The 48760-nt window shown below is 62.2% G+C and carries 54 protein-coding genes and 4 tRNA genes; 55 read left to right on the plus strand and 3 right to left on the minus strand.

All coding sequences use genetic code 11. From position 1 onward, the window contains the following. Nucleotides 1-1462: 1462 nt before the first annotated feature. The 49 genes from J8I33_RS32170 (at nt 1463) to dsbD (ending at nt 39523) form a co-directional block, all read left to right on the plus strand. Nucleotides 1463-1548 (plus strand) — tRNA-Tyr (locus tag J8I33_RS32170). 43 nt (nt 1549-1591) lie between these two features. Continuing rightward, nucleotides 1592-1665, plus strand: a tRNA-Gly gene (locus J8I33_RS32175). Nucleotides 1666-1687: 22 nt separating this feature from the next. Then, a tRNA-Thr gene (locus J8I33_RS32180) sits at nt 1688-1762 on the plus strand. 66 nt (nt 1763-1828) lie between these two features. Continuing rightward, complete coding sequence (tuf, locus tag J8I33_RS32185) at nt 1829-3019, plus strand: elongation factor Tu (protein ID WP_011350666.1); 1191 nt, start codon at nt 1829-1831, stop codon at nt 3017-3019. A gap of 59 nt (nt 3020-3078) precedes the next feature. Then, a tRNA-Trp gene (locus tag J8I33_RS32190) sits at nt 3079-3154 on the plus strand. A gap of 42 nt (nt 3155-3196) precedes the next feature. Further along, nucleotides 3197-3577 (plus strand): preprotein translocase subunit SecE, encoded by a 381-nt coding sequence (gene secE, locus J8I33_RS32195; protein ID WP_006482892.1) that lies wholly within the window; start codon nt 3197-3199, stop codon nt 3575-3577. A gap of 1 nt (nt 3578) precedes the next feature. Further along, nucleotides 3579-4136: a transcription termination/antitermination protein NusG gene (nusG, locus tag J8I33_RS32200; protein ID WP_006400672.1), complete on the plus strand. Its 558-nt coding sequence runs from the start codon at nt 3579-3581 to the stop codon at nt 4134-4136. 141 nt (nt 4137-4277) lie between these two features. After that, nucleotides 4278-4709, plus strand: a complete 432-nt coding sequence (rplK, locus tag J8I33_RS32205; protein WP_006477201.1) for a 50S ribosomal protein L11 — start codon at nt 4278-4280, stop codon at nt 4707-4709. Continuing rightward, nucleotides 4710-5408, plus strand: coding sequence for a 50S ribosomal protein L1 (gene rplA / locus J8I33_RS32210; protein WP_006482906.1), 699 nt, complete (start codon nt 4710-4712; stop codon nt 5406-5408). A gap of 308 nt (nt 5409-5716) precedes the next feature. After that, a complete protein-coding gene (gene rplJ, locus J8I33_RS32215) occupies nt 5717-6214 on the plus strand; it encodes a 50S ribosomal protein L10 (RefSeq protein WP_011546647.1) in 498 nt (165 codons plus the stop codon). Nucleotides 6215-6277: 63 nt separating this feature from the next. Next, on the plus strand, nt 6278-6652 hold the full coding sequence (gene rplL / locus J8I33_RS32220) for a 50S ribosomal protein L7/L12 (RefSeq protein ID WP_006477198.1): 375 nt from the start codon (nt 6278-6280) through the stop codon (nt 6650-6652). Nucleotides 6653-7033: 381 nt separating this feature from the next. Continuing rightward, the gene (gene rpoB, locus J8I33_RS32225) at nt 7034-11140 is read left to right on the plus strand and encodes a DNA-directed RNA polymerase subunit beta (protein ID WP_124557464.1); all 4107 of its coding nucleotides are present in this window, start codon (nt 7034-7036) and stop codon (nt 11138-11140) included. Nucleotides 11141-11161: 21 nt separating this feature from the next. Next, complete coding sequence (rpoC, locus tag J8I33_RS32230; protein ID WP_050013169.1) at nt 11162-15403, plus strand: DNA-directed RNA polymerase subunit beta'; 4242 nt, start codon at nt 11162-11164, stop codon at nt 15401-15403. Between the two features lie 277 nt (nt 15404-15680). Continuing rightward, nucleotides 15681-17528, plus strand: coding sequence for a DNA helicase RecQ (gene recQ, locus J8I33_RS32235; protein ID WP_050013168.1), 1848 nt, complete (start codon nt 15681-15683; stop codon nt 17526-17528). A gap of 226 nt (nt 17529-17754) precedes the next feature. After that, on the plus strand, nt 17755-18135 hold the full coding sequence (rpsL, locus tag J8I33_RS32240; RefSeq protein WP_006400662.1) for a 30S ribosomal protein S12: 381 nt from the start codon (nt 17755-17757) through the stop codon (nt 18133-18135). 172 nt (nt 18136-18307) lie between these two features. Then, nucleotides 18308-18778, plus strand: a complete 471-nt coding sequence (gene rpsG, locus J8I33_RS32245) for a 30S ribosomal protein S7 (RefSeq protein WP_006477195.1) — start codon at nt 18308-18310, stop codon at nt 18776-18778. A 123-nt stretch (nt 18779-18901) separates the two neighbouring features. Beyond that, on the plus strand, nt 18902-21004 hold the full coding sequence (fusA, locus tag J8I33_RS32250; RefSeq protein ID WP_044849034.1) for an elongation factor G: 2103 nt from the start codon (nt 18902-18904) through the stop codon (nt 21002-21004). Nucleotides 21005-21045: 41 nt separating this feature from the next. After that, nucleotides 21046-22236 (plus strand): elongation factor Tu, encoded by a 1191-nt coding sequence (tuf, locus tag J8I33_RS32255; protein ID WP_011350666.1) that lies wholly within the window; start codon nt 21046-21048, stop codon nt 22234-22236. Between the two features lie 284 nt (nt 22237-22520). Beyond that, nucleotides 22521-22832, plus strand: coding sequence for a 30S ribosomal protein S10 (rpsJ, locus tag J8I33_RS32260; protein ID WP_004199280.1), 312 nt, complete (start codon nt 22521-22523; stop codon nt 22830-22832). Between the two features lie 178 nt (nt 22833-23010). Further along, entirely contained in the window at nt 23011-23661 is a 651-nt protein-coding gene (rplC, locus tag J8I33_RS32265; RefSeq protein WP_006482922.1) for a 50S ribosomal protein L3, read from the plus strand. Further along, nucleotides 23661-24281, plus strand: a complete 621-nt coding sequence (gene rplD, locus J8I33_RS32270) for a 50S ribosomal protein L4 (protein WP_006477192.1) — start codon at nt 23661-23663, stop codon at nt 24279-24281. The genes rplC and rplD overlap by 1 nt, the downstream gene beginning before the upstream one ends. Then, a complete protein-coding gene (gene rplW / locus J8I33_RS32275; protein ID WP_004199275.1) occupies nt 24278-24592 on the plus strand; it encodes a 50S ribosomal protein L23 in 315 nt (104 codons plus the stop codon). Before rplD ends, rplW begins: the two co-directional genes overlap by 4 nt. A gap of 2 nt (nt 24593-24594) precedes the next feature. Then, the gene (rplB, locus tag J8I33_RS32280) at nt 24595-25422 is read left to right on the plus strand and encodes a 50S ribosomal protein L2 (protein ID WP_006482900.1); all 828 of its coding nucleotides are present in this window, start codon (nt 24595-24597) and stop codon (nt 25420-25422) included. 10 nt (nt 25423-25432) lie between these two features. After that, nucleotides 25433-25708: a 30S ribosomal protein S19 gene (rpsS, locus tag J8I33_RS32285; protein WP_004199273.1), complete on the plus strand. Its 276-nt coding sequence runs from the start codon at nt 25433-25435 to the stop codon at nt 25706-25708. Nucleotides 25709-25720: 12 nt separating this feature from the next. Further along, nucleotides 25721-26050, plus strand: a complete 330-nt coding sequence (gene rplV, locus J8I33_RS32290) for a 50S ribosomal protein L22 (protein WP_004199272.1) — start codon at nt 25721-25723, stop codon at nt 26048-26050. Between the two features lie 11 nt (nt 26051-26061). Beyond that, nucleotides 26062-26862: a 30S ribosomal protein S3 gene (gene rpsC, locus J8I33_RS32295; protein WP_006482899.1), complete on the plus strand. Its 801-nt coding sequence runs from the start codon at nt 26062-26064 to the stop codon at nt 26860-26862. Nucleotides 26863-26864: 2 nt separating this feature from the next. After that, a complete protein-coding gene (gene rplP / locus J8I33_RS32300) occupies nt 26865-27281 on the plus strand; it encodes a 50S ribosomal protein L16 (protein WP_006482873.1) in 417 nt (138 codons plus the stop codon). 9 nt (nt 27282-27290) lie between these two features. After that, nucleotides 27291-27485: a 50S ribosomal protein L29 gene (gene rpmC, locus J8I33_RS32305; RefSeq protein WP_006400652.1), complete on the plus strand. Its 195-nt coding sequence runs from the start codon at nt 27291-27293 to the stop codon at nt 27483-27485. Beyond that, nucleotides 27482-27754: a 30S ribosomal protein S17 gene (rpsQ, locus tag J8I33_RS32310; RefSeq protein ID WP_006477189.1), complete on the plus strand. Its 273-nt coding sequence runs from the start codon at nt 27482-27484 to the stop codon at nt 27752-27754. Before rpmC ends, rpsQ begins: the two co-directional genes overlap by 4 nt. Nucleotides 27755-28063: 309 nt before the next feature. Beyond that, nucleotides 28064-28432, plus strand: a complete 369-nt coding sequence (rplN, locus tag J8I33_RS32315) for a 50S ribosomal protein L14 (RefSeq protein WP_006482918.1) — start codon at nt 28064-28066, stop codon at nt 28430-28432. Nucleotides 28433-28441: 9 nt separating this feature from the next. Then, on the plus strand, nt 28442-28750 hold the full coding sequence (rplX, locus tag J8I33_RS32320) for a 50S ribosomal protein L24 (protein ID WP_006477187.1): 309 nt from the start codon (nt 28442-28444) through the stop codon (nt 28748-28750). Nucleotides 28751-28766: 16 nt separating this feature from the next. Continuing rightward, nucleotides 28767-29306 (plus strand): 50S ribosomal protein L5, encoded by a 540-nt coding sequence (rplE, locus tag J8I33_RS32325; RefSeq protein WP_006477186.1) that lies wholly within the window; start codon nt 28767-28769, stop codon nt 29304-29306. Nucleotides 29307-29313: 7 nt separating this feature from the next. Next, nucleotides 29314-29619, plus strand: a complete 306-nt coding sequence (gene rpsN, locus J8I33_RS32330; RefSeq protein ID WP_006482884.1) for a 30S ribosomal protein S14 — start codon at nt 29314-29316, stop codon at nt 29617-29619. A gap of 14 nt (nt 29620-29633) precedes the next feature. After that, nucleotides 29634-30029, plus strand: a complete 396-nt coding sequence (gene rpsH / locus J8I33_RS32335; protein ID WP_006477185.1) for a 30S ribosomal protein S8 — start codon at nt 29634-29636, stop codon at nt 30027-30029. An 18-nt stretch (nt 30030-30047) separates the two neighbouring features. Continuing rightward, nucleotides 30048-30578, plus strand: a complete 531-nt coding sequence (gene rplF, locus J8I33_RS32340; protein WP_006477184.1) for a 50S ribosomal protein L6 — start codon at nt 30048-30050, stop codon at nt 30576-30578. Between the two features lie 12 nt (nt 30579-30590). After that, complete coding sequence (gene rplR / locus J8I33_RS32345; protein WP_006477183.1) at nt 30591-30956, plus strand: 50S ribosomal protein L18; 366 nt, start codon at nt 30591-30593, stop codon at nt 30954-30956. Nucleotides 30957-30970: 14 nt separating this feature from the next. After that, complete coding sequence (gene rpsE, locus J8I33_RS32350; RefSeq protein WP_006752931.1) at nt 30971-31489, plus strand: 30S ribosomal protein S5; 519 nt, start codon at nt 30971-30973, stop codon at nt 31487-31489. 15 nt (nt 31490-31504) lie between these two features. Continuing rightward, nucleotides 31505-31687: a 50S ribosomal protein L30 gene (gene rpmD, locus J8I33_RS32355; RefSeq protein ID WP_006400644.1), complete on the plus strand. Its 183-nt coding sequence runs from the start codon at nt 31505-31507 to the stop codon at nt 31685-31687. Between the two features lie 26 nt (nt 31688-31713). Further along, nucleotides 31714-32148 carry a 50S ribosomal protein L15 gene (rplO, locus tag J8I33_RS32360; RefSeq protein WP_006482880.1) on the plus strand — a complete coding sequence of 145 codons (435 nt, stop codon included), beginning with the start codon at nt 31714-31716 and terminating at the stop codon, nt 32146-32148. 42 nt (nt 32149-32190) lie between these two features. Next, nucleotides 32191-33540: a preprotein translocase subunit SecY gene (gene secY / locus J8I33_RS32365; RefSeq protein WP_050013167.1), complete on the plus strand. Its 1350-nt coding sequence runs from the start codon at nt 32191-32193 to the stop codon at nt 33538-33540. 7 nt (nt 33541-33547) lie between these two features. Next, nucleotides 33548-33766, plus strand: coding sequence for a translation initiation factor IF-1 (gene infA, locus J8I33_RS32370; RefSeq protein WP_004521905.1), 219 nt, complete (start codon nt 33548-33550; stop codon nt 33764-33766). Between the two features lie 20 nt (nt 33767-33786). Further along, the gene (rpmJ, locus tag J8I33_RS32375; RefSeq protein WP_004199844.1) at nt 33787-33903 is read left to right on the plus strand and encodes a 50S ribosomal protein L36; all 117 of its coding nucleotides are present in this window, start codon (nt 33787-33789) and stop codon (nt 33901-33903) included. A 38-nt stretch (nt 33904-33941) separates the two neighbouring features. Continuing rightward, complete coding sequence (gene rpsM, locus J8I33_RS32380) at nt 33942-34307, plus strand: 30S ribosomal protein S13 (RefSeq protein ID WP_006477178.1); 366 nt, start codon at nt 33942-33944, stop codon at nt 34305-34307. A 28-nt stretch (nt 34308-34335) separates the two neighbouring features. After that, nucleotides 34336-34737, plus strand: coding sequence for a 30S ribosomal protein S11 (rpsK, locus tag J8I33_RS32385; RefSeq protein ID WP_004197937.1), 402 nt, complete (start codon nt 34336-34338; stop codon nt 34735-34737). A 154-nt stretch (nt 34738-34891) separates the two neighbouring features. Beyond that, entirely contained in the window at nt 34892-35515 is a 624-nt protein-coding gene (rpsD, locus tag J8I33_RS32390; RefSeq protein WP_006477177.1) for a 30S ribosomal protein S4, read from the plus strand. A gap of 124 nt (nt 35516-35639) precedes the next feature. Then, nucleotides 35640-36617 carry a DNA-directed RNA polymerase subunit alpha gene (gene rpoA / locus J8I33_RS32395; protein ID WP_006477176.1) on the plus strand — a complete coding sequence of 326 codons (978 nt, stop codon included), beginning with the start codon at nt 35640-35642 and terminating at the stop codon, nt 36615-36617. Nucleotides 36618-36755: 138 nt separating this feature from the next. Continuing rightward, entirely contained in the window at nt 36756-37151 is a 396-nt protein-coding gene (gene rplQ, locus J8I33_RS32400; protein ID WP_006477175.1) for a 50S ribosomal protein L17, read from the plus strand. 199 nt (nt 37152-37350) lie between these two features. Beyond that, entirely contained in the window at nt 37351-37677 is a 327-nt protein-coding gene (gene cutA / locus J8I33_RS32405; RefSeq protein WP_124557466.1) for a divalent-cation tolerance protein CutA, read from the plus strand. Then, nucleotides 37670-39523 (plus strand): protein-disulfide reductase DsbD, encoded by a 1854-nt coding sequence (gene dsbD / locus J8I33_RS32410; RefSeq protein WP_209939800.1) that lies wholly within the window; start codon nt 37670-37672, stop codon nt 39521-39523. Before cutA ends, dsbD begins: the two co-directional genes overlap by 8 nt. Nucleotides 39524-39652: 129 nt before the next feature. Here dsbD and hemB read toward each other — a convergent pair whose 3' ends face one another. Together hemB and yihA are read right to left on the minus strand one after the other, a co-directional pair. Then, nucleotides 39653-40651: a porphobilinogen synthase gene (gene hemB / locus J8I33_RS32415; RefSeq protein WP_050013164.1), complete on the minus strand. Its 999-nt coding sequence runs from the start codon at nt 40649-40651 to the stop codon at nt 39653-39655. A 253-nt stretch (nt 40652-40904) separates the two neighbouring features. Continuing rightward, on the minus strand, nt 40905-41564 hold the full coding sequence (gene yihA / locus J8I33_RS32420; protein ID WP_050013163.1) for a ribosome biogenesis GTP-binding protein YihA/YsxC: 660 nt from the start codon (nt 41562-41564) through the stop codon (nt 40905-40907). 214 nt (nt 41565-41778) lie between these two features. Here yihA and J8I33_RS32425 point away from each other — a divergent pair, with 214 nt between their 5' ends. The 5 genes from J8I33_RS32425 to msrQ all read left to right on the plus strand — a co-directional run bounded on the left by J8I33_RS32425 (nt 41779) and on the right by msrQ (nt 47905). Continuing rightward, nucleotides 41779-42432 carry a c-type cytochrome gene (locus tag J8I33_RS32425; RefSeq protein ID WP_050013162.1) on the plus strand — a complete coding sequence of 218 codons (654 nt, stop codon included), beginning with the start codon at nt 41779-41781 and terminating at the stop codon, nt 42430-42432. A 213-nt stretch (nt 42433-42645) separates the two neighbouring features. Continuing rightward, the gene (locus tag J8I33_RS32430; RefSeq protein ID WP_209939801.1) at nt 42646-44859 is read left to right on the plus strand and encodes a cytochrome c biogenesis protein ResB; all 2214 of its coding nucleotides are present in this window, start codon (nt 42646-42648) and stop codon (nt 44857-44859) included. Nucleotides 44860-44863: 4 nt separating this feature from the next. Further along, nucleotides 44864-46042 (plus strand): c-type cytochrome biogenesis protein CcsB, encoded by a 1179-nt coding sequence (gene ccsB, locus J8I33_RS32435; protein WP_050013160.1) that lies wholly within the window; start codon nt 44864-44866, stop codon nt 46040-46042. Between the two features lie 160 nt (nt 46043-46202). Next, complete coding sequence (msrP, locus tag J8I33_RS32440) at nt 46203-47198, plus strand: protein-methionine-sulfoxide reductase catalytic subunit MsrP (protein ID WP_124557469.1); 996 nt, start codon at nt 46203-46205, stop codon at nt 47196-47198. Nucleotides 47199-47218: 20 nt separating this feature from the next. Then, nucleotides 47219-47905, plus strand: coding sequence for a protein-methionine-sulfoxide reductase heme-binding subunit MsrQ (gene msrQ / locus J8I33_RS32445; RefSeq protein WP_209939802.1), 687 nt, complete (start codon nt 47219-47221; stop codon nt 47903-47905). An 81-nt stretch (nt 47906-47986) separates the two neighbouring features. Here the strand turns inward: msrQ and J8I33_RS32450 are convergent, their stop codons facing one another. Continuing rightward, nucleotides 47987-48265, minus strand: coding sequence for a lipoprotein (locus tag J8I33_RS32450; protein ID WP_209926806.1), 279 nt, complete (start codon nt 48263-48265; stop codon nt 47987-47989). Nucleotides 48266-48301: 36 nt separating this feature from the next. Between J8I33_RS32450 and cyaY the strand changes: the two genes are divergently transcribed. Beyond that, entirely contained in the window at nt 48302-48628 is a 327-nt protein-coding gene (cyaY, locus tag J8I33_RS32455; RefSeq protein ID WP_050013156.1) for an iron donor protein CyaY, read from the plus strand. Nucleotides 48629-48760: the final 132 nt, after the last annotated feature.

Genomic DNA, 48760 nt, shown 5'->3' on the forward strand with positions numbered 1-48760 from the left:
ATCTCCGGCGATTCCGCCGATTATCGACCGTATCTTCGATCAAAACCGCAATTTGCTCCCCGCAAACGTATATCGACGATCCAGTAGCGCGTAGATTTCCTCGATGAGCGAATAGGCTGCACCGCCTACGCGGTCTCGCTGTTCCCCCGCCGGCGCGGGCTATGTGCTGACTGCGCCGGCGCTTGGCGCGCGTTCGGCGCGTATCGTATTCGGACCGCCGAACTGAGAGCCTCCGGCAGGTTAGCTGGCGTACCGCGTTCTAGCTATGATCGCGCGTCAGCTTGAGCATTGCCGGACAGCGCACGTTGGATGTCGACGCTCTGGCGCCATATATCGGTTTTATAACGACTTCGGATGCGTGAGGTACGGCGAAGGCGCCTGCGTCGAATCCGGCGCGGATATTCGTGTTCAGCTGGGCGAGGCGGGCGCGGCACGAGCAGTAGCGATATCTATCGACTGTACGCGAAGATTCGCTGCTGCGATAAGCCGGCCGGTGGCGTTAGGCGCCTTCCACGAAGGGGCGTAGGGCCGCCGAGCATGAGGACCAATCGATGCGGTGGCAGGAAGGTTATGGGGACGGTTGGACCTCCACGCACGTCGTCGCCGAGTAGCGGCTGTAAGCATCGCAGGGCCCGCAGAATCGCCGGATTTATCCTGGGGGGGCATATCGTCGGACCAGCGCGTGCCGATTCATCCGTTGTGCGCGCGCTACCCGATGGGCGCCCAACCCGCGCACTCGGCTTCGAGTGCGGTCTTCAACTGCTGATGCGCCCCAGGCGCCGAGCATCCCTCCCGGGCTCCGCGGAGAAGCCATCAGCCAGGCCTGCAGTCGGATCTTCCCGATCGGCCGCGTGTGGTGCCGGGCTCCTGCCGCAGCGTGGCAGGGGCAGCTGCAACCACGAAGAATGTCGTTACAGAGCAAGCGGGCGCATGGAGCCTTGTGCCGGTGTGGGAGAGCGACTCCAGACGAGTATCGTGCGTTCCCATGAGGCCGTCGAACACGACTGTGGCCGAATTCGGTGATGGGGCTGACCCGCTGCAACCGCGAGAAGGACGCCCGCCCGTACACGGCGCCCGCGGCAAATGACCACCAGGCGGTCCGCGGCACCGGCTGCCGGACCGCGATTGCGCGCCGGAAGCACCACCAACCCTCCCGCGAGCAACCACAGCCGGCTCACCAAACCCGCCCGGCACGAAATTTGCCGAAATTTTGTGTCTACCCGCTTGGCATTATGCGAAAGAGATCGTATGATGGCGGTCTTTCGTTTTTAGCGCAGATGCAGATCGGCGTTGAAGGCGGAGTCTGACGAAGATGTGGTGCCGGTCGGCAACATCTCGCGCTTGCCTTAGCCGGGCGAGAGCGGGGATCGGTGGGAAGCGGAAGTCGGGAAGAGAGTGAAAATAATCTTCCAGATATGCTTGACAGGAGTGCGATGCACCCCCATAATCGTCAGTTCTCTACGGAGGGGTGCCCGAGTGGCTAAAGGGGGCAGACTGTAAATCTGTTGGCTTACGCCTACGTTGGTTCGAATCCAACCTCCTCCACCAAGATATCAGCGCAGTGAGCGGCAAGGAATCGTTAGTGGCCCGTGCGGGTGTAGCTCAATGGTAGAGCAGAAGCCTTCCAAGCTTACGACGAGGGTTCGATTCCCTTCACCCGCTCCAGACCGCTAAGTTGAAGCGTAGCGCCCATGTGGCTCAGTGGTAGAGCACTCCCTTGGTAAGGGAGAGGTCGGCAGTTCGATCCTGCCCATGGGCACCAGCAGTAAAAAGTCAGTGTCTTGTTTGCGCTCGGCGCAACCTGTGAAATTCCTTCTGGGAGTCGAAAATGGCCAAGGGTAAATTTGAGCGGACCAAGCCGCACGTGAACGTTGGTACGATTGGTCACGTTGACCACGGCAAGACGACGCTGACGGCAGCGATCACGACGGTTCTGACGAAGAAGTTCGGCGGCGAAGCGAAGGCATACGACCAGATCGACGCGGCACCGGAAGAAAAGGCGCGCGGCATCACGATCAACACGGCACACGTCGAGTACGAAACGGCTAACCGCCACTACGCACACGTCGACTGCCCGGGCCACGCTGACTATGTGAAGAACATGATCACGGGCGCAGCGCAGATGGACGGCGCGATCCTGGTTTGCTCGGCAGCAGACGGCCCGATGCCGCAAACGCGTGAGCACATCCTGCTGGCGCGTCAGGTTGGCGTTCCGTACATCATCGTGTTCCTGAACAAGTGCGACATGGTGGACGACGCAGAACTGCTCGAGCTGGTCGAGATGGAGGTTCGCGAGCTCCTGTCGAAGTACGACTTCCCGGGCGACGACACGCCGATCGTGAAGGGTTCGGCAAAGCTGGCGCTGGAAGGCGACACGGGCGAGCTGGGCGAAGTGGCGATCATGAGCCTGGCCGACGCGCTGGACACGTACATCCCGACGCCGGAGCGTGCAGTTGACGGCGCGTTCCTGATGCCGGTGGAAGACGTGTTCTCGATCTCGGGCCGCGGTACGGTGGTGACGGGTCGCGTCGAGCGCGGCATCGTGAAGGTCGGCGAGGAAATCGAAATCGTCGGTATCAAGCCGACGGTGAAGACGACCTGCACGGGCGTTGAAATGTTCCGCAAGCTGCTGGACCAAGGTCAGGCGGGCGACAACGTCGGTATCCTGCTGCGCGGCACGAAGCGTGAAGACGTGGAGCGCGGCCAGGTTCTGGCGAAGCCGGGTTCGATCACGCCGCACACGCACTTCACGGCTGAAGTGTACGTGCTGAGCAAGGACGAAGGCGGCCGTCACACGCCGTTCTTCAACAACTACCGTCCGCAGTTCTACTTCCGTACGACGGACGTGACGGGCTCGATCGAGCTGCCGAAGGACAAGGAAATGGTGATGCCGGGCGACAACGTGTCGATCACGGTGAAGCTGATCGCTCCGATCGCGATGGAAGAAGGTCTGCGCTTCGCGATCCGCGAAGGCGGCCGTACCGTCGGCGCCGGCGTCGTCGCCAAGATCATCGAGTAAGCCAGTTATTCGTTGATCGACAGTTTTGGGGCTGGCGTCAGCCGGCCCCAGCATGGTTTAGGGGTATAGCTCAACTGGCAGAGCGTCGGTCTCCAAAACCGAAGGTTGGGGGTTCGATTCCCTCTGCCCCTGCCAAAAATCGCCACGTGTCCCACGTGGCATTTGTTTTAAGGTGTTATGGCGAATCCATCCGTCGAAACTGTAAATACCTCCGGCGATAAGCTGATGCTGGCCCTGGGCGTATTGCTGGTGTTGGCCGGATTCGTGGGCTTCTTCTGGCTGGCCAATCAGCAGTGGTATGTCCGCGGTGCCGCGTTGGCGGTAGGTATCATCGCCGGCGTGGCCGTCGGGCTGATGTCCGCCCCTGGCAAGAGCCTCATCGCGTTTGCCAAGGATTCGTACAAGGAAGTCCGGAAGGTCGTATGGCCCACCCGCAAGGAAGCAACGCAAACCACACTCGTCGTGTTCGGTTTCGTGCTCGTGATGGCGATTTTCCTCTGGTTGAGTGACAAATCGATCGAATGGGTGATTTTCTCGGCGATTCTGGGTTGGAAATGATATGAGCGATACTCCGGCATCCCCGAGCGGAAAGCGTTGGTACGTCGTGCACGCCTACTCCGGTATGGAGAAGAGCGTGCAACGTGCGCTTCAAGAGCGCATCGAACGTGCTGGCATGCAGGACAAATTCGGTCAGATCCTGGTTCCGACCGAAGAAGTGGTCGAAGTCAAAGGCGGCCACAAGGCTGTGACCGAGCGTCGTTTCTTCCCCGGCTACGTGCTGGTGGAGATGGAAATGACGGACGAAACGTGGCACCTCGTGAAGAACACCGCGAAGGTCACCGGCTTCGTCGGCGGTGCGCGTAACCGCCCGACCCCGATTTCCCCGAAGGAAGTCGAGAAGATCATGTCGCAGATGCAGGAAGGCGTCGAAAAGCCGCGCCCAAAGACCCTGTTCGAAGTCGGCGAGATGGTGCGTGTCAAGGAAGGTCCGTTCACGGACTTCAACGGCACCGTCGAAGAAGTCAACTACGAGAAATCGCGCGTGCGTGTGTCGGTCACCATCTTTGGCCGCTCCACCCCGGTCGAACTCGAGTTCGGTCAGGTCGAAAAAGTTTGATCCCGATTCGGTGGGCAGCCTCGGCTGCCCACCTTCGCGCTTACGGCCCGCGTCATGGCCGTTGAGGAGCGTCAGTAGCCAGCGGCGAACGCGCGTTATCACTCACCGAACGCCTTCTCCGGCGTTCCAATGAGGTTTCAAATGGCAAAGAAGATTATCGGCTTTATCAAGCTGCAGATCCCTGCAGGTAAAGCCAACCCGTCGCCGCCGGTCGGTCCGGCACTGGGCCAGCGCGGCCTGAACATCATGGAGTTCTGCAAGGCGTTCAACGCGCAGACTCAAGGCATGGAGCCGGGTCTGCCGGTGCCGGTGGTCATCACGGCATTCGCTGACAAGAGCTTCACGTTCGTGATGAAGACGCCGCCGGCAACCGTCCTGATCAAGAAGGCGGCGAAGGTGGACAAGGGCTCGAGCAAGCCGCACACCGACAAGGTCGGTTCGATCACGCGCGCTCAAGCCGAAGAAATCGCGAAGACCAAGATGCCGGACCTTACGGCAGCTGATCTGGACGCAGCCGTTCGCACCATCGCTGGTAGCGCACGCTCGATGGGTATCACTGTGGAGGGCGTGTAAATGGCTAAGATCTCCAAGCGCCGTCAGGCATTTGCCGCCAAGGTCGACCGTCAGAAGCTGTACGCGATCGAAGACGCACTGAGCCTCGTGAAGGAATGCGCGAGCGCGAAGTTCGACGAGTCGATCGACGTCGCAGTCCAGCTCGGCATCGATGCGAAGAAGTCGGACCAGGTCGTTCGTGGTTCGGTCGTTCTGCCGGCAGGTACGGGCAAGTCGGTTCGCGTTGCCGTGTTCGCGCAAGGCGAAAAGGCCGAGCAGGCACGTGCAGCAGGCGCGGAAATCGTCGGTATGGAAGACCTGGCTGAGCAGATCAAGGCTGGCCAGATGGACTTCGACATCGTGATCGCTTCGCCGGACACGATGCGTATCGTCGGTACGCTCGGCCAGATCCTCGGCCCGCGCGGCCTGATGCCGAACCCGAAGGTCGGTACGGTCACGCCGGACGTCGCAACCGCCGTCAAGAACGCGAAGGCTGGTCAGGTGCAATTCCGTGTCGACAAGGCCGGTATCATCCACGCGACCATCGGCCGTGCATCGTTCGAGCCGACCGCGCTGCGTTCGAACCTGTCGGCGCTGATCGAAGCGCTGCAGAAGGCGAAGCCGGCAACGAGCAAGGGCGTGTACCTGCGCAAGATCGCACTGTCGAGCACGATGGGCGTCGGCGTGCGTGTCGACCAGGCTACGCTGGCAGCGCAGTAAGCAAGTATTCGGGCCGCTTCGTTCGCGAGGCGGCCTACATGGGCTTTGGGCGGTTGTTCGTGCAGCAGGGCGAACAACCGGTTATCAAAGACCGTTGGTGGGGCGCAGCAGGCAGGCGATCCCTTAATTCAAGCCAACGCAGATGGCGAACCCGAAAAAGTTTTGCAGTGGTGAAGCCGCAGGCCGCGAAGCGATTCGCGGCGTGAGGTGGAAATACTCCTAACGAGGTCGGACGCCGTTGTTGAACGAGGTACGTGAGGTTTCGGCCATACCGGCCACGCCGAACGTATCGTTTCTGGAGGCTAACCGTGCCGCTTAATAGAGAAGACAAGCAAGCCGTCGTCGCTGAGGTTTCCGCGCAAGTCGCGAAGGCCCAGACCGTTGTGCTGGCTGAGTATCGTGGAATTGCGGTTGGCGATCTGACCAAGCTGCGCGCGAAAGCGCGTGAGCAACAGGTTTACCTGCGCGTGTTGAAGAACACGCTGGCGCGTCGCGCCGTCGAAGGTACGCCTTTTGCTCCGCTGGCAGAGCAGATGACTGGTCCCCTGATCTACGGCATCTCGGAAGATGCCATTGCTGCTGCCAAGGTCGTCAACGACTTCAGCAAGAGCAATGAAAAGTTGGTCATCAAGGCTGGTTCGTTCGATGGCAAGGTGATGGACAAGGCTGGCGTGCAAGCGCTGGCAAGCATCCCGAGCCGCGAAGAACTGCTCTCGAAGCTGCTGTTCGTTATGCAATCGCCTGTTTCGGGCTTCGCGCGTGCTCTCGCCGCGCTGGCCGAGAAGAAGCAAGCGGAAGCTGCGTAAGCGAACGTGCATCAGCGTTACTGATCGCTGGCTGTATCCGAATTCAATTTAGGAGTATTTCAAATGGCAATCGCAAAAGAAGACATCCTGGCAGCAGTCGAAGGGATGACCGTTCTGGAACTGAACGAACTGGTCAAGGCGTTCGAAGAGAAGTTTGGCGTGTCGGCAGCTGCAGTGGCAGTCGCTGGCCCGGCAGGCGGCGGCGCAGCTGCTGCAGCAGAAGAGAAGACCGAATTCACGGTCGTCCTGGCTGAAGCCGGCGCCAACAAGGTTTCGGTCATCAAGGCCGTTCGCGAACTGACGGGCCTGGGCCTGAAGGAAGCGAAGGATCTGGTTGACGGTGCACCGAAGCCCGTCAAGGAAGGCGTCGACAAGGCTGCTGCTGAAGAAGCCAAGAAGAAGCTGGAAGAAGCTGGCGCGAAGGTCGAAGTCAAGTAAGTTTCGGCGCGCTGTGCGAAGGCTGGCGGTATTTTCACCGCCGGCCTTTTTGTGCTTTGTGGGGTCGTTATTCTGGCACTCATTCGGGAGCCCGAATAATCGGCCCCAGAAGCCAAAGAAAACCGCCTGATCGTTGTGATGGATCACTCACGATTGGCGGTTCTCTTTGTCTTCTGAAGCGACTGCAGAAGGCAAGTTTGGTCGGGTAGCGGGCAACACAGGCATCCGCTGCCGTCAGCCAGCGGTTGGTAGCGGCCAACCACCAAGCTTCTCGGCTCGTTCAAGCCGTCGAACGGCCATCGGGTCTCAGTCGGTGAACACTCGGGTTTGAAACGTCCAGGTATTCCGCCTCGATAGCACCCGCCGTGATTCGGAGATCGTATGCAATATTCCTTCACCGAGAAGAAGCGCATTCGCAAGAGTTTCGCGAAGCGCCCCATCGTTCACCAAGTTCCGTTCTTGCTGGCTACCCAGCTTGAATCATTCAGCACGTTTCTGCAAGCCGATGTGCCCGCGACGCAACGTAAGCCTGAGGGTTTGCAGGCCGCGTTCACATCGGTATTTCCCATTGTTTCGCACAACGGTTTCGCGCGCCTCGAGTTCGTGAGCTATGCGCTGTCCTCGCCGGCATTCAACATCAAGGAATGCCAGCAGCGTGGCCTGACGTACTGCTCCGCGCTGCGCGCGAAGGTCCGCCTCGTCATCCTCGACAAGGAATCGCCGAACAAGCCGGTCGTCAAGGAAGTGAAGGAGCAGGAAGTGTACATGGGCGAAATTCCGCTCATGACGCCGACGGGCTCGTTCGTCATCAACGGCACCGAGCGTGTCATCGTCTCGCAGCTGCACCGTTCGCCGGGCGTGTTCTTCGAACACGACAAGGGCAAGACGCACAGCTCGGGCAAGCTGCTGTTCTCGGCACGGATCATTCCGTACCGCGGCTCGTGGCTCGACTTCGAATTCGATCCGAAGGACATCCTGTACTTCCGCGTCGACCGTCGCCGCAAGATGCCGGTCACGATCCTGCTGAAGGCCATCGGCCTGACGCCGGAACAGATCCTCGCGAACTTCTTCGTGTTCGACAACTTCACGCTGATGGACGAAGGCGCGCAACTCGAGTTCGTGCCCGAGCGCCTGCGTGGTGAAGTCGCGCGTTTCGACATCACGGATCGCGACGGCAAGGTCATCGTCCAGAAGGACAAGCGGATCAACGCGAAGCACATTCGCGACCTCGAAGCCGCGAAGACCAAGTTCATCTCGGTGCCGGAAGACTATCTGCTCGGCCGCGTGCTGGCGAAGAACGTCGTCGACGGCGACACCGGCGAAGTGATCGCGAGCGCGAACGACGAAGTCACGGAAAGCGTGCTCGAGAAGCTGCGCGAAGCGGGCATCAAGGACATCCAGACGCTCTACACGAACGATCTGGACCAGGGTCCGTACATCTCGTCGACGCTGCGTGTCGACGAAACGACCGACAAGACGGCCGCGCGCATCGCGATCTACCGCATGATGCGTCCGGGCGAGCCGCCGACCGAAGAGGCGGTCGAGGCGCTGTTCAACCGTCTGTTCTACAGCGAAGAAGCGTACGACCTGTCGAAGGTCGGCCGTATGAAGTTCAACCGCCGCGTCGGCCGTGACGAGATCGTCGGCCCGATGACGCTGCAGGACGACGACATCCTCGCGACGATCAAGATCCTCGTCGAGCTGCGCAACGGCAAGGGCGAAGTGGACGACATCGACCACCTCGGCAACCGTCGCGTGCGTTGCGTCGGCGAACTGGCGGAAAACCAGTTCCGCGCGGGTCTCGTGCGTGTCGAGCGCGCGGTCAAGGAACGCCTCGGCCAGGCCGAAAGCGAAAACCTGATGCCGCACGACCTGATCAACTCGAAGCCGATTTCGTCGGCGATCCGCGAGTTCTTCGGTTCGTCGCAGCTGTCGCAGTTCATGGACCAGACCAACCCGCTGTCGGAAATCACGCACAAGCGCCGTGTTTCCGCGCTGGGCCCGGGCGGTCTGACGCGCGAGCGCGCAGGCTTCGAAGTCCGCGACGTGCACCCGACCCACTACGGCCGCGTGTGCCCGATCGAAACGCCGGAAGGTCCGAACATCGGCCTGATCAACTCGCTCGCACTGTACGCGCACCTGAACGAGTACGGCTTCCTCGAGACGCCGTACCGCAAGGTCGTGGACAGCAAGGTGACCGACCAGATCGACTACCTGTCGGCGATCGAGGAAGGCCGCTACATGATCGCCCAGGCGAACGCCGCGATCGACGAGAACGGCACGCTGATCGACGAACTCGTGTCGTCGCGCGAAGCCGGCGAAACGATGATGGTCACGCCGGATCGTATCCAGTACATGGACGTCGCGCCGTCGCAGATCGTGTCGGTGGCAGCGTCGCTGATCCCGTTCCTCGAGCACGATGACGCGAACCGTGCGCTGATGGGTTCGAACATGCAGCGTCAGGCCGTGCCGTGTCTGCGTCCGGAAAAGCCGGTCGTCGGTACGGGCATCGAGCGCACCTGCGCGGTCGACTCGGGTACGACGGTCCAGGCGTTCCGCGGCGGTGTGGTCGACTACGTCGACGCAGGCCGTATCGTGATTCGCGTGAACGACGACGAAGCGGTCGCAGGTGAAGTCGGTGTCGACATCTACAACCTGATCAAGTACACGCGTTCGAACCAGAACACGAACATCAACCAGCGTCCGATCGTGAAGATGGGCGACAAGGTCTCGCGCGGCGACGTGCTGGCCGACGGCGCGTCGACGGACCTGGGCGAGCTCGCGCTCGGCCAGAACATGCTGATCGCGTTCATGCCGTGGAACGGCTACAACTTCGAGGATTCGATCCTGATCTCGGAGAAGGTGGTCGCGGACGATCGCTACACGTCGATCCACATCGAAGAGCTGAACGTCGTTGCACGCGACACGAAGCTCGGGCCGGAAGAAATCACGCGCGACATCTCGAACCTGGCGGAAGTCCAGCTCGGCCGTCTCGACGAATCGGGCATCGTGTACATCGGTGCGGAAGTCGAAGCGGGCGACGTGCTGGTCGGCAAGGTCACGCCGAAGGGCGAGACCCAGCTGACGCCGGAAGAGAAGCTGCTGCGCGCGATCTTCGGCGAGAAGGCTTCGGACGTGAAGGACACGTCGCTGCGCGTGCCGTCGGGCATGAGCGGCACCGTGATCGACGTCCAGGTGTTCACGCGTGAAGGCATTCAGCGCGACAAGCGTGCGCAACAGATCATCGACGACGAACTGAAGCGCTACCGTCTCGACCTGAACGACCAGTTGCGCATCGTGGAAGGCGACGCGTTCCAGCGTCTCGCGCGCATGCTCGTGGGCAAGGTCGCGAACGGCGGTCCGAAGAAGCTCGCGAAGGGCACGAAGATCGATCAGGCTTACCTGGAAGATCTCGACCACTACCACTGGTTCGACATCCGCCTCGCGGACGACGAAGCAGCGGCATCGCTCGAAGCGATCAAGAACTCGATCGAAGAGAAGCGTCACCAGTTCGACCTCGCGTTCGAAGAGAAGCGCAAGAAGCTCACGCAAGGCGACGAACTGCCGCCGGGCGTGCTGAAGATGGTCAAGGTGTACCTCGCGGTGAAGCGCCGTCTGCAGCCTGGCGACAAGATGGCAGGCCGTCACGGTAACAAGGGTGTCGTGTCGAAGATCGTCCCGATCGAAGACATGCCGTACATGGCCGACGGTCGTCCGGCAGACGTCGTGCTGAACCCGCTCGGCGTGCCGTCGCGGATGAACGTGGGTCAGGTTCTGGAAGTGCACCTCGGCTGGGCTGCGAAGGGCCTCGGCTGGCGTATCGGCGAAATGCTGCAGCGTCAGGCGAAGATCGAGGAACTGCGCGTGTTCCTGACGAAGATCTACAACGAGTCGGGCCGCCAGGAAGATCTGGAAAGCTTCACCGACGACGAGATCCTCGAACTCGCGAAGAACCTGCGCGAAGGCGTGCCGTTCGCGACGCCGGTGTTCGACGGTGCGACCGAGGAAGAAATGGGCAAGATGCTCGACCTCGCGTTCCCGGACGACATCGCCGAACAGCTCGGCATGAACCCGTCGAAGAACCAGGTCCGCCTGTACGACGGCCGCACGGGTGAAATGTTCGAACGTCGCGTGACGCTCGGCTACATGCACTACCTGAAGCTGCACCACTTGGTCGACGACAAGATGCACGCGCGTTCGACCGGCCCGTACTCGCTCGTCACGCAGCAGCCGCTGGGCGGTAAGGCGCAGTTCGGTGGCCAGCGCTTCGGTGAAATGGAAGTGTGGGCGCTCGAAGCGTACGGCGCGTCCTACGTGCTGCAGGAAATGCTGACGGTGAAGTCGGACGACGTGACCGGCCGGACGAAGGTGTACGAAAACCTCGTCAAGGGCGATCACGTGATCGATGCAGGCATGCCGGAATCCTTCAACGTGCTCGTGAAGGAAATCCGCTCGCTCGGTATCGATATCGATCTCGACCGCAATTAATCGGACTACGGAGAGAAAGCAATGAAAGCTCTGCTCGATCTATTCAAGCAAGTCCAACAGGAAGAAGTTTTCGACGCGATCAAGATCGGTCTGGCCTCGCCCGACAAGATCCGTTCGTGGTCGTTCGGCGAAGTGAAGAAGCCGGAGACCATCAACTACCGTACGTTCAAGCCGGAACGCGATGGTCTGTTCTGCGCGAAGATCTTCGGGCCGATCAAGGACTACGAGTGCCTGTGCGGTAAGTACAAGCGCCTGAAGCACCGTGGCGTGATCTGCGAGAAGTGCGGCGTCGAAGTGACGCTGGCGAAGGTGCGTCGCGAACGGATGGGCCACATCGAACTGGCCTCGCCGGTCGCGCACATCTGGTTCCTGAAGTCGCTGCCGTCGCGTCTGGGCATGGTGCTCGACATGACGCTGCGCGACATCGAACGCGTGCTGTACTTCGAAGCGTACGTGGTGATCGAACCGGGCATGACGCCGCTGAAGGCGCGGCAGATCATGACCGAAGAGGATTACTACAACAAGGTCGAGGAATACGGCGACGAATTCCGTGCCGAGATGGGCGCGGAAGGCGTGCGTGAACTGCTGCGCGCGATCAATATCGACGAGCAGGTCGAGACGCTGCGCACCGAGCTGAAGAACACCGGCTCGGAAGCGAAGATCAAGAAGTACGCGAAGCGCCTGAAGGTCCTCGAGGCGTTCCAGCGTTCGGGCATCAAGCCCGAGTGGATGATCCTCGAAGTGCTGCCGGTGCTGCCGCCGGAACTGCGTCCGCTGGTGCCGCTGGACGGCGGCCGTTTCGCGACGTCGGACCTGAACGACCTGTATCGCCGCGTGATCAACCGTAACAACCGGTTGAAGCGTCTGCTCGAGCTGAAGGCGCCTGAAATCATCGTCCGCAACGAAAAGCGGATGCTGCAGGAAGCCGTCGACTCGCTGCTCGACAACGGTCGTCGCGGCAAGGCGATGACGGGCGCGAACAAGCGTCCGCTGAAGTCGCTCGCCGACATGATCAAGGGCAAGGGCGGTCGTTTCCGTCAGAACCTGCTGGGCAAGCGCGTCGACTACTCGGGCCGTTCGGTCATCGTGGTCGGCCCGACGCTGAAGCTGCACCAGTGCGGTCTGCCGAAGCTGATGGCGCTCGAACTGTTCAAGCCGTTCATCTTCAACAAGCTGGAAGTGATGGGCGTTGCCACGACCATCAAGGCTGCGAAGAAGGAAGTCGAGAACCAGACGCCGGTGGTGTGGGACATCCTCGAAGAGGTGATCCGCGAGCACCCGGTGATGCTGAACCGTGCGCCGACGCTGCACCGTCTCGGTATCCAGGCGTTCGAGCCGGTCCTGATCGAAGGCAAGGCGATCCAGCTGCATCCGCTCGTCTGCGCGGCGTTCAACGCCGACTTCGACGGTGACCAGATGGCCGTTCACGTGCCGCTGTCGCTCGAAGCGCAGATGGAAGCGCGCACGCTGATGCTGGCGTCGAACAACGTGCTGTTCCCGGCCAACGGCGATCCGTCGATCGTGCCGTCGCAGGATATCGTGCTGGGTCTCTACTATGCGACCCGCGAAGCGGTCAACGGCAAGGGCGAAGGCCTGTCGTTCACGGGCGTGTCGGAAGTCATCCGCGCGTACGAGAACAAGGAAGTCGAGCTGGCCTCGCGCGTCAACGTGCGGATCACCGAAATGGTCCACAACGAAGACACGTCGGAAGGCGCACCGCCGTTCGTGCCGAAGATCACGCTGTACGCGACGACCGTCGGCCGAGCGATCCTGTCGGAGATCTTGCCGCACGGCCTGCCGTTCTCGGTGCTGAACAAGCCGCTGAAGAAGAAGGAAATCTCGCGCCTGATCAACACGGCGTTCCGCAAGTGCGGTCTGCGTGCGACGGTCGTGTTCGCCGACCAGCTGATGCAGTCGGGTTTCCGTCTCGCGACGCGTGCCGGCATCTCGATCTGCGTGGACGACATGCTCGTGCCGCCGCAGAAGGAAACGATCGTCGGCGACGCCGCGAAGAAGGTGAAGGAGTACGACCGCCAGTACATGTCGGGTCTCGTCACCGCGCAGGAACGCTACAACAACGTGGTCGACATCTGGTCGGCAACGTCGGAAGCGGTCGGCAAGGCGATGATGGAGCAGCTGTCGACGGAGCCGGTGACGGACCGCGACGGCAACGAGACGCGCCAGGAGTCGTTCAACTCGATCTACATGATGGCCGACTCGGGCGCCCGGGGTTCGGCGGTTCAGATTCGTCAGCTGGCCGGTATGCGTGGCCTGATGGCGAAGCCGGACGGCTCGATTATCGAGACGCCGATTACCGCGAACTTCCGCGAAGGTCTGAACGTGTTGCAGTACTTCATCTCGACCCACGGTGCACGTAAGGGTCTGGCTGATACGGCACTGAAGACCGCGAACTCGGGTTACCTGACACGTCGTCTGGTCGACGTCACGCAGGATCTGGTCGTGGTGGAAGACGATTGCGGCACGTCGAACGGCGTGGCGATGAAGGCGCTGGTCGAAGGCGGTGAAGTCGTCGAAGCGCTGCGCGACCGTATCCTCGGCCGCGTCGCGGTCGCGGACGTCGTGAACCCGGAAACGCAGGAAACGCTGTATGAATCGGGCACGCTGCTCGACGAAACGGCGGTCGAGGAAATCGAACGCCTCGGCATCGACGAAGTGCGCGTGCGCACGCCGCTGACCTGCGAGACGCGTTACGGCTTGTGCGCAGCCTGCTACGGTCGCGACCTCGGCCGCGGCTCGCTCGTGAACGTCGGCGAAGCGGTCGGGGTGATCGCAGCGCAGTCGATCGGCGAACCGGGCACGCAGCTGACGATGCGTACGTTCCACATCGGTGGCGCGGCATCGCGTGCGGCAGTGGCTTCGTCGGTCGAAGCGAAGAGCAACGGTATCGTCCGCTTCACGGCGACGATGCGCTACGTCACGAACGCGAAGGGCGAGCAGATCGTCATTTCCCGTTCGGGCGAAGCGATGATCACCGACGACTTCGGTCGCGAGCGCGAGCGTCACAAAGTGCCGTACGGCGCGACGCTGCTGCAGCTCGACGGCGCGACGATCAAGGCCGGCACGCAGCTCGCCACGTGGGATCCGCTGACGCGTCCGATCATCACCGAGTACGGTGGTACGGTGAAGTTCGAGAACGTCGAGGAAGGCGTGACCGTCGCGAAGCAGATCGACGACGTGACCGGCCTGTCGACGCTGGTCGTGATCGACGTGAAGCGCCGCGGTTCGCAGGCTTCGAAGAGCGTGCGTCCGCAGGTGAAGCTGCTCGACGCGAACGGCGAGGAAGTGAAGATTCCGGGCACGGAGCACGCAGTGCAGATCGGCTTCCAGGTCGGCGCGCTGATCACCGTGAAGGATGGCCAGCAGGTGCAGGTCGGTGAAGTGCTCGCACGTATCCCGACGGAAGCGCAGAAGACGCGTGACATTACCGGCGGTCTGCCGCGGGTGGCGGAACTGTTCGAAGCGCGTTCGCCGAAGGATGCCGGCATTCTCGCGGAAGTCACCGGTACGACGTCGTTCGGCAAGGACACGAAGGGCAAGCAGCGTCTCGTCATCACGGACCTCGAGGGCAACCAGCACGAGTTCCTGATCGCGAAGGAAAAGCAGGTTCTGGTTCACGATGCCCAGGTCGTCAACAAGGGCGAAATGATCGTGGACGGTCCGGCCGATCCGCACGACATCCTGCGTCTGCAGGGTATCGAGGCGCTGTCGCGCTACATCGTCGACGAAGTGCAGGACGTGTACCGTCTGCAGGGCGTGAAGATCAACGACAAGCACATCGAGGTGATCGTTCGCCAGATGCTGCGTCGTGTGCAGATCACCGACAACGGCGATACGCGCTTCATCCCGGGCGAACAGGTCGAGCGTTCCGACATGCTGGACGAGAACGATCGCATGATCGCCGAGGGCAAGCGTCCGGCTTCGTACGACAACGTGCTGCTCGGTATCACGAAGGCATCGCTGTCGACCGACTCGTTCATCTCCGCGGCATCGTTCCAGGAAACGACCCGCGTGCTGACCGAAGCGGCGATCATGGGCAAGCGCGACGATCTGCGCGGCCTGAAGGAAAACGTGATCGTCGGCCGTCTGATTCCGGCCGGTACGGGTCTCGCGTTCCACAAGGCACGCAAGGCGAAGGAATCTTCGGATCGCGAGCGTTTCGACCAGATCGCAGCGGAAGAGGCATTCGACTTCGGCACGCCGAGCGCGCCGGCGGAAGAGCCGCAACACCCGGCAGCCGAGTAAGCGCGGCGCGGCGCAAGCCGCGTTGCCTTGCTATCATCGCTGTCACCGAAACCGCCCGGTTCTGCCGGGCGGTTTTTTTTCATCCTTCGTTCACGCGCATGACGTGCCTGTGCCGCGCCGGCGCTTGCCCCGCGATCGCCTTCGGTATGACCGCGACAGGCCCGTGATGCACGCGAACGAACCCTGACCGAATGGCCAACATCGTGCGATTCGCCACGCGTCGCGCGAGCGGGTTGTTAAAATTGCGGTCATCGTTTAGCCGTCCCTGGTCTCATTCATGTCCCGCGCCCTCGAAATACTCGACGAAGTCTTTGGTTACTCCGCCTTTCGCGGCCAGCAGGGCGAGATCGTCGAGCACGTCGCCGGCGGCGGCGATTGTCTCGTGCTGATGCCGACCGGCGGCGGCAAGTCGCTGTGCTACCAGATCCCCGCGCTGCTGCGCCGCGAGGCTGGGCAGGGCGCCGGCATCGTCGTGTCGCCGCTGATCGCGCTGATGCAGGACCAGGTCGCCGCGTTGAGCGAAGTCGGCGTGCGCGCGGCCTACCTGAATTCGACGCTGTCGGGCGCCGAGGCGGCGGCCACCGAGCGCGCGCTGCGCGAAGGCGACATCGATTTGCTGTACGTCGCGCCGGAGCGGTTGATGACCGGGCGCTTCCTCGAGCTGCTCGAGCGCGCGAAGATCGGCCTGTTCGCGATCGACGAAGCGCACTGCGTGTCGCAATGGGGGCACGATTTCCGCCCGGAATACATTCAGCTATCGGTGCTGCACGAGCGCTTCCCGTCGGTGCCGCGCATCGCGCTGACCGCCACTGCCGATGCGATCACGCGCGACGAAATCATCCATCGTCTCGCGCTCGACGACGCGCGCGTGTTCGTGTCGAGCTTCGACCGCCCGAACATCCGCTATCGGATCGTCGAGAAGGACAACGCGCGTTCGCAGCTGCTCGACTTCATCCGCGCCGAGCACACGAATGCCGACGGCACGACGGACGCCGGCGTCGTCTATTGCCTGTCGCGCCGCAAGGTCGAGGAAACAGCCGAATGGCTGAAGGCGCAGGGCGTGCGTGCGCTGCCGTATCACGCGGGCATGGAGTTCGAGGTGCGGCAGAAGCACCAGGAAATGTTCCAGCGCGAGGAAGGCATCGTGATGTGCGCGACGATCGCGTTCGGCATGGGCATCGACAAGCCCGACGTACGCTTCGTCGCGCACCTCGATTTGCCGAAGAGCGTCGAAGGCTACTACCAGGAAACCGGCCGCGCGGGCCGCGACGGGATGCCCGCGAACGCGTGGATGGCGTACGGCCTCGGCGACGTCGTCCAGCAGCGCAAGATGATCGACGAGTCGGACGCGGACGACGCGCACAAGCGCGTGCAGACGTCGAAGCTCGACGCGCTGCTTGGGCTGTGCGAGACGATCTCGTGCCGCCGCGTCCGGCTGCTGAACTACTTCGGCGAGGCGAGCCAGCCGTGCGGCAACTGCGACACGTGCCTCGAGCCGCCCGATTCATGGGACGCGACGCGCGAGGCGCAGATGGCGCTGTCGTGCGTGTTCCGCGCGCAGCGTGCAAGCGGCTTCAACTTCGGCGCGAGCCATCTGATCGAGATCCTGCGCGGCGGCCGCACCGAGAAGGTGCTGCAGCGCGGCCATGACCAGTTGAGCACGTTCGGGATTGGCGCGGCGCTCTCCGAGCCCGAGTGGCGCGCGATTTTCCGGCAACTGGTCGCGTACGGCTACCTGGCCGTCGATCATGGCGGCTTCGGCGCGCTGGTGCTCACCGAGGCCGCGAAGCCGGTGCTGAAGAACGAGGAAAAGGTCACGTTGCGCCGCTACGTGAAGCCGCAGCGCACGCGCCAGTCGTCGAGCCGCAGCGGCACGCGCGTCGACCCGACGGCCGGCATGGGCGCCCGCGAGCGCGCACGGTGGGACGCGCTGCGTGCCTGGCGCGCGGAAACCGCAAAGACGGACGGCGTGCCGGCCTACGTGATCTTCCACGACGCGACGCTCGCCGAAATCGCGCGCAACGCGCCGGAGACGATCGAGGACCTGCGCCACATCCCCGGCATGGGCGTGCGCAAGCTCGAGCGCTTCGGCGACGAGATCATCGACGTCGTCGAATCGGCCTGACACAGCGTTCCGACCCCTGCTGTAAACCGCGCGCTCGGCCGGCAAATCACGCAAGCCGTTGACTTAGTTGGCATTTCCGGAATATCATGCTGGGTTCCGGTATTCGGTGGGCCGAGTCGCGTTCGACAGTTCGCACCCGATTCGCCGGTTCGGAAGTCAACTGTGCGTCGATTCTCGCTTTGCCCGAAATCGGCGTGCAGATTTTGTTCAATTTCAGGAATAAACAATGCCAACCATCAACCAACTGGTTCGCAAAGGCCGTCAGTCGGAAACGACGAAGAGCAAGAGCCCGGCCCTGCAGGACTGCCCCCAGCGTCGCGGCGTGTGCACCCGTGTGTACACGACGACGCCGAAGAAGCCTAACTCGGCACTCCGTAAGGTCGCCAAGGTTCGTCTGACGAACGGCTTCGAAGTGATTTCGTACATCGGCGGTGAAGGCCACAACCTGCAGGAGCACTCGGTTGTGCTGATCCGCGGCGGCCGTGTGAAGGACTTGCCGGGTGTGCGTTACCACATGGTTCGCGGCTCGCTGGATACCCAGGGCGTCAAGGACCGTAAGCAAGCGCGTTCGAAGTACGGCGCGAAGCGTGCAAAGGCTGCCAAGTAAGCAGTTTTTGATCAGGGATCGCCGCAGGGCGGTCAAGGCGGGAGTGCCGGATTGCCGGTGCTGTCGAGTAAGTGGTCACCCGGCCAAGCTGGTTAGTCGTGAAGATGTGATCGGGTTTGTTGGTGGCCGCGGAGCTGAATCCAGCTCCAACTGAACAAGTAAAGGAAGAATCATGCCGCGTCGTCGCGAAGTCCCCAAGCGGGAAGTGTTGCCGGATCCGAAGTTCGGTAACGTTGATGTTGCCAAGTTCATGAACATGCTGATGCTGTCCGGCAAGAAGTCGGTCGCAGAGCGCATCGTTTATGGCGCATTCGAACAAATCCAGACCAAGGGTGGCAAGGACCCGCTGGAAGTGTTCACGGTTGCGCTCAACAACGTGAAGCCGGTGGTCGAAGTGAAGAGCCGTCGCGTTGGTGGTGCCAACTATCAAGTTCCGGTCGAAGTGCGCCCGTCGCGTCGTATGGCATTGGCGATGCGCTGGCTGCGTGAGGCTGCGAAGAAGCGCAGCGAGAAGTCGATGGCCCTGCGCCTGGCAGGTGAACTCTCCGAGGCGGCCGAAGGCCGTGGCGGCGCGATGAAGAAGCGCGACGAAGTTCACCGCATGGCAGAAGCCAACCGCGCGTTCTCGCATTTCCGTTTCTAAGCGCCTGGCTGGGCTGTTTGCGGAAATAAATTCCGGGCGGGTGCGCTTTTCAGGCGCCTCGCCCGTTTGTGTTGAGGCGTGATGCGGCAGGGCTGCATCACGTCATCCCAGTAGAGGATCAAAGTGGCTCGCAAGACTCCTATCGAGCGCTACCGCAATATCGGTATTAGCGCTCACATCGACGCCGGCAAAACGACGACGACCGAGCGCATTCTGTTTTACACCGGTGTGAACCACAAGATCGGTGAAGTCCACGACGGCGCAGCCACGATGGACTGGATGGAGCAGGAACAGGAACGTGGCATCACGATCACGTCCGCTGCTACCACGGCCTTCTGGAAGGGCATGGGCGGCAACTATCCGGAACACCGCATCAACATCATCGACACCCCGGGCCACGTCGACTTCACGATCGAAGTGGAGCGCTCGATGCGCGTGCTCGACGGCGCGTGCATGGTGTACTGCGCAGTGGGCGGCGTGCAGCCGCAGTCGGAAACGGTGTGGCGCCAGGCGAACAAGTACAAGGTGCCGCGTCTCGCGTTCGTCAACAAGATGGACCGTACCGGCGCGAACTTCTTCAAGGTCTACGACCAGCTCCGTCTGCGCCTGAAGGCGAACCCGGTTCCGGTCGTGGTGCCGATCGGCTCGGAAGAAAACTTCAAGGGCGTGGTCGACCTGATCAAGATGAAGGCGATCATTTGGGACGAAGCGTCGCAAGGCACGAAGTTCGACTACGTCGACATCCCGGCCGAGCTCGCGGAAACCTGCAAGGAATGGCGCGAAAAGATGGTCGAAGTGGCTGCCGAAGCCAGCGAAGACCTGATGAACAAGTACCTGGAAGAAGGCGATCTGCCGGAAGCCGACATCGTCAAGGCGCTGCGTGATCGTACGATCGCATGCGAAATCCAGCCGATGCTGTGCGGTACCGCGTTCAAGAACAAGGGCGTGCAGCGTATGCTCGACGCCGTGATCGACTTCCTGCCGTCGCCGGTCGACATCCCGCCGGTCAAGGGCGAGCTCGAAAACGGTGAAGAAGCCGAGCGCAAGGCGTCGGACGAGGAGAAGTTCTCGTCGCTCGCGTTCAAGATCATGACCGACCCGTTCGTCGGCCAGCTGATCTTCTTCCGTGTGTACTCGGGCGTCGTCAATTCGGGCGACACGCTGCTGAACTCGACCAAGGGCAAGAAGGAACGCCTCGGCCGTATTCTGCAGATGCACGCGAACCAGCGTGAAGAAATCAAGGAAGTCCGCGCAGGCGACATCGCCGCAGCGGTCGGCCTGAAGGAAGCGACCACGGGCGACACGCTGTGCGACCCGGCGAACCCGATCGTTCTCGAACGCATGGTGTTCCCGGAGCCGGTGATTTCGCAGGCAGTCGAGCCGAAGACCAAGGCCGACCAGGAAAAGATGGGCCTCGCGCTGAACCGTCTGGCTCAGGAAGACCCGTCGTTCCGCGTGCAGACCGACGAAGAGTCCGGCCAGACCATCATTTCGGGCATGGGCGAGCTCCACCTCGAAATTCTGGTCGACCGGATGAAGCGTGAATTCGGCGTGGAAGCGACCGTCGGCAAGCCGCAGGTTGCGTACCGCGAAACGATCCGTTCGACGGCGAAGGATGTCGACGGCAAGTTCGTCAAGCAGTCGGGTGGTCGCGGCCAGTACGGTCACGCGGTCATCACGCTCGAGCCGAACGAACAAGGCAAGGGCTACGAGTTCTTCGACGAGATCAAGGGTGGTGTGATTCCGCGCGAATACATCCCGGCGGTCGACAAGGGTATCCAGGACACGCTGAAGTCGGGCGTGCTGGCTGGCTTCCCGGTCGTCGACGTGAAGGTTCACCTGACGTTCGGTTCGTACCACGACGTTGACTCGAACGAAAACGCGTTCCGCATGGCCGGTTCGATGGCGTTCAAGGAAGCGATGCGCAAGGCGAACCCGGTCGTCCTCGAGCCGATGATGGCTGTCGAAGTCGAGACGCCGGAAGACTACATGGGCAACGTGATGGGCGACCTGTCGGGCCGTCGCGGTATCGTCCAGGGCATGGAAGACATGGTCGGCGGCGGCAAGATCGTGCGCGCCGAAGTGCCGCTGTCGGAAATGTTCGGTTACTCGACGTCGCTGCGTTCGCTGACGCAAGGTCGTGCAACGTACACGATGGAGTTCAAGCACTACGCTGAAGCTCCGCGCAACGTTGCCGAAGCGATCATCAGCGCGAAGTCGAAGTAAATCTGCAGCTACCAACCGATAATTTTTGAAAGAAGAGAATCATGGCAAAAGGTAAATTTGAGCGGACCAAGCCGCACGTGAACGTTGGTACGATTGGTCACGTTGACCACGGCAAGACGACGCTGACGGCAGCGATCACGACGGTTCTGACGAAGAAGTTCGGCGGCGAAGCGAAGGCATACGACCAGATCGACGCGGCACCGGAAGAAAAGGCGCGCGGCATCACGATCAACACGGCACACGTCGAGTACGAAACGGCTAACCGCCACTACGCACACGTCGACTGCCCGGGCCACGCTGACTATGTGAAGAACATGATCACGGGCGCAGCGCAGATGGACGGCGCGATCCTGGTTTGCTCGGCAGCAGACGGCCCGATGCCGCAAACGCGTGAGCACATCCTGCTGGCGCGTCAGGTTGGCGTTCCGTACATCATCGTGTTCCTGAACAAGTGCGACATGGTGGACGACGCAGAACTGCTCGAGCTGGTCGAGATGGAGGTTCGCGAGCTCCTGTCGAAGTACGACTTCCCGGGCGACGACACGCCGATCGTGAAGGGTTCGGCAAAGCTGGCGCTGGAAGGCGACACGGGCGAGCTGGGCGAAGTGGCGATCATGAGCCTGGCCGACGCGCTGGACACGTACATCCCGACGCCGGAGCGTGCAGTTGACGGCGCGTTCCTGATGCCGGTGGAAGACGTGTTCTCGATCTCGGGCCGCGGTACGGTGGTGACGGGTCGCGTCGAGCGCGGCATCGTGAAGGTCGGCGAGGAAATCGAAATCGTCGGTATCAAGCCGACGGTGAAGACGACCTGCACGGGCGTTGAAATGTTCCGCAAGCTGCTGGACCAAGGTCAGGCGGGCGACAACGTCGGTATCCTGCTGCGCGGCACGAAGCGTGAAGACGTGGAGCGCGGCCAGGTTCTGGCGAAGCCGGGTTCGATCACGCCGCACACGCACTTCACGGCTGAAGTGTACGTGCTGAGCAAGGACGAAGGCGGCCGTCACACGCCGTTCTTCAACAACTACCGTCCGCAGTTCTACTTCCGTACGACGGACGTGACGGGCTCGATCGAGCTGCCGAAGGACAAGGAAATGGTGATGCCGGGCGACAACGTGTCGATCACGGTGAAGCTGATCGCTCCGATCGCGATGGAAGAAGGTCTGCGCTTCGCGATCCGCGAAGGCGGCCGTACCGTCGGCGCCGGCGTCGTCGCCAAGATCATCGAGTAAGATCGACGATCCGCGGATCCCGACGGGGTCCGCGATTGCACGGTAAGCAGCTGTGTACCGTCGAAACCGGGTGTCCAGTTCGATCTGGCACCCGGTTTTTCTTTGTGGCGTGCGAATCGCTCTATTGACAAACGCCCACAACCGCGAATTTTCGTGTAGAATCGCGGGCTTAGCAGTGGAAGTCCTGTCCGGAACCTGATGCTTCGCTCCCCGCAGGCGTCATGTTTCACGTTCTTTTAGTGTCCGGCGATGCAACATCGCCTCGCTCTTTTCAAGGAATTGTCATGCAGCAACAGAAAATCCGCATTCGCCTGAAGGCATTCGACTATCGTCTGATCGATCAATCGGCTGCCGAAATCGTCGATACCGCGAAGCGGACTGGCGCAATCGTCCGTGGCCCGGTGCCGCTGCCGACGCGCATTCAGCGTTTTGACATCCTGCGTTCGCCGCACGTCAACAAGACGTCGCGCGATCAGCTCGAAATCCGCACCCACCAGCGCCTGATGGACATCGTCGACCCGACGGACAAGACCGTTGACGCGCTGATGAAGCTCGACCTGCCGGCTGGTGTCGACGTGGAAATCAAGCTGCAGTAAGGCTTCCAGCGCCGGTCGGCATGCCGGGCGGCGCTAAGTCTTTGTATTGCTTGCGGAAATCGAGAAGTCGGGCTATACTGCTTGGCTTTTCGCGTATTCGCGTAAAAAAGTTGGGCCTTGCGTGCCCGGCATTTTGTAAATCAGCCCCGACCAATCGCAGTCGGGAATGGAGAAAATGATGAGCCTTGGACTCGTAGGTCGCAAGGTTGGCATGACCCGTATCTTCACGGCTGAAGGGGATTCGATTCCCGTCACCGTGCTGGACGTGTCGGACAACCGCGTGACGCAGATCAAGACTGTTGAAACCGACGGCTACACGGCCGTGCAGGTTGCATTCGGCTCCCGCCGCGCATCGCGCGTGACGAAGCCGCTGGCAGGTCATCTCGCCAAAGCCGGTGTCGAAGCCGGTGAAATCCTCAAGGAATTCCGCATTGACGCGGCCAAGGCAGCCGAGCTGTCGAATGGCGCCGTGGTCGGTGCAGATCTTTTCGAAGTGGGCCAGAAGGTCGACGTGCAAGGCGTGTCGATCGGTAAGGGCTACGCCGGTACGATCAAGCGTTACAACTTCTCCTCCGGCCGTGCCACGCACGGTAACTCGCGCTCGCACAACGTGCCGGGCTCGATCGGTATGGCGCAGGATCCGGGTCGTGTTTTCCCGGGTAAACGCATGACGGGTCACATGGGTGACGTGACGGTGACGGTGCAGAACCTCGAAATCGCCCGTATCGACGCAGAGCGCAAGCTGCTGCTCGTGAAGGGTGCGATTCCGGGCGCGAAGGGCGGCAAGGTCTTCGTGACGCCGGCCGTCAAGACCAAGGGGGCGAAATAATGGAACTCAAGCTCCTGAACGAAAATGGTCAGGAAGGTGCAGTGGTCAACGCATCGGACGTCGTGTTCGGTCGTGACTACAACGAAGCGCTGATCCACCAGGTCGTCGTCGCTTACCAGGCGAATGCTCGCCAGGGTAACCGCGCACAGAAGGACCGTGAGCAAGTCAAGCACACGACCAAGAAGCCGTGGCGCCAGAAGGGTACGGGCCGCGCTCGTGCCGGTATGTCGTCGAGCCCGCTGTGGCGTGGCGGTGGTCGTATCTTCCCGAATTCGCCGGAAGAAAACTTCTCGCACAAGGTCAACAAGAAGATGCATCGCGCAGGTCTCTGCTCGATCTTCTCGCAGCTGGCCCGTGAAGGCCGTCTGTCGGTCGTCGAGGACATCATCCTCGAAGCGCCGAAGACCAAGCTGCTGGCCGACAAATTCAAGACCATGGGTCTCGACTCCGTTCTGATCATCACGGACACGGTCGACGAGAACCTGTACCTGGCTTCGCGCAACCTGCCGCACGTGGCGATTGTCGAGCCGCGCTACGCTGACCCGCTGTCGCTGATCTACTTCAAGAAAGTGCTGGTCACGAAGGCTGCGGTCGCCCAGATCGAGGAGTTGCTGTCATGAGCGAGATTCGCAAGAACGATCATCGTTTGATGCAGGTCCTGCTCGCACCGGTGATCTCGGAAAAGGCCACGCTGGTTGCCGACAAGAACGAGCAAGTCGTGTTCGAAGTCGCACCGGATGCCACGAAGCAGGAAGTGAAGGCGGCTGTCGAGCTGCTGTTCAAGGTTGAAGTTGATTCGGTCAACGTGCTGGTTCAGAAGGGCAAGCAAAAGCGCTTCGGTCGTTCGATGGGCCGCCGCAAGGACGTGAAGAAGGCGTACGTTTGCCTGAAGCCCGGCCAGGAAATCAACTTTGAAGCGGAGGCCAAGTAATCATGGCAATCGTTAAAGTTAAGCCGACATCGCCGGGTCGCCGCGCGATGGTCAAGGTGGTCAACAAGAACCTGCACCAGGGCAAGCCGTTCGCGGCACTGCTCGACTCGCAGAGCTCGACTGCCGGCCGTAACAACAACGGTCGTATCACCACGCGTCACAAGGGTGGTGGTCACAAGCAGCACTACCGTATCGTCGATTTCCGTCGCACGAAGGATGGCATCCCGGCAAAGGTCGAACGTCTCGAGTACGACCCGAACCGCAGCGCGAACATCGCGCTGGTGCTCTACGCAGACGGCGAACGTCGCTACATCATCGCCCCGAAGGGCCTGACCGTCGGCCAACAGCTGATGTCGGGTTCGGAAGCGCCGATCCGTGCAGGCAACACGCTGCCGATCCGCAACATTCCGGTCGGTACGACGATCCACTGCATCGAGATGCTGCCGGGCAAGGGCGCGCAAATGGCGCGTTCGGCTGGCACGTCGGCCATGCTGCTGGCACGTGAAGGCGTCTACGCGCAGGTTCGTCTGCGTTCGGGCGAAATCCGCCGCGTGCACATCGAGTGCCGTGCAACGATCGGTGAAGTCGGCAACGAAGAGCATAGCCTGCGCCAGATCGGCAAGGCTGGCGCGAACCGCTGGCGCGGTATCCGCCCGACGGTGCGTGGCGTTGCGATGAACCCGGTCGATCACCCGCACGGTGGTGGTGAGGGCAAGACGGCTGCAGGTCGCGACCCGGTGAGCCCGTGGGGTACGCCGGCTAAGGGTTACCGCACCCGCAGCAACAAGCGCACGACGACGATGATCGTCCAGCGCCGTCACAAGCGTTAAGGAGTAGGCAATGGCACGTTCTGTTAAAAAAGGTCCGTTCTGCGACGCCCATTTGCTGAAGAAAGTTGAGGCGGCTGCAGCTTCGCGCGACAAAAAGCCGATCAAGACCTGGTCGCGTCGCTCGACGATTCTGCCGGATTTCATCGGCCTGACGATCGCTGTTCACAACGGCCGTCAACACGTTCCGGTGTACATCTCGGAAAACATGGTCGGCCACAAGCTTGGCGAGTTCGCACTGACCCGTACGTTCAAGGGTCACGCAGCCGACAAGAAGGCCAAGAAATAAGGGGCAATCAAGATGGAAGTGAAAGCAATTCATCGCGGTGCCCGCATCTCGGCGCAGAAAACGCGCCTTGTGGCTGACCAGATCCGCGGTTTGCCGGTCGACAAGGCGCTGAACGTTCTGACGTTCTCGCCGAAGAAGGCGGCTGGCATCGTGAAGAAGGTTGTGCTGTCGGCAATCGCGAATGCGGAGCACAACGAAGGCGCTGATATCGACGAGCTCAAGATCAAGAGCATCTACGTCGACAAGGCTGCATCGCTCAAGCGTTTCACTGCGCGCGCCAAGGGCCGCGGTAACCGCATCGAGAAGCAATCCTGTCACATCACTGTGACGGTCGGGAATTAAGGAGCCATACGATGGGACAGAAAATTCATCCGACTGGCTTCCGCCTGGCTGTCAGCCGCAATTGGGCTTCGCGTTGGTACGCGAACAACAACAATTTCGCGGCGATGCTGCAGGAAGACATCGGTGTTCGTGAGTACCTGAAGAAGAAGCTGAAGAACGCTTCGGTCGGTCGGGTCGTCATCGAGCGTCCGGCGAAGAACGCGCGCATCACGATTTACAGCTCGCGTCCGGGCGTGGTCATCGGCAAGAAGGGCGAGGATATCGAACAGCTGAAGACGGAACTGCAACGCCGCATGGGCGTGCCGGTTCACGTCAACATCGAAGAAATCCGCAAGCCGGAAACCGATGCTCAGCTGATCGCTGACTCGATCACGCAACAGCTCGAGCGCCGGATCATGTTCCGTCGCGCGATGAAGCGTGCGATGCAGAACGCGATGCGTCTGGGTGCCCAAGGCATCAAGATCATGAGCGCAGGCCGTCTGAACGGTATCGAAATCGCTCGTACGGAGTGGTATCGCGAAGGTCGCGTGCCGCTTCACACGCTGCGTGCTGATATCGACTACGCGACTTCGGAAGCGAAGACGACTTACGGGATCATCGGCGTCAAGGTGTGGGTTTACAAGGGCGATACGCTCGGCCGCAACGACGCACCGGTGGTGGAAGAAGTAGCCGAAGACAAGCGTCCGCGTCGCAATGCGCGTCCGGGCGACCGTCGTCCGCGCCGTGACGGCGAAGGCGGCGCTCCGGGTGCTCGTCGTGGCGCACCGCGCCGTGGCGCCGGCAAGCCCGAAGACGGCAAGACTGGAGAATAACGATGCTGCAACCGAAACGCAGAAAGTATCGTAAAGAGCAGAAGGGTCGTAACACCGGCAAGGCGACGCGCGGCAACGCAGTGTCGTTCGGTGAATTCGGCCTGAAGGCGATCGGTCGCGGTCGTTTGACCGCACGTCAGATTGAAGCGGCGCGTCGTGCAATGACGCGTCACATCAAGCGTGGCGGCCGCATCTGGATCCGGATCTTCCCGGACAAGCCGATTTCGCAGAAGCCGGCCGAAGTGCGTATGGGTAACGGTAAGGGTAACCCGGAGTACTACGTCGCCGAGATTCAGCCGGGCAAGATGCTCTATGAAATGGACGGCGTAACCGAAGAACTGGCACGCGAAGCGTTCCGTCTGGCCGCAGCCAAGCTGCCGCTGAAGACGGCATTCATCGTGCGCCAGCTCGGCGCCTAAGGAGAAAACATGAAGGCTTCCGAACTTCTCCAGAAAGACCAGGCCGCGCTCAACAAGGAGCTGGCGGACCTGCTGAAGGCGCAATTCGGCCTGCGCATGCAACTCGCGACCCAGCAGCTCACGAACACGAGCCAGCTGAAGAAGGTTCGTCGCGACATCGCACGTGTGCGGACCGTCATGACTCAGAAGGCGAACCAGAAATGAACGATAGCGTGAAAACCTCGCTGAAGCGGACGCTGGTCGGTCGGGTCGTCAGCAACAAGATGGACAAGACCGTCACCGTGCTGATTGAGCACCGCGTCAAGCATCCGATCTACGGCAAGTATGTCGTGCGCTCGAAGAAGTACCACGCGCATGATGAAGCGAACACCTACAACGAAGGCGATCTCGTCGAAATCCAGGAAACGCGTCCTGTTTCGAAGACGAAGGCCTGGACGGTGTCGCGCCTCGTCGAAGCCGCTCGCGTCATCTAAGCGGGCAGCGCAGTAGGCAGTAACGGGCACTTCGTCACGAAGTGCTTGAAATCGCAAAGTTTTTGCTTGCGGGACCAGGATTATTTGTTATAATCCTGGTCTTCCCTCTTTATGGGAGCCCCGTCGCGGGCGAAGTTGGTGGGGGAAGCGGACTGGCGCCTGCCTGTCCGAAAGATTCACCGAATTGCGATGGCGGGTTTCGTTTGCCGTCGCTGCTGTTCCAACCCAAGCAGCCGATTGGCTGACGGGACCAAGACTGACCGAATGCATCATGGTGGTGCATCCGGATTAAGTTGGGAAAGACAAACCATGATCCAGACCGAATCTCGGCTCGAAGTAGCCGACAACACGGGTGCACGTGAAGTCCTGTGCATCAAGGTGCTCGGCGGCTCGAAGCGTCGTTATGCCGGCATTGGCGACATCATCAAGGTGAGCGTCAAAGAGGCAACGCCGCGCGGGCGCGTGAAGAAAGGCGAAATCTACAACGCCGTGGTGGTTCGCACCGCCAAGGGCGTGCGCCGTCAAGACGGCTCGCTGATCAAGTTCGACGGCAACGCCGCTGTGCTTTTGAATAACAAGCTCGAGCCGATCGGCACCCGTATCTTCGGGCCGGTGACGCGTGAGCTGCGTAGCGAACGATTCATGAAGATCGTTTCGCTGGCGCCGGAAGTGCTGTAAGGAGTCGCGATGAACAAGATTCGCAAAGGTGACGAAGTCATCGTCGTCACTGGCAAGGACAAGGGCAAGCGCGGCGTCGTGCTGGCTGTCGGTGCTGAACATGTGACGGTTGAAGGTATCAACCTCGTCAAGAAGCATGTGAAGCCGAACCCGATGAAGGGTACGACGGGCGGCGTGGAAGCGAAGACGATGCCCCTGCATATTTCGAACGTCGCACTGGTCGACGCGAATGGCAAGGCGTCGCGTGTTGGCATCAAGGTCGAGGAAGGCAAGAAGGTTCGCTTCCTGAAGACGACCGGTGCCGTACTGAGCGCCTGACGCAGCGGAGTAAAAAATGGCTCGTTTTCAAGAGTTTTACAAAGAAAAGGTTGTGCCCGGCCTGATCGAGAAGTTCGGTTACAAGTCGGTCATGGAAGTGCCGCGCATCACCAAGATCACGCTGAACATGGGTCTTGGCGAAGCGATCGCTGACAAGAAGATCATCGAGAACGCCGTTGGCGACCTCACGAAGATCGCCGGCCAGAAGCCGGTCGTCACGAAGGCTCGCAAGGCAATCGCAGGCTTCAAGATCCGCCAGGGTTATCCCATCGGCGCGATGGTGACGCTGCGTGGCCAGGCGATGTACGAATTCCTCGACCGTTTCGTGACGGTTGCCCTGCCCCGCGTGCGTGACTTCCGCGGTGTGTCGGGTCGTGCTTTCGATGGCCGTGGCAACTACAACATCGGTGTGAAAGAGCAGATCATTTTCCCCGAAATCGATTACGACAAGATCGACGCACTGCGTGGGCTGAACATCAGCATCACGACGACTGCGAAGACCGACGACGAAGCAAAGGCTCTGCTCGCCAGCTTCAAGTTCCCGTTCAGAAACTGAGGTTACCGTGGCTAAACTGGCACTGATCGAACGTGAAAAGAAGCGCGCCCGCCTGGTCGCGAAGTTCGCAGCAAAGCGCGAAGCGCTGAAGGCGATCGTCGAAGACCAAAGCAAGTCGGAAGAAGAGCGCTACGAAGCACGCCTGGAGCTGCAGCAACTGCCCCGCAACGCAAACCCGACCCGCCAGCGTAACCGTTGCGCGATCACGGGCCGTCCGCGTGGCACGTTCCGTAAATTCGGCCTCGCGCGTAACAAGATTCGTGAAATCGCATTCCGTGGCGAGATTCCTGGCCTGACCAAGGCGAGCTGGTAATAGGAGAAACGTAAATGAGCATGAGTGATCCTATCGCCGATATGCTGACTCGCATCCGCAACGCGCAGATGGTCGAGAAGGTATCGGTCGCGATGCCCTCGTCGAAGGTCAAGGTTGCAATCGCGCAAGTCCTGAAGGACGAAGGCTATATCGACGATTTCGCCGTGAAGGCGGAAGGTGCGAAGTCCGAACTGAATATCGCGCTGAAGTACTACGCAGGTCGCCCGGTCATCGAACGCCTCGAGCGCGTGTCGAAGCCTGGTCTGCGCGTGTACCGCGGCCGCAACGACATTCCGCAGGTCATGAATGGCCTCGGTGTGGCAATCGTGTCGACGCCGAAGGGCGTGATGACCGACCGCAAGGCGCGCGCTACCGGCGTCGGCGGCGAAGTCATCTGCTACGTCGCTTAAAGCCGAGGAGAGAGAAACATGTCTCGAGTAGGTAAGAGCCCGATCGCGCTGCAAGGCGCGGAAGTCAAGCTGGCCGACGGTGCAATCACCGTCAAGGGTCCGCTGGGCACCATCACGCAAGCGATCAATCCGCTCGTGAACGTGGCGAACAACGACGGCACGCTGAATCTGTCGCCGGTCGACGAAAGCCGCGAAGCAAATGCACTGTCGGGCACGATGCGCGCGATCATCGCGAATGCCGTGCACGGCGTGACCAAGGGTTTCGAGCGCAAGCTGACGCTGGTTGGCGTTGGTTACCGTGCGCAAGCGCAAGGCGACAAGCTGAACCTGTCGCTGGGTTTCTCGCACCCGGTGGTGCACCAGATGCCGGAAGGCGTCAAGGCTGAAACCCCGACGCAAACCGAAATCGTGATCAAGGGGATCAACAAGCAACAAGTCGGTCAAGTGGCTGCGGAAGTCCGCGGTTACCGTCCGCCGGAGCCCTACAAGGGCAAGGGCGTGCGTTATGCCGACGAGGTTGTGATCCTCAAAGAAACGAAGAAGAAGTAAGGGTGCGCAATCATGGATAAGACTCAATCTCGCCTGCGCCGCGCTCGCCAGACGCGTATCAAGATCGCTGAGCTGCAGGTCGCGCGTCTCGCCGTGCATCGCACGAACACGCACATCTACGCTCAAGTGTTCTCGCCCTGCGGCACCAAGGTGCTCGCCAGCGCGTCGACGCTCGAGGCAGAAGTGCGTGCAGAACTGGCCGACAAGTCGGGCAAGGGCGGCAACGTCAATGCCGCGACGCTGATCGGCAAGCGTATTGCCGAAAAGGCAAAGGCTGCCGGCATCGAATCCGTCGCCTTCGACCGCTCGGGCTTCCGCTACCACGGCCGCGTCAAGGCGCTGGCTGAGGCAGCTCGCGAAGCTGGGCTCAAGTTCTAAGGAAGGAATTCGTCATGGCAAAGATGCAAGCGAAAGTTCAGGCTGACGAGCGCGACGACGGCCTTCGCGAAAAGATGATTTCGGTCAATCGCGTGACCAAGGTCGTGAAGGGTGGCCGTATTCTCGGCTTCGCCGCACTGACCGTGGTTGGCGACGGTGATGGCCGCATCGGTATGGGCAAGGGCAAGGCGAAGGAAGTGCCGGTCGCTGTCCAGAAGGCAATGGAACAAGCTCGCCGCAACATGTTCAAGGTGCCGCTCAAGAACGGCACGCTGCAGCACGAAGTGCACGGCAAGCACGGCGCATCCGCTGTCCTCCTCGCTCCGGCGAAGGCAGGTACGGGCGTGATCGCCGGCGGCCCGATGCGCGCAGTGTTCGACGTGATGGGCGTTCAGAACGTCGTGGCGAAGAGCCACGGTTCGACGAACCCGTACAACCTCGTTCGCGCCACGCTGGACGGCCTGCGCAAGCAGTCGACCCCGGCAGACATCGCGGCGAAGCGCGGCAAGTCCGTCGAAGATATTTTGGGCTAAGCCCGGGTGGTCACCATGTCTGAAAAAACTGTCAAGGTTCAGCTCGTGAAGAGCCTGATCGGGACCCGCGAATCGCACCGCGCGACCGTGCGTGGCCTGGGCCTGCGCCGACTCAACTCGGTTAGCGAGCTGCAGGACACGCCGGCGGTCCGCGGCATGATCAACAAGGTCTCGTACCTCGTTAAGGTCATCGCGTAAGCGGCCCTACGGATCAAGGAGTTGATATGGAATTGAATAACCTGAAGCCGGCAGCTGGCGCCAAGCACGCCAAGCGTCGCGTCGGTCGTGGCATCGGTTCGGGCCTCGGCAAGACGGCTGGCCGTGGTCACAAGGGTCAGAAATCGCGTTCGGGCGGCTTCCACAAAGTCGGTTTCGAAGGCGGTCAGATGCCGCTGCAACGTCGTCTGCCGAAGCGCGGCTTCACGTCGCTGACGAAGGAATTCGTCGGTGAAGTGCGCCTGGGCGACCTCGAGAAGCTGCCGGTCGACGAGATCGATCTGCTCGCACTGAAGCAAGCCGGCCTGGTCGGCGAGCTGACGAAGAGCGCAAAGATCATCGCGACGGGCGAACTGAAGCGCAAGATCGTCGTGAAGGGTCTCGGTGCCACCAAGGGTGCGCGCGCTGCGATCGAAGCGGCTGGCGGTTCGTTCGCCGAGTGACACGCGTAGCGCGTCGTCACTTGCATTCATCGGAGAAGGTACTTGGCTAACAGCCCGAGTCTTGCAAAACCCGGTCGAAGCACGGCGAAATTCGGCGATCTGCGCCGGCGAGCGATGTTCCTGCTCCTGGCGCTGATCGTCTATCGCATCGGCGCGCACATTCCCGTGCCGGGCATCGATCCGGATCAACTGGCCAAGCTGTTCCAGAGCCAGGCGGGCGGCATCCTGGGCATGTTCAACATGTTCTCGGGTGGCGCACTTTCCCGCTTCACGATCTTTGCGCTGGGGATCATGCCGTACATCTCGGCGTCGATCATCATGCAGTTGCTGGCGATCGTTTCGCCGCAGCTCGAGGCGCTGAAGAAGGAAGGGCAGGCAGGGCAACGGAAGATCACGCAGTACACGCGGTATTTCACCGTGGTGCTCGCGACCTTCCAGGCATTCGGTATCGCGGCCGCGCTGGAAAACCAGCCGGGCCTCGTCACCGATCCCGGCACGCTGTTCCGTCTGACGACGGTCGTGACGCTGGTGACGGGCACGATGTTCCTGATGTGGCTCGGCGAGCAGATTACCGAGCGTGGTCTGGGCAACGGTATCTCGATCATCATCTTCGGCGGGATCGCAGCAGGGTTCCCGAATGCCGTGGGCGGGTTGTTCGAGCTGGTGCGTACGGGTTCGATGAGCATCATTTCGGCGATCATCATCGTCGTTCTGATCGCCGCGGTGACTTACCTGGTCGTGTTCATCGAACGCGGTCAGCGCAAGATCCTCGTGAACTACGCGAAGCGCCAGGTCGGCAACAAGATCTACGGTGGGCAGTCGTCGCATCTGCCGCTGAAGCTGAACATGTCGGGCGTGATTCCGCCGATCTTTGCATCGTCGATCATTCTGTTCCCGGCAACGATTCTCGGCTGGTTCAGTACCGGTCAGCCGACGGGAAGCTGGATTTCCAATACGTTGCATAACGTTGCGGAAGCGCTGAAGCCGGGCCAGCCGGTCTATGTGCTGCTGTACACGCTGGCAATCGTGTTTTTCTGCTTCTTCTACACCGCACTGGTGTTCAACAGCAGGGAGACCGCGGACAACCTGAAGAAGAGCGGCGCGTTTGTTCCGGGCATCCGTCCGGGCGATCAGACCGCACGATATATCGACCGCATCCTCACGCGTCTGACGCTGGCCGGTGCGATCTACATCGTCTTCGTGTGTCTGCTGCCGGAATTCCTGGTGCTGCGCTGGAACGTGCCGTTTTATTTTGGTGGAACGTCGCTGCTGATCATTGTCGTCGTCACGATGGACTTTATGGCGCAGGTGCAGTCGTACGTTATGTCGCAACAGTATGAGTCTCTGCTCAAGAAGGCAAACTTCAAGGGCGGCAACATCCCGATGCGTTGAAAGGACTATGGCCAAAGACGATGTAATCCAGATGCAGGGCGAGGTGATTGAAAACCTCCCGAATGCGACCTTCCGTGTGAAGCTGGAAAACGGCCATGTCGTGTTGGGGCATATTTCCGGAAAGATGCGGATGCACTACATCCGCATTCTGCCCGGCGACAAGGTGACGGTTGAGTTGACGCCTTACGATCTGTCTCGTGCGCGGATCGTGTTCCGGGCGAAGTGATTTGAAAAAAGGGTATTATCATGAAAGTGATGGCATCGGTTAAGCGCATTTGCCGCAATTGCAAGATCATCAAGCGCAAAGGCGTCGTTCGCGTGATCTGCAGCTCGGATCCGCGCCACAAGCAGCGCCAAGGCTGACCGCGCGTTTGTTTGCGCTTTTTGTTTGAGGAAAAACAATGGCTCGTATCGCAGGGGTTAACATCCCGAATCACCAGCACACCGAGATCGGCCTGACGGCTATCTTTGGTGTCGGCCGCACCCGTTCGCGCAGCATCTGCGTGGCAGCTGGCGTCGATTTTTCGAAGAAGGTCAAGGATCTGACCGACGCAGACCTGGAAAAGCTGCGTGAAGAAGTGGGCAAGTTTGTCGTCGAAGGCGATCTGCGCCGTGAAGTGACGATGAACATCAAGCGCCTGATGGACCTCGGTTGCTACCGTGGCGTCCGTCATCGCAAGGGCCTGCCGATGCGCGGTCAGCGTACGCGTACGAACGCACGTACCCGCAAGGGTCCGCGTCGTGCAGCGCAAGCGCTGAAGAAGTAAGCGGAACTGACAGTTACAGGAAAACGTAATGGCTAAGGCTTCGAACACCGCGGCGCAACGCGTTCGCAAGAAGGTTAAGAAGAACGTCGCTGAAGGCGTGGTTCACGTTCACGCGTCGTTCAACAACACGATCATCACGATCACCGATCGCCAAGGCAACGCTCTGGCATGGGCGACGTCGGGCGGCCAGGGCTTCAAGGGCTCGCGCAAATCGACGCCGTTCGCCGCTCAGGTCGCAGCTGAATCGGCTGGCCGCGTCGCGATGGAATATGGCGTGAAGAATCTGGAAGTGCGGATCAAGGGCCCGGGCCCGGGTCGCGAGTCGGCAGTGCGTGCACTGCACGGCCTCGGCATCAAGATCACCGCGATTTCGGACGTCACCCCGATTCCGCACAACGGCTGCCGTCCGCCGAAGCGTCGTCGTATCTAAGGATGTGCTGGCACGTTCGTGCTAGCGCATTGCCTGTCGCCGCTCAGCGTCGACGGGCGTTGCTTTTTTGATTGACTAAGCCCACCGTTCGCCCCAAAGGGAGCGGACTAGCGCGGATTTCGATCCGCGTGACTGATTGATAAAGGAATGCAAAGTGGCACGTTATATCGGCCCCAAAGCCAAGCTGTCCCGCCGTGAAGGCACCGACCTGTTCCTGAAGAGCGCGCGCCGCTCGCTCGCCGACAAGTGCAAGCTCGACAGCAAGCCGGGCCAGCACGGCCGTACCTCGGGCGCACGTACGTCCGACTACGGTACGCAGCTGCGCGAAAAGCAGAAGGTCAAGCGTATCTACGGCGTGCTGGAACGTCAGTTCCGTCGCTACTTCGCTGAAGCCGATCGCCGCAAGGGCAACACGGGTGAAAACCTGCTGCAACTGCTCGAGTCGCGCCTCGACAACGTCGTGTATCGCATGGGCTTCGGCTCGACCCGCGCTGAAGCGCGTCAGCTGGTGAGCCACAAGTCGATCACCGTGAACGGCGTCGTCGCAAACGTCCCGTCGCAGCAAGTGAAGGCGGGTGACGTCGTCGCGATCCGCGAAAAGGCGAAGAAGCAGGCGCGTATCGTCGAAGCGCTGTCGCTGGCCGAGCAAGGCGGCATGCCGAGCTGGGTTGCAGTCGACGCGAAGAAGTTCGAAGGCACGTTCAAGCAAATGCCGGAACGCGCTGAAATCGCAGGCGACATCAACGAAAGCCTGATCGTCGAATTGTATTCGCGTTAATCCGATTGACGGCCGAGGTACCCCGATTGCGTTGCGCAAGGAGGGGCCTCGGCTGTTTATTTTCTGGTTGTTACCGGTCAGCCTTATCGGTGTAACGAGCCGAGGGTATTGAAAAGGAAAGCCCATGCAAACCAGTTTGCTGAAACCCAAGATCATCGCCGTGGAATCGCTGGGCGAGAACCACGCGAGGGTGGTCATGGAACCGTTCGAACGCGGTTACGGCCACACCTTGGGCAATGCGCTTCGCCGCGTGCTGCTGTCGTCGATGGTAGGCTACGCGCCGACCGAAGTCACGATCGCAGGCGTGGTGCACGAGTACTCGACGCTGGATGGCGTGCAGGAAGACGTCGTCAACCTGCTGCTGAACCTGAAGGGCGTGGTGTTCAAGCTGCATAACCGTGACGAAGTGACGGTTACGCTGCGCAAGGAAGGTGAAGGCGTCGTGACGGCCGGCGATATCGAGCTGGCGCACGATTGCGAAGTCATCAACCCGAATCACGTGATTGCGCACCTGTCGAAGGGCGGCAAGCTCGACGTTCAGATCAAGATCGAAAAGGGTCGCGGCTATGTGCCCGGCAACGTCCGTCGCTACGGCGAAGACACGGCCAAGATCATCGGCCGCATCGTCCTCGACGCATCGTTCTCGCCGGTTCGCCGCGTGAGCTATGCGGTCGAAAGCGCACGGGTCGAGCAGCGTACCGACCTCGACAAGCTCGTGATGAACATCGAGACGAGCGGCGTGATCACGCCGGAAGAAGCGATCCGCCAGTCGGCCCGCATCCTGGTCGACCAGTTGTCCGTGTTCGCGGCGCTGGAAGGCACGGAAACGGCAGCCGAAGCGCCGTCGCGTGCACCGCAGATCGATCCGATCCTGCTGCGTCCGGTGGACGATCTCGAGCTGACGGTTCGTTCGGCGAACTGCCTGAAGGCCGAGAACATTTACTACATCGGCGATCTGATCCAGCGCACGGAAAACGAGCTGCTGAAGACGCCGAACCTCGGTCGCAAGTCGCTCAACGAGATCAAGGAGGTGCTCGCTTCGCGCGGTCTCACGCTGGGCATGAAGCTCGAAAACTGGCCGCCGGCTGGTCTCGACAAGTAAGCCCGGTTGTTACTGTAGTTGGCAAAGATGCGGATTTTCCTTTAAAATCCGCATCTTGCTTTTTTTCGTTACCGGCCCGTGCACCCATCGAGGCGCGATAGAAGAGCTGGACCAAAACTTTGAATCAAGGAAACTGAAATGCGCCATCGTCATGGTCTGCGGAAACTGAACCGCACGAGCAGCCACCGTCTGGCTATGCTCCGTAACATGTCCAACTCGCTGATCGAGCACGAAGTCATCAAGACGACGCTGCCGAAGGCGAAGGAACTCCGTAAAGTCGTCGAGCCGCTGATCACGCTCGGCAAGAAGCCGTCGCTGGCAAACCGTCGCCTGGCGTTCAACCGCCTGCGCGATCGTGACTCGGTCGCGAAGCTGTTCGACGTGCTCGGTCCGCGTTTCGCGAACCGTCCGGGCGGCTACCTGCGCGTGCTGAAGTTCGGCTTCCGCGTGGGCGACAACGCACCGATGGCACTGGTCGAACTGCTCGACCGTCCGGAAGTCGACGAAACGGAAAACGTGCAAGAAGCTGAATAAGCTTCCGGTACGCAGCAGGATCTGAAAGGGGCCGAGCAATTGCTTGGCCCTTTTTGTTTTTGGGATGCCGGTTGCGGTCGATTGTCGCAGGCTGGTGCCGGCAGCGTTGCGCGGGCTGCGCTACGATACGGGCAACCGGTGCGGTCCCTGGACGGGTAACCGGCGCCGGCAGGCGCCTGCAGACCAGCGAGGAGAGCGGATGATAGTGGTGCTGATGCTGACGACGGTCCCCGATGCGGCGACGGCCGCGGCGCTCGCCGACGGCGCGCTCGACGCGCGGCTTGCCGCGTGCGTGTCGGAGCTCGGTACGATCAAGTCGCGCTATCACTGGCAGGGCAAGGTCGAAACGGCCGACGAGATCCAGTTGCTGTTCAAGACGAGCCCGGTTCGGGCGCTCGAACTGGAGCGATTTATTCTCGCGCATCATCCGTACGAGACGCCTGAAATCGTCTCGTGGCAGACGACGGCATCGGCCGCGTATGGCCAATGGGTGACCAACGAAACTCAACGTTTATTTCATGTTTAACGGTATGGCGCTTTCGGTGCGCGTGCGCGCGCTGCGGTTTCTTGCGGTCCTGTTGTCGTTCGTGCTCGTGCTCGTGCTGAGCGGGCTGTCCGCCGCGCGTGCGGCCGACGATTTCCTCGATCCGTCGGTTGCGTTCAAGTTCAGCGCGAGCGAATCGCCGGGACAGGTGGACGTCCGCTTCAAGATCGCCAACGGCTACTACATGTACCGGGAGCGCTTCGCGTTCGCGGTGAAAAGCGGCCAAGCCACGCTCGGCGAGCCGCAATTCCCGGCCGGCCACGTGAAGTTCGACCAGACGTTCCAGAAGGACGTCGAGACCTACCGCGATGAAGTCGTCGTTCACGTGCCGGTGAAGCAGGCGGCCGGGCCGTTCGAGCTCGCGGTGACGTCGCAAGGGTGTGCGGACGAAGGAATCTGTTATCCGCCGGCCGAGCACGTGATGAAGGTCGATGGCGCCGCGCTCGGCGCCGCGTCGCCGTCCGGCGACACGGCTGCCGCGGGCAGCTGGTTCGACAAGGTCACGAGCGCCGATTTCGCGCAGTCGCTGCTCGAAGGCCACGGCTTCTTCACGATCGTCGCGCTCTATTTCGTCGCGGGTGTCGTGCTGAGCCTGCTGCCGTGTTCGTACCCGATGATTCCGATCGTGTCCGCGATCATCATCGGCCAGGGCACGCGCGCGACGCATGCACGCGGCTTCGCGCTGTCGCTGACCTACGTGGTCGGCATGGCGCTGGTCTACACGGTGCTCGGCATCGCCGCCGCGCTGGTCGGCCAGAGCCTCGGCGCATGGTTGCAGAACCCGTGGGTGCTCGGCGCGTTCGGCGTGCTGCTGAGCGCGTTCGCGGTGTCGCTGATCTCGGGCAAGGACATCGCGCTGCCGGAGCGCTGGCAGAACGGCGCGGCCGAGGCATCGAGCGCGCGCCAGGGCGGCCACTTCGTCGCGGTCGCGGCGATGGGCGCGTTGTCGGCGCTGGTCGTCGGCGCGTGCATGACGGCGCCGCTGTTCGCGGTGCTCGCGTTCATCGCGCACACCGGCAATGCGTGGCTCGGCGGCGCGGCGCTGTTCGCGATGGGGCTGGGCCTCGGCGTGCCGCTGCTGGTCGTCGGCGTCGGAGCGGGGACGGTGCTGCCGCGCGCAGGCGCGTGGATGGACGGCGTGAAGGTGTTCTTCGGCATCGTGCTGCTCGCGGCCGCGCTGTGGATCGTGTGGCCGGTGCTGGCGGGCGGGCTGAAGATGGTGCTCGCGGCGTTGTGGCTGCTGATCGCCGCCGCAGCGCTCGGGTTGTTCACGCCGAATGCCGGCGCCGCGTCGATCTGGCGCCGCCTGGGCCGCGGCGTAGGCGCCGCGCTCGCGATCTGGGCCGCGACGCTGCTCGTCGGCCTGGCTGCGGGCTCGACCGATCCCGTCAAGCCGCTGGCCGTGCTGGCGGCGCGTACGGTGGCGTCCGGCGGCGCGGCGACGGCCGGCGCGGCTGCCGCGCAGGACGGCCCCGCGTTTGCCCCGGTGCGCTCCAGCGGCGAACTCGACGCGCTGCTGAAGACGTCGGGCCGGCCGGTGATGCTGGACTTCTACGCCGACTGGTGCGTGAGCTGCAAGGAGATGGAGCATCTGACCTTCACCGACGCGCGCGTGCAGGCGCGGCTCGCGCAGCTTCACCTCGTGCGCGCGGACGTCACCGCGAACAACCCGGACGATCAGGCGCTGCTCAAGCGCTTCAACCTGTTCGGGCCACCGGGCATCATCTTCTTCGATCGCAATGGCCGCGAGATCGGCCGCGTGGTCGGCTATCAGGCGGCCGACACGTTCCTGCGCAGCCTCGATCGGGCGGCCGTTCCGACGGTATGACGACGGGCGGCTGCGGCGACCGGCGAACGGAAGATCCGCGGCCGGCTGACGGTCGCGATCGACGGTAAACAAAAAACGGCGGAACACCGAGGTGTCCCGCCGTTTTTGCTGGCGCGTGCCGGCGCGCGATCAGCGCTGCGCTTTCAGCAGACGCGCGGCATCGAGCGCGAAGTACGTGAGCACGCCGTCGGCGCCCGCACGCTTGAACGCGAGCAGCGATTCGAGCACGACCTTGTCGTGGTCGAGCCAGCCGTTCATCGCGGCCGCCTTCAACATCGCGTATTCGCCGCTCACCTGGTACACGTAGGTCGGGAAGCGGAACTCGTCTTTCACGCGGCGCACGATGTCGAGATACGGCATGCCGGGCTTGACCATCACCATGTCGGCGCCTTCGTCGATGTCGAGGCGCACTTCGCGCAGCGCTTCGTCGCTGTTCGCCGGATCCATCTGGTAGGTCATCTTGTTGCCCTTGCCCAGGTTGGACGCCGAACCGACCGCATCGCGGAACGGGCCGTAGAACGCCGATGCGAACTTCGCCGAATAGGCCATGATCCGCGTATGGATATGGCCGTCGCTTTCCAGCATCTCGCGGATCGCGCCGATGCGGCCGTCCATCATGTCCGACGGCGCGACGATGTCGACGCCGGCTTCCGCCTGCGCACGCGCCTGGTCGACCAGGATCTCGATCGTGTCGTCGTTGATCACATAGGCGTTTTCGTCGAGCACGCCATCCTGGCCGTGGCTCGTGTACGGATCGAGCGCGACGTCGGTCAGCACGCCCAGTTCGGGGAAGTGCTTCTTCAGCTCGCGCACCGCGCGCGGGATCAGGCCTTCCGGATTGGCCGCCTCGCGGCCGTCGGGTGTCTTCAGCGACGGCTCGATGGCCGGGAACAGCGACAGCACGGGCACGCCGAGTTCGACGCACTGCTCGGCGACGTGCATCAGCAGATCGACCGACACGCGCTCGACGCCGGGCATCGACGGGATGGGCTGGCGCTCGTTGGTGCCTTCGACGACGAATACCGGGTAGATCAGGTCGTCGGTGGTCAGGCGGTTTTCGCGCATCAGGCGGCGGGAGAAGTCGTCGCGGCGCATCCGGCGCGGACGATGAAGCGGATGGAAGCTCATGGCGATTTGGCAGAAATCAGGGCAAGAAGGACCTTACGGAACCCTTAGGTCATTTTCGAGATCGTTGGTATATGATAGCGATCGAGCGGCACGCGTTGCGTGCAGCTCCCCGCTTCTCCTCCCTGAGCGGGTGCCTGTCGTTTTTCGATTAGGCTGTTTGACCCGCCGTTCAACGGCGGGTTTTTTTATGAGCCGGCCGAATCCGCAGGCGCCGTCAGGTGCGCACGGCCGATCCCAGCCGCGCGTTGCCCGCTCATTGTGCTACAGGCTCGCTGTTTTCGTCGGCGACGGACGGCCGCAGCCAGCTCTCGATCAGTTCATGGGCCTCGTCGAGCCCCGTGCGCTTCAGCGCCGAGAACAGCTGGACCGTCAGCTTGCCCTTCACGCCCTGGTCGCGATACGCGTCGAGCCCCTTCTGCGTGTTGCGCAACGCGTTGATGCTTTCCTGGCGCGTCAATTTGTCGCACTTGGTCAGCAGCGTGTGGATCGGTTTGCCGGTCGGCGCGAACCACTCGATCATGCGCCGATCGAGATCGGTCAGCGGACGGCGCGAATCCATCATCAGGATCAGGCCGCAGAGCTGCGAGCGCGTCGCGAGATAGGACGACAGCAGCATTTCCCAGTGCGCCTTCGCGGCGCCGGGCACTTCCGCATAGCCGTAGCCGGGCAGATCGACGAGGTTCGCGACGGGCTCGGCGGCCGGGCCGACGGAGAAGTAGTTGATATGCTGCGTGCGGCCGGGCGTCTTCGACGCGAAGGCCAGCCGCTTCTGGTTGCACAGCACGTTGATCGCCGTCGACTTGCCGGCATTCGAGCGGCCCGCGAACGCGATTTCCGGCTGGACCGTCGGCGGCAGGTCGCGCAGATGGTTGACGGTCGTGTAGAAGCGGGCTTGATGGAGCAGAAAGGCCATGGGAACCGGAAGGACGGGCGGCGCGAGCCGCGTGGTGGAGGCGGGGTAGCCCCGATAGGCGCGGGAGCTTTCAGCACGATATTGTACAATACGGCGGTTTTGCCGAAGGCCACCGGGCGCCTGCCTCGCGCTTTTATGTGGCTTCTGCGGTAGACTGAACGCCGTCGTTTTTTGCAGAACCTCAAATTCCCACAAGACGAAACAGGGTGTGCGAATGAATCGACTGTGCAAGTCTCTGATGGTGCTTCAGGTTGCAGCAGGGTTCGTAGGTTTCGTAGCGGAGGCAAACGCGGCAGATGCGGCCAAGCCGGATCTGGACCGCGGCAAGGCGATTGCCGGGCAGGTCTGCGCGTCGTGTCACGGCGCCGACGGCAACAGCGCGTCGGGCAGTTTCCCGAAGCTCGCCGGCCAGCATCCCGAATATCTGGTCAAGCAGTTGAACGACTTCAAGACGCAGCCGGGCGCGAAGGGGCCGGTGCGTAACAACGCGGTGATGGTCGGATTCGCGAGCGCGTTGAGCGCGGACGACATGCGCAACGTCGCCGCGTACTACGGGTCGCAGACGACGAAGCTCGGTACCGCACGCAATGCGGCGACGGTGCCGATCGGCCAGAAGATCTATCGCGGCGGCATCGCGGAAAAGGGCGTTCCTGCCTGCGCGAGCTGCCACGGGCCGACGGGGCAGGGGATCCCGGTCCAGTACCCGCGTCTGTCGGGGCAATGGGCCGATTACACGGTCGCGCAGTTGACCGCGTTCCAGCAGGGTGCCGGCGCGCGCAACAACAACGAGGCGATGCATCAGATCGCGTCGCGGCTGTCGGATACCGAGATCAAGGCCGTCGCGGATTACATCGCGGGCCTGCGTTGAGCGGTCAGCCGCGAATGGAATGACCGGCGCCCGAAGGGCGGCCGGAGTCAGAACAAGAAAAGGGTGGGGCGCCGCGCCGTCGCGGTTGCCTCGCCCTTCTTTTTTGCCGGCACTCGCCGGGCCGGGATGGCGCGGCTGGCAGGCGATGGGGAGCTGCGCTCCCCGAGCGAACATAGTGAGCGTGGGGGTGGTTTCCCCTTAGTCGGAGTTTGAATGAGCGTTACCACGTCGGGGTTGCAGTCGAAGTCGGGTCAGGGTGCGTCGAAACGTGCGGTCGAGTTGCTGAGCTCGATGCGTTTCGCGATCGCGCTGCTGGTGGTGCTGTCGATCGCGAGCATCATCGGCACGGTCCTGACCCAGGACGATCCGTATCCGAACTACGTGAACCAGTTCGGGCCGTTCTGGGCGGACATCTTCCGTTCGCTCGGCCTGTACAACGTGTACAGCGCGTGGTGGTTCATGCTGATCCTGATCTTCCTCGTCACGTCGATCTCGCTGTGCGTGATCCGCAACGCGCCGAAGATGCTCGCCGATGCGAAGAGCTGGAAGGACAAGGTCCGCGAAGGCAGCCTGCGCGCCTTCCACCACAAGGCCGAATACACGGCGTCCGGCACGCGCGCGAGCGTCGCGGCGACGCTCGCCACCTTCGTCACGAAGGCCGGCTACAAGCACGTCGTGCGTGAAACCGACGGCGCGACGCTGATCTCCGCGAAGCGCGGCGCGATGACCAAGTGGGGCTATATCTCCGCGCACCTCGCGATCGTCGTGATCTGTATCGGCGGCCTGCTCGACAGCAACCTGCCGATCAAATTCCAGATGCTGATGTTCGGCAAGAGCCCGGTCAACACGAGCGCGACGATCAGCGATATCTCGCCCGACCATCGGCTGTCCGCGTCGAACCCGACCTTCCGCGGCTACGCGTGGGTGCCGGAGGGCCAGTTCGTGTCGACCGCGATCCTGAACCAGCCGAGCGGCTCGCTGATCCAGGATCTGCCGTTCTCGATCCAGCTCGACAAATTCATCGTCGATTACTACACGACCGGCATGCCGAAGCTGTTCGCGAGCGACATCGTCGTGATCGATCGCGAGACCGGCCGGAAGATCCCGGCGCGGGTGGAGGTCAACAAGCCGTTCACGTACAAGGGCGTGTCGATCTATCAGTCGAGCTTCCAGGACGGCGGCTCGCAGATGCAGATGACGGCCTATCCGATGACGGGCAGCCACGCGGCGACCGTCCCCGTGAAGGGCACGATCGGCAGCTCGGCGCCGCTGCAGGTCCCGGGCGCCGACGGCGACACGATCGAATTCTCCGATTTCCGCGCGATCAACGTCGAGAACATGGCCGACGCGAAAGGCAAGCCGGACGTGCGCGGCGTCGCGACCACCAGCTCGCTGAAGGAAGTGTTCGACGAGCGGCTCGGCTCGGGCGCGAAGACGTCGAAGCCGACGCAGCTCCACAACATCGGGCCGTCGGTGCAGTACAAGATTCGCGGCAAGGACGGCCAGGCGCGCGAATTCAACAACTACATGCTGCCCGTCGACATGAACGGCGAGCGCGTGTTCCTCGCCGGCGTGCGCGCGAGCCCGAACGATCCGTTCCGCTACATGCGGATTCCGGCCGACAGCCAGGATTCGATCGGCGAATGGATGCGCCTGCGCGCCGCGCTCGAGGATCCGGCCGTGCGCACCGAGGCCGCCGCGCGCTTCGCGCAGCGCTCGCTGCCGGGCGACGCGTCGCTGCGCGGGCGCCTGCAGGACAGTGCGTCGAAGGTGCTGACCCTTTTCGCGGCGAGCGACGACAGCGTCGGCCGCGGCGCGGACGGCCAGCCGATCGGCGGCTTCCAGGCGGTGGCGACGTTCATCGACCGCTCGGTGCCGAAGGGCGAGCAGGAGAAGGCCGCGAGCCTGCTGTTGCGGATGCTCGAGGGCTCGATGTGGGAGGTGTGGCAGATCGCGCGCGAGCATGCGGGCGAGCCGGCCGCGCAACAAGGCGCCGACACGATCCGCTTCGTGCAGAACGCGATCAATGCGCTATCCGACAGCTTCCTGTATGGATCGCCGGTCTATTTGCAGCTTGACTCCTTCAAGCAGGTGCAAGCTTCGGTATTTCAGCTGACGCGCGCGCCCGGCAAGAATCTGGTGTATCTTGGCAGCCTGCTGCTGGTCGCCGGCATCTTCTCGATGTTCTACGTGCGCGAGCGGCGGCTCTGGTTCTGGCTGAAGGACGCCGGTTCAGGCGTCGAGGTGGTGATGGCCATGTCCACGGCCCGCAAGACCTTCGATTTCGAGAAAGAATTCGTGCAGACGCGCGACGCGGCCGGCGCCGCCTTGCACGCCGCACCTCGCGACGCCGCACCCGCCGGTGCGGCTTCGACGGCCCGCGCGCCTGCCGGCGGCGGTTCCGATTCCGAGAATTCCACCCGGTAACATCATGGATCTCACGCAAGTTTCCTCTTCCCGTACGGCGCCGGCAGCGTCGCCGCTGTTCGACGACCGTCCGTTCCTCGCGCGCCTGTCGCTGTTCGACTGGCTGTTCGCGCTGGCGCTGGTGGCGGGCGCGGGCTATGCGCTCGTGCACTACAACGCGCACATGGATTACTACGACAAGGCGGTGATGATCGGCACCGTGCCGGCGCTTGTCGCGCTCGGCTGGCGCTGGAAGCCCGCGCGGCTGATGATGGCGTCGATTGCCGTGCTGTCGCTGCTGTCGATCCAGATCTACCAGGGCGATCTCGCGCGCGCCGATTCGGCGTTCTTCCTCAAGTACTTCCTGTCGAGCCAGTCGGCGATCCTGTGGATGAGCGCGCTGTTCGTGCTCGCGACGATCTTCTACTGGATCGGCCTGCTCGCGCGCTCCGAAACGGGCGCCGCAATCGGCCAGAAGCTCACGTGGGTCGCCGTGCTGATGGGCTTCACCGGGCTGATGGTGCGCTGGTACGAGTCCTACCTGATCGGTGCGGACGTCGGGCATATCCCCGTGTCGAACCTGTATGAAGTGTTCGTCCTGTTCAGCCTGATCACCGCGCTGCTTTATCTGTATTACGAAGGCCACTACGGCACGCGTTCGCTCGGCGCGTTCGTGCTGCTGGTCATCAGCGCGGCGGTCGGCTTCCTGATGTGGTACTCGGTCGCACGCGATGCGCAGCAGATTCAGCCGCTCGTGCCGGCGCTGCAAAGCTGGTGGATGAAGATCCACGTGCCGGCGAACTTCATCGGCTACGGCAGCTTCGCGCTGTCGGCGATGGTGTCGGTCGCGTATCTGATGAAGGAGCGCGGGATCCTCGCGGATCGCCTGCCGACGCTGGAAGTGCTCGACGACGTGATGTACAAGTCGATCGCGGTTGGTTTCGCGTTCTTCACGATCGCGACGATCCTCGGCGCGCTGTGGGCGGCCGAAGCGTGGGGCGGCTACTGGAGCTGGGATCCGAAGGAAACCTGGGCGCTGATCGTGTGGCTGAACTACGCGGCGTGGCTGCACATGCGGCTGATGAAGGGCCTGCGCGGCGCGGTGGCCGCGTGGTGGGCGCTCACCGGCCTGCTGGTCACGACGTTCGCGTTCCTCGGCGTCAACATGTTCCTGTCCGGGCTGCACAGCTACGGCAAACTGTAAGATTTCCGACGCTCGTCCGACTATCGAACCGCCGGTGCACTGCGTGCCCGGCGGTTTTCTTTTGTAACGCGGCGGGCGAACCGGGCGTCGAACGGCGCGTGACGGGCCGGGTCGAACGCTGATGAAGCATGCGCGCCGCGCATGCGGGAGGAACTGCACGATGTGGATCAAACGCCCTTTGCGTAACGTACTGACCGGCGCGGACATCGCGCCGAGCGAGATCACCCCGCGCGCGGTGTTCGAGAACCGGCGGCGCGTATTGCAGGCGGCCGGCCTCGCGGCCGCGGGCGGCCTGTTTGGCGCCAGCGGCGCGGCGCTCGCCGCGTATGCGTCGCCCGATCCGCGCACGGCGAAGCTCGCGGCAAAAACGAACCCGAAGTTCGTCGCCATCGACAAGGTGACGCCGTTCAAGGACATCACGTCCTACAACAACTTCTACGAATTCGGCACCGACAAGAGCGACCCGGCGCAGAACGCCGGCACGCTGCGGCCGCGCCCGTGGCGCGTGAGCGTCGAAGGCGAGGTGCAGCACCCGAAAGTGTTCGATCTCGACGAGTTGCTGAAGCTCGCGCCGCTCGAGGAGCGCGTGTACCGGCTGCGCTGCGTCGAGGGCTGGTCGATGGTGATCCCGTGGATCGGCGTGCCGCTGTCCGAGCTGATCAAGCGCGTGCAGCCGACCGGCAACGCGAAATACGTGCAGTTCGTCACGCTGGCCGATCCGTCGCAGATGCCCGGCCTGTCGACGCCCGTGCTCGACTGGCCGTATTCGGAAGGGCTGCGCATGGACGAGGCGATGAATCCGCTGACGCTGCTGACGATGGGCGTCTACGGCCAGGTGCTGCCGAACCAGAATGGCGCGCCGGTGCGGATCGTCGTGCCGTGGAAGTACGGCTTCAAGAGCGCGAAGTCGCTCGTGAAGATCCGCTTCGTCGACAAGCAGCCGAAGACGAGCTGGAACACGTACGCCGCGAACGAGTACGGCTTTTATTCGAACGTGAACCCCAACGTCGATCATCCGCGCTGGAGCCAGGCGACCGAGCGGCGCATCGGCGAGGACGGCTTTTTCACGCCGAAGCGCAAGACACTGATGTTCAACGGCTACGGCGATCTGGTCGCCTCGATGTATCAGGGCATGGACCTGAAGAAGAATTTCTGAGCACGACGGTGAGAAACGACATGCGTCCTTCGACGCTCACTTCCGAGCGCGCCGCGGGTGTCCGGTCGGCCGCACGCACCGCGCGGACCGGTGCGATCCGTCCCGCCGCGCCGCGCTGGCTCGCACCGGCCAAGGTGCTGGCGTTCGCGGCCGGCCTGTATCCGCTCGGGCGCGTCGTGCTGTTCGGGCTGACGGACCGGCTGGGCGCGAACCCGATCGAATTCATCACGCGCTCGACCGGCTTGTGGACGCTCGTCCTGTTGTGCATCACGCTTGCCGTCACGCCGCTCAGGCGCATCACGGGCTTCGCGTCGCTGCTGCGCTTTCGCCGGATGATCGGGCTGTTCGCGTTCTTTTACGCGACGCTGCATTTCACGACCTACCTGTGGTTCGACAAGTGGTTCGACGTCGTCGCGATCCTGAAGGACGTCGGCAAGCGCCCGTTCATCACCGTCGGCTTCGCGGCGTTCGTGCTGCTGATTCCGCTCGCCGCGACGTCGCCGCGCGCGATGGTGCGCCGGCTGGGGCGCCACTGGGCGACGCTGCACAGCGCGATCTATGCGATCGCGCTGTTCGGCGTGCTGCACTTCTGGTGGATGCGGGCCGGCAAGCACGATCTCGCGCAGCCGAAGCTCTACGCGGCGATCGTCGCCGCGCTGCTCGGCTGGCGGCTGGTTGCGTGGGGCCGGCGGCGCGTGCGTGCGTGACGCGGCGGCCCGAAAAAACAAAAGGCGATGACCGGGGAGTCATCGCCTCGTTGCGCGCGCCGCGCGGGCGGCATCGCGTCGTTACTTCGTGGCTACCGGGCCCGATGCCGGGGCGGGCATGGTCGATGCGGTGCTCGACAGTTCGGGCGACAGCGTGAGCGGCGAGCCGGACGTGTCAGGCGTCTCGTCGGACGACGCGTTTTCGTCGGTCGGTTTCACGTCCGACGGCGGCGTGTTCTGCTGCTGGATCGGCTTGGGCATCGGGGGTACGGTGGGCAGATAGAGCGCGCCGCTTTGACCGCAGCCGGCAAGAATCGCCAAAGCCGCTACAATCGCGCTCATCCGGAAAACGACTCGCATGATCGTCCCTGAACAATTTAACCGATAGAGTTTAGCATGTCCGATACTGAATACCTGGCCCGTGCCGAGGCCGTGCTGGCGGCCGTCGAGCGTACCGTGGACGTCGCGAACGACGGCGATCACGACATCGATCTGGAGCGCAACGGCAGCGTGCTGACGCTGACGTTCGAAAACGGCTCGAAGATCATCGTCAACCTGCAACCGCCGATGAAGGAAGTGTGGATCGCCGCGAAGGCCGGTGGATTCCACTACCGTTTCGTCGACGGTGCGTGGCGCGATACGCGCACGGGCACCGAGTTCTTCTCGGCGCTCACCGAATACGCGACGCAGCAGGCCGGCCTGCCGATCACGTTCGGCGCGTGACGGCCGGGGCAGCGGGTCCCGAATGTCGTGCCCAAAGAAAAAGCGCCCCGCGGGGCTAATGCCGTTCAGTTAAGGTTCTTTCTGAGGAACCGGACAGCATAACGAGCAGGACGGGACTTGACGGCCCGATCG

The sequence above is a fragment of the Burkholderia sp. AcTa6-5 genome (genome assembly GCF_017815075.1).
GTDB lineage: Bacteria > Pseudomonadota > Gammaproteobacteria > Burkholderiales > Burkholderiaceae > Burkholderia > Burkholderia sola.

What these genes read in the sequence shown, in the direction of transcription:
- tuf (WP_011350666.1), top strand. Translation starts at nt 1,829, where the DNA reads ATGGCCAAGGGTAAATTTGAGCGGACCAAGCCGCACGTGAACGTTGGT.
- secE (WP_006482892.1), top strand. Translation starts at nt 3,197, where the DNA reads ATGGCGAATCCATCCGTCGAAACTGTAAATACCTCCGGCGATAAGCTG.
- nusG (WP_006400672.1), top strand. Translation starts at nt 3,579, where the DNA reads ATGAGCGATACTCCGGCATCCCCGAGCGGAAAGCGTTGGTACGTCGTG.
- rplK (WP_006477201.1), top strand. Translation starts at nt 4,278, where the DNA reads ATGGCAAAGAAGATTATCGGCTTTATCAAGCTGCAGATCCCTGCAGGT.
- rplA (WP_006482906.1), top strand. Translation starts at nt 4,710, where the DNA reads ATGGCTAAGATCTCCAAGCGCCGTCAGGCATTTGCCGCCAAGGTCGAC.
- rplL (WP_006477198.1), top strand. Translation starts at nt 6,278, where the DNA reads ATGGCAATCGCAAAAGAAGACATCCTGGCAGCAGTCGAAGGGATGACC.
- rpoB (WP_124557464.1), top strand. Translation starts at nt 7,034, where the DNA reads ATGCAATATTCCTTCACCGAGAAGAAGCGCATTCGCAAGAGTTTCGCG.
- rpoC (WP_050013169.1), top strand. Translation starts at nt 11,162, where the DNA reads ATGAAAGCTCTGCTCGATCTATTCAAGCAAGTCCAACAGGAAGAAGTT.
- recQ (WP_050013168.1), top strand. Translation starts at nt 15,681, where the DNA reads ATGTCCCGCGCCCTCGAAATACTCGACGAAGTCTTTGGTTACTCCGCC.
- rpsL (WP_006400662.1), top strand. Translation starts at nt 17,755, where the DNA reads ATGCCAACCATCAACCAACTGGTTCGCAAAGGCCGTCAGTCGGAAACG.
- rpsG (WP_006477195.1), top strand. Translation starts at nt 18,308, where the DNA reads ATGCCGCGTCGTCGCGAAGTCCCCAAGCGGGAAGTGTTGCCGGATCCG.
- tuf (WP_011350666.1), top strand. Translation starts at nt 21,046, where the DNA reads ATGGCAAAAGGTAAATTTGAGCGGACCAAGCCGCACGTGAACGTTGGT.
- rpsJ (WP_004199280.1), top strand. Translation starts at nt 22,521, where the DNA reads ATGCAGCAACAGAAAATCCGCATTCGCCTGAAGGCATTCGACTATCGT.
- rplC (WP_006482922.1), top strand. Translation starts at nt 23,011, where the DNA reads ATGAGCCTTGGACTCGTAGGTCGCAAGGTTGGCATGACCCGTATCTTC.
- rplD (WP_006477192.1), top strand. Translation starts at nt 23,661, where the DNA reads ATGGAACTCAAGCTCCTGAACGAAAATGGTCAGGAAGGTGCAGTGGTC.
- rplW (WP_004199275.1), top strand. Translation starts at nt 24,278, where the DNA reads ATGAGCGAGATTCGCAAGAACGATCATCGTTTGATGCAGGTCCTGCTC.
- rplB (WP_006482900.1), top strand. Translation starts at nt 24,595, where the DNA reads ATGGCAATCGTTAAAGTTAAGCCGACATCGCCGGGTCGCCGCGCGATG.
- rpsS (WP_004199273.1), top strand. Translation starts at nt 25,433, where the DNA reads ATGGCACGTTCTGTTAAAAAAGGTCCGTTCTGCGACGCCCATTTGCTG.
- rplV (WP_004199272.1), top strand. Translation starts at nt 25,721, where the DNA reads ATGGAAGTGAAAGCAATTCATCGCGGTGCCCGCATCTCGGCGCAGAAA.
- rpsC (WP_006482899.1), top strand. Translation starts at nt 26,062, where the DNA reads ATGGGACAGAAAATTCATCCGACTGGCTTCCGCCTGGCTGTCAGCCGC.
- rplP (WP_006482873.1), top strand. Translation starts at nt 26,865, where the DNA reads ATGCTGCAACCGAAACGCAGAAAGTATCGTAAAGAGCAGAAGGGTCGT.
- rpmC (WP_006400652.1), top strand. Translation starts at nt 27,291, where the DNA reads ATGAAGGCTTCCGAACTTCTCCAGAAAGACCAGGCCGCGCTCAACAAG.
- rpsQ (WP_006477189.1), top strand. Translation starts at nt 27,482, where the DNA reads ATGAACGATAGCGTGAAAACCTCGCTGAAGCGGACGCTGGTCGGTCGG.
- rplN (WP_006482918.1), top strand. Translation starts at nt 28,064, where the DNA reads ATGATCCAGACCGAATCTCGGCTCGAAGTAGCCGACAACACGGGTGCA.
- rplX (WP_006477187.1), top strand. Translation starts at nt 28,442, where the DNA reads ATGAACAAGATTCGCAAAGGTGACGAAGTCATCGTCGTCACTGGCAAG.
- rplE (WP_006477186.1), top strand. Translation starts at nt 28,767, where the DNA reads ATGGCTCGTTTTCAAGAGTTTTACAAAGAAAAGGTTGTGCCCGGCCTG.
- rpsH (WP_006477185.1), top strand. Translation starts at nt 29,634, where the DNA reads ATGAGCATGAGTGATCCTATCGCCGATATGCTGACTCGCATCCGCAAC.
- rplF (WP_006477184.1), top strand. Translation starts at nt 30,048, where the DNA reads ATGTCTCGAGTAGGTAAGAGCCCGATCGCGCTGCAAGGCGCGGAAGTC.
- rplR (WP_006477183.1), top strand. Translation starts at nt 30,591, where the DNA reads ATGGATAAGACTCAATCTCGCCTGCGCCGCGCTCGCCAGACGCGTATC.
- rpsE (WP_006752931.1), top strand. Translation starts at nt 30,971, where the DNA reads ATGGCAAAGATGCAAGCGAAAGTTCAGGCTGACGAGCGCGACGACGGC.
- rpmD (WP_006400644.1), top strand. Translation starts at nt 31,505, where the DNA reads ATGTCTGAAAAAACTGTCAAGGTTCAGCTCGTGAAGAGCCTGATCGGG.
- rplO (WP_006482880.1), top strand. Translation starts at nt 31,714, where the DNA reads ATGGAATTGAATAACCTGAAGCCGGCAGCTGGCGCCAAGCACGCCAAG.
- infA (WP_004521905.1), top strand. Translation starts at nt 33,548, where the DNA reads ATGGCCAAAGACGATGTAATCCAGATGCAGGGCGAGGTGATTGAAAAC.
- rpmJ (WP_004199844.1), top strand. Translation starts at nt 33,787, where the DNA reads ATGAAAGTGATGGCATCGGTTAAGCGCATTTGCCGCAATTGCAAGATC.
- rpsM (WP_006477178.1), top strand. Translation starts at nt 33,942, where the DNA reads ATGGCTCGTATCGCAGGGGTTAACATCCCGAATCACCAGCACACCGAG.
- rpsK (WP_004197937.1), top strand. Translation starts at nt 34,336, where the DNA reads ATGGCTAAGGCTTCGAACACCGCGGCGCAACGCGTTCGCAAGAAGGTT.
- rpoA (WP_006477176.1), top strand. Translation starts at nt 35,640, where the DNA reads ATGCAAACCAGTTTGCTGAAACCCAAGATCATCGCCGTGGAATCGCTG.
- rplQ (WP_006477175.1), top strand. Translation starts at nt 36,756, where the DNA reads ATGCGCCATCGTCATGGTCTGCGGAAACTGAACCGCACGAGCAGCCAC.
- cutA (WP_124557466.1), top strand. Translation starts at nt 37,351, where the DNA reads ATGATAGTGGTGCTGATGCTGACGACGGTCCCCGATGCGGCGACGGCC.
- dsbD (WP_209939800.1), top strand. Translation starts at nt 37,670, where the DNA reads ATGTTTAACGGTATGGCGCTTTCGGTGCGCGTGCGCGCGCTGCGGTTT.
- hemB (WP_050013164.1), bottom strand. Translation starts at nt 40,651, where the DNA reads ATGAGCTTCCATCCGCTTCATCGTCCGCGCCGGATGCGCCGCGACGAC.
- yihA (WP_050013163.1), bottom strand. Translation starts at nt 41,564, where the DNA reads ATGGCCTTTCTGCTCCATCAAGCCCGCTTCTACACGACCGTCAACCAT.
- J8I33_RS32425 (WP_050013162.1), top strand. Translation starts at nt 41,779, where the DNA reads ATGAATCGACTGTGCAAGTCTCTGATGGTGCTTCAGGTTGCAGCAGGG.
- J8I33_RS32430 (WP_209939801.1), top strand. Translation starts at nt 42,646, where the DNA reads ATGAGCGTTACCACGTCGGGGTTGCAGTCGAAGTCGGGTCAGGGTGCG.
- ccsB (WP_050013160.1), top strand. Translation starts at nt 44,864, where the DNA reads ATGGATCTCACGCAAGTTTCCTCTTCCCGTACGGCGCCGGCAGCGTCG.
- msrP (WP_124557469.1), top strand. Translation starts at nt 46,203, where the DNA reads ATGTGGATCAAACGCCCTTTGCGTAACGTACTGACCGGCGCGGACATC.
- msrQ (WP_209939802.1), top strand. Translation starts at nt 47,219, where the DNA reads ATGCGTCCTTCGACGCTCACTTCCGAGCGCGCCGCGGGTGTCCGGTCG.
- J8I33_RS32450 (WP_209926806.1), bottom strand. Translation starts at nt 48,265, where the DNA reads ATGCGAGTCGTTTTCCGGATGAGCGCGATTGTAGCGGCTTTGGCGATT.
- cyaY (WP_050013156.1), top strand. Translation starts at nt 48,302, where the DNA reads ATGTCCGATACTGAATACCTGGCCCGTGCCGAGGCCGTGCTGGCGGCC.